General features: G+C 72.9%; 55 protein-coding genes (2 of these 55 only partly in view). 23 read left to right on the plus strand and 32 right to left on the minus strand.

Annotated features, from left to right (window positions below):
* Positions 1-59: the end of a hypothetical protein gene (locus ACFZA0_RS13775; protein ID WP_391015184.1), read on the plus strand. The gene continues 172 nt to the left of window position 1, outside the view; 59 of the gene's 231 nt are visible here — the last part of the coding sequence; its start codon lies off the left edge, out of view; its stop codon occupies positions 57-59.
* A 488-nt stretch (positions 60-547) separates the two neighbouring features.
* Here the strand turns inward: ACFZA0_RS13775 and ACFZA0_RS13780 are convergent, their stop codons facing one another.
* The 3 genes from ACFZA0_RS13780 to ACFZA0_RS13790 all read right to left on the minus strand — a co-directional run bounded on the left by ACFZA0_RS13780 (position 548) and on the right by ACFZA0_RS13790 (position 3,769).
* The gene (locus tag ACFZA0_RS13780) at positions 548-1,855 is read right to left on the minus strand and encodes a GNAT family N-acetyltransferase (protein WP_391015186.1); all 1,308 of its coding nucleotides are present in this window, start codon (positions 1,853-1,855) and stop codon (positions 548-550) included.
* 106 nt (positions 1,856-1,961) lie between these two features.
* A complete protein-coding gene (locus ACFZA0_RS13785; protein WP_391015188.1) occupies positions 1,962-2,954 on the minus strand; it encodes an asparaginase in 993 nt (330 codons plus the stop codon).
* Between the two features lie 83 nt (positions 2,955-3,037).
* Positions 3,038-3,769, minus strand: coding sequence for a hypothetical protein (locus tag ACFZA0_RS13790; RefSeq protein ID WP_391015191.1), 732 nt, complete (start codon positions 3,767-3,769; stop codon positions 3,038-3,040).
* Between the two features lie 194 nt (positions 3,770-3,963).
* Here ACFZA0_RS13790 and dtd point away from each other — a divergent pair, with 194 nt between their 5' ends.
* Positions 3,964-4,389, plus strand: a complete 426-nt coding sequence (gene dtd / locus ACFZA0_RS13795) for a D-aminoacyl-tRNA deacylase (RefSeq protein WP_391015192.1) — start codon at positions 3,964-3,966, stop codon at positions 4,387-4,389.
* A 19-nt stretch (positions 4,390-4,408) separates the two neighbouring features.
* On the opposite strand, the gene ACFZA0_RS13800 is transcribed toward dtd, so the two are convergent.
* From ACFZA0_RS13800 to ACFZA0_RS13825, 6 genes are all read right to left on the minus strand, one after another.
* Positions 4,409-5,374, minus strand: coding sequence for a YgfZ/GcvT domain-containing protein (locus tag ACFZA0_RS13800; protein WP_391015195.1), 966 nt, complete (start codon positions 5,372-5,374; stop codon positions 4,409-4,411).
* A 10-nt stretch (positions 5,375-5,384) separates the two neighbouring features.
* Positions 5,385-5,912: a transcriptional repressor gene (locus ACFZA0_RS13805; protein WP_391015196.1), complete on the minus strand. Its 528-nt coding sequence runs from the start codon at positions 5,910-5,912 to the stop codon at positions 5,385-5,387.
* Between the two features lie 48 nt (positions 5,913-5,960).
* Positions 5,961-6,536: a heme-binding beta-barrel domain-containing protein gene (locus ACFZA0_RS13810; RefSeq protein WP_391015199.1), complete on the minus strand. Its 576-nt coding sequence runs from the start codon at positions 6,534-6,536 to the stop codon at positions 5,961-5,963.
* A gap of 243 nt (positions 6,537-6,779) precedes the next feature.
* Entirely contained in the window at positions 6,780-7,613 is an 834-nt protein-coding gene (locus tag ACFZA0_RS13815) for a hypothetical protein (protein ID WP_391015389.1), read from the minus strand.
* A gap of 248 nt (positions 7,614-7,861) precedes the next feature.
* Positions 7,862-8,851, minus strand: coding sequence for a hypothetical protein (locus ACFZA0_RS13820; protein WP_391015201.1), 990 nt, complete (start codon positions 8,849-8,851; stop codon positions 7,862-7,864).
* On the minus strand, positions 8,848-9,648 hold the full coding sequence (locus ACFZA0_RS13825; protein ID WP_391015203.1) for a hypothetical protein: 801 nt from the start codon (positions 9,646-9,648) through the stop codon (positions 8,848-8,850). Before ACFZA0_RS13825 ends, ACFZA0_RS13820 begins: the two co-directional genes overlap by 4 nt.
* A gap of 220 nt (positions 9,649-9,868) precedes the next feature.
* Between ACFZA0_RS13825 and ACFZA0_RS13830 the strand changes: the two genes are divergently transcribed.
* Positions 9,869-10,231: a DsrE family protein gene (locus tag ACFZA0_RS13830; protein WP_391015205.1), complete on the plus strand. Its 363-nt coding sequence runs from the start codon at positions 9,869-9,871 to the stop codon at positions 10,229-10,231.
* A gap of 172 nt (positions 10,232-10,403) precedes the next feature.
* Here ACFZA0_RS13830 and ACFZA0_RS13835 read toward each other — a convergent pair whose 3' ends face one another.
* The 8 genes from ACFZA0_RS13835 to ACFZA0_RS13870 form a co-directional block, all read right to left on the minus strand.
* Positions 10,404-10,667: a DUF3099 domain-containing protein gene (locus ACFZA0_RS13835; protein ID WP_391015208.1), complete on the minus strand. Its 264-nt coding sequence runs from the start codon at positions 10,665-10,667 to the stop codon at positions 10,404-10,406.
* 122 nt (positions 10,668-10,789) lie between these two features.
* Positions 10,790-11,077: a DUF1416 domain-containing protein gene (locus ACFZA0_RS13840; protein ID WP_004986406.1), complete on the minus strand. Its 288-nt coding sequence runs from the start codon at positions 11,075-11,077 to the stop codon at positions 10,790-10,792.
* Between the two features lie 55 nt (positions 11,078-11,132).
* Positions 11,133-11,972 carry a rhodanese-like domain-containing protein gene (locus tag ACFZA0_RS13845; protein ID WP_391015209.1) on the minus strand — a complete coding sequence of 280 codons (840 nt, stop codon included), beginning with the start codon at positions 11,970-11,972 and terminating at the stop codon, positions 11,133-11,135.
* Positions 11,973-12,132: 160 nt separating this feature from the next.
* Complete coding sequence (locus ACFZA0_RS13850) at positions 12,133-12,240, minus strand: putative leader peptide (RefSeq protein WP_391015212.1); 108 nt, start codon at positions 12,238-12,240, stop codon at positions 12,133-12,135.
* A 209-nt stretch (positions 12,241-12,449) separates the two neighbouring features.
* Complete coding sequence (locus tag ACFZA0_RS13855) at positions 12,450-13,190, minus strand: LmeA family phospholipid-binding protein (RefSeq protein ID WP_391015215.1); 741 nt, start codon at positions 13,188-13,190, stop codon at positions 12,450-12,452.
* A gap of 213 nt (positions 13,191-13,403) precedes the next feature.
* Positions 13,404-15,095 (minus strand): hypothetical protein, encoded by a 1,692-nt coding sequence (locus tag ACFZA0_RS13860; protein WP_391015218.1) that lies wholly within the window; start codon positions 15,093-15,095, stop codon positions 13,404-13,406.
* Positions 15,096-15,098: 3 nt separating this feature from the next.
* Positions 15,099-15,353 carry a MoaD/ThiS family protein gene (locus ACFZA0_RS13865; RefSeq protein ID WP_391015221.1) on the minus strand — a complete coding sequence of 85 codons (255 nt, stop codon included), beginning with the start codon at positions 15,351-15,353 and terminating at the stop codon, positions 15,099-15,101.
* Positions 15,354-15,418: 65 nt separating this feature from the next.
* Complete coding sequence (locus tag ACFZA0_RS13870) at positions 15,419-16,330, minus strand: alpha/beta fold hydrolase (protein WP_391015224.1); 912 nt, start codon at positions 16,328-16,330, stop codon at positions 15,419-15,421.
* Between the two features lie 288 nt (positions 16,331-16,618).
* Here ACFZA0_RS13870 and ACFZA0_RS13875 point away from each other — a divergent pair, with 288 nt between their 5' ends.
* The 7 genes from ACFZA0_RS13875 to ACFZA0_RS13905 all read left to right on the plus strand — a co-directional run bounded on the left by ACFZA0_RS13875 (position 16,619) and on the right by ACFZA0_RS13905 (position 23,460).
* Positions 16,619-17,407 (plus strand): winged helix-turn-helix domain-containing protein, encoded by a 789-nt coding sequence (locus tag ACFZA0_RS13875; RefSeq protein WP_391015227.1) that lies wholly within the window; start codon positions 16,619-16,621, stop codon positions 17,405-17,407.
* A gap of 84 nt (positions 17,408-17,491) precedes the next feature.
* A complete protein-coding gene (locus ACFZA0_RS13880; RefSeq protein WP_391015230.1) occupies positions 17,492-18,514 on the plus strand; it encodes a substrate-binding domain-containing protein in 1,023 nt (340 codons plus the stop codon).
* Between the two features lie 202 nt (positions 18,515-18,716).
* The gene (locus ACFZA0_RS13885; protein WP_391015233.1) at positions 18,717-20,018 is read left to right on the plus strand and encodes a trypsin-like peptidase domain-containing protein; all 1,302 of its coding nucleotides are present in this window, start codon (positions 18,717-18,719) and stop codon (positions 20,016-20,018) included.
* 43 nt (positions 20,019-20,061) lie between these two features.
* Positions 20,062-20,238 (plus strand): hypothetical protein, encoded by a 177-nt coding sequence (locus ACFZA0_RS13890; protein ID WP_391015236.1) that lies wholly within the window; start codon positions 20,062-20,064, stop codon positions 20,236-20,238.
* 204 nt (positions 20,239-20,442) lie between these two features.
* Complete coding sequence (locus ACFZA0_RS13895) at positions 20,443-21,177, plus strand: response regulator (protein WP_391015240.1); 735 nt, start codon at positions 20,443-20,445, stop codon at positions 21,175-21,177.
* A complete protein-coding gene (locus tag ACFZA0_RS13900) occupies positions 21,174-22,667 on the plus strand; it encodes an ATP-binding protein (RefSeq protein ID WP_391015243.1) in 1,494 nt (497 codons plus the stop codon). Before ACFZA0_RS13895 ends, ACFZA0_RS13900 begins: the two co-directional genes overlap by 4 nt.
* Before the next feature lie 76 nt (positions 22,668-22,743).
* Positions 22,744-23,460: a response regulator gene (locus ACFZA0_RS13905; protein ID WP_391015246.1), complete on the plus strand. Its 717-nt coding sequence runs from the start codon at positions 22,744-22,746 to the stop codon at positions 23,458-23,460.
* Here ACFZA0_RS13905 and ACFZA0_RS13910 read toward each other — a convergent pair.
* The 3 genes from ACFZA0_RS13910 to ACFZA0_RS13920 form a co-directional block, all read right to left on the minus strand.
* Positions 23,439-25,220: an ABC transporter transmembrane domain-containing protein gene (locus ACFZA0_RS13910; RefSeq protein ID WP_391015248.1), complete on the minus strand. Its 1,782-nt coding sequence runs from the start codon at positions 25,218-25,220 to the stop codon at positions 23,439-23,441. The genes ACFZA0_RS13905 and ACFZA0_RS13910 overlap by 22 nt on opposite strands.
* Before the next feature lie 201 nt (positions 25,221-25,421).
* Positions 25,422-25,553 (minus strand): hypothetical protein, encoded by a 132-nt coding sequence (locus tag ACFZA0_RS13915; protein WP_391015251.1) that lies wholly within the window; start codon positions 25,551-25,553, stop codon positions 25,422-25,424.
* A 258-nt stretch (positions 25,554-25,811) separates the two neighbouring features.
* Positions 25,812-27,140 carry an LmeA family phospholipid-binding protein gene (locus ACFZA0_RS13920; RefSeq protein ID WP_391015254.1) on the minus strand — a complete coding sequence of 443 codons (1,329 nt, stop codon included), beginning with the start codon at positions 27,138-27,140 and terminating at the stop codon, positions 25,812-25,814.
* Positions 27,141-27,334: 194 nt separating this feature from the next.
* Here ACFZA0_RS13920 and mshD point away from each other — a divergent pair, with 194 nt between their 5' ends.
* Positions 27,335-28,261: a mycothiol synthase gene (gene mshD / locus ACFZA0_RS13925; RefSeq protein WP_391015257.1), complete on the plus strand. Its 927-nt coding sequence runs from the start codon at positions 27,335-27,337 to the stop codon at positions 28,259-28,261.
* 46 nt (positions 28,262-28,307) lie between these two features.
* Here the strand turns inward: mshD and ACFZA0_RS13930 are convergent, their stop codons facing one another.
* The 5 genes from ACFZA0_RS13930 to ACFZA0_RS13950 form a co-directional block, all read right to left on the minus strand.
* Positions 28,308-29,063, minus strand: coding sequence for an ABC transporter (locus ACFZA0_RS13930; protein WP_391015260.1), 756 nt, complete (start codon positions 29,061-29,063; stop codon positions 28,308-28,310).
* On the minus strand, positions 29,051-30,583 hold the full coding sequence (locus ACFZA0_RS13935) for an ABC transporter permease (protein WP_391015263.1): 1,533 nt from the start codon (positions 30,581-30,583) through the stop codon (positions 29,051-29,053). Before ACFZA0_RS13935 ends, ACFZA0_RS13930 begins: the two co-directional genes overlap by 13 nt.
* The gene (locus tag ACFZA0_RS13940) at positions 30,580-31,452 is read right to left on the minus strand and encodes an ATP-binding cassette domain-containing protein (RefSeq protein ID WP_391015265.1); all 873 of its coding nucleotides are present in this window, start codon (positions 31,450-31,452) and stop codon (positions 30,580-30,582) included. Before ACFZA0_RS13940 ends, ACFZA0_RS13935 begins: the two co-directional genes overlap by 4 nt.
* Before the next feature lie 205 nt (positions 31,453-31,657).
* Positions 31,658-32,500, minus strand: a complete 843-nt coding sequence (locus tag ACFZA0_RS13945; RefSeq protein ID WP_391015267.1) for a zf-HC2 domain-containing protein — start codon at positions 32,498-32,500, stop codon at positions 31,658-31,660.
* Positions 32,497-33,039 (minus strand): sigma-70 family RNA polymerase sigma factor, encoded by a 543-nt coding sequence (locus ACFZA0_RS13950; protein ID WP_391015270.1) that lies wholly within the window; start codon positions 33,037-33,039, stop codon positions 32,497-32,499. Before ACFZA0_RS13950 ends, ACFZA0_RS13945 begins: the two co-directional genes overlap by 4 nt.
* Before the next feature lie 466 nt (positions 33,040-33,505).
* Between ACFZA0_RS13950 and ACFZA0_RS13955 the strand changes: the two genes are divergently transcribed.
* The 7 genes from ACFZA0_RS13955 to pstB all read left to right on the plus strand — a co-directional run bounded on the left by ACFZA0_RS13955 (position 33,506) and on the right by pstB (position 42,046).
* Positions 33,506-35,734, plus strand: a complete 2,229-nt coding sequence (locus tag ACFZA0_RS13955) for an RNA degradosome polyphosphate kinase (RefSeq protein WP_391015273.1) — start codon at positions 33,506-33,508, stop codon at positions 35,732-35,734.
* Entirely contained in the window at positions 35,715-36,779 is a 1,065-nt protein-coding gene (locus ACFZA0_RS13960) for a CHAD domain-containing protein (protein WP_391015275.1), read from the plus strand. The genes ACFZA0_RS13955 and ACFZA0_RS13960 overlap by 20 nt, the downstream gene beginning before the upstream one ends.
* Positions 36,780-36,912: 133 nt before the next feature.
* Positions 36,913-37,413, plus strand: coding sequence for an NUDIX domain-containing protein (locus tag ACFZA0_RS13965; RefSeq protein ID WP_391015278.1), 501 nt, complete (start codon positions 36,913-36,915; stop codon positions 37,411-37,413).
* A 475-nt stretch (positions 37,414-37,888) separates the two neighbouring features.
* The gene (pstS, locus tag ACFZA0_RS13970; protein ID WP_391015281.1) at positions 37,889-39,022 is read left to right on the plus strand and encodes a phosphate ABC transporter substrate-binding protein PstS; all 1,134 of its coding nucleotides are present in this window, start codon (positions 37,889-37,891) and stop codon (positions 39,020-39,022) included.
* 104 nt (positions 39,023-39,126) lie between these two features.
* Entirely contained in the window at positions 39,127-40,134 is a 1,008-nt protein-coding gene (gene pstC, locus ACFZA0_RS13975; protein WP_391015284.1) for a phosphate ABC transporter permease subunit PstC, read from the plus strand.
* Complete coding sequence (pstA, locus tag ACFZA0_RS13980; protein ID WP_391015286.1) at positions 40,131-41,198, plus strand: phosphate ABC transporter permease PstA; 1,068 nt, start codon at positions 40,131-40,133, stop codon at positions 41,196-41,198. The genes pstC and pstA overlap by 4 nt, the downstream gene beginning before the upstream one ends.
* A gap of 71 nt (positions 41,199-41,269) precedes the next feature.
* Positions 41,270-42,046, plus strand: coding sequence for a phosphate ABC transporter ATP-binding protein PstB (pstB, locus tag ACFZA0_RS13985; RefSeq protein ID WP_391015289.1), 777 nt, complete (start codon positions 41,270-41,272; stop codon positions 42,044-42,046).
* A gap of 185 nt (positions 42,047-42,231) precedes the next feature.
* Here the strand turns inward: pstB and ACFZA0_RS13990 are convergent, their stop codons facing one another.
* The gene (locus tag ACFZA0_RS13990; RefSeq protein WP_391015292.1) at positions 42,232-43,230 is read right to left on the minus strand and encodes an inorganic phosphate transporter; all 999 of its coding nucleotides are present in this window, start codon (positions 43,228-43,230) and stop codon (positions 42,232-42,234) included.
* Between the two features lie 7 nt (positions 43,231-43,237).
* Positions 43,238-43,858, minus strand: a complete 621-nt coding sequence (locus ACFZA0_RS13995) for a DUF47 family protein (RefSeq protein ID WP_391015295.1) — start codon at positions 43,856-43,858, stop codon at positions 43,238-43,240.
* Positions 43,859-44,089: 231 nt separating this feature from the next.
* Here ACFZA0_RS13995 and ACFZA0_RS14000 point away from each other — a divergent pair, with 231 nt between their 5' ends.
* Positions 44,090-44,467, plus strand: a complete 378-nt coding sequence (locus ACFZA0_RS14000) for a metal-sensing transcriptional repressor (protein WP_391015298.1) — start codon at positions 44,090-44,092, stop codon at positions 44,465-44,467.
* A 24-nt stretch (positions 44,468-44,491) separates the two neighbouring features.
* Here ACFZA0_RS14000 and ACFZA0_RS14005 read toward each other — a convergent pair whose 3' ends face one another.
* Complete coding sequence (locus ACFZA0_RS14005) at positions 44,492-44,746, minus strand: hypothetical protein (RefSeq protein WP_391015300.1); 255 nt, start codon at positions 44,744-44,746, stop codon at positions 44,492-44,494.
* A 213-nt stretch (positions 44,747-44,959) separates the two neighbouring features.
* Complete coding sequence (locus ACFZA0_RS14010) at positions 44,960-45,829, minus strand: hypothetical protein (protein ID WP_391015302.1); 870 nt, start codon at positions 45,827-45,829, stop codon at positions 44,960-44,962.
* A 1,046-nt stretch (positions 45,830-46,875) separates the two neighbouring features.
* Here ACFZA0_RS14010 and ACFZA0_RS14015 point away from each other — a divergent pair.
* Positions 46,876-48,456 carry an FAD-binding protein gene (locus ACFZA0_RS14015; protein ID WP_391015305.1) on the plus strand — a complete coding sequence of 527 codons (1,581 nt, stop codon included), beginning with the start codon at positions 46,876-46,878 and terminating at the stop codon, positions 48,454-48,456.
* A 330-nt stretch (positions 48,457-48,786) separates the two neighbouring features.
* On the opposite strand, the gene ACFZA0_RS14020 is transcribed toward ACFZA0_RS14015, so the two are convergent.
* The 3 genes from ACFZA0_RS14020 to ACFZA0_RS14030 form a co-directional block, all read right to left on the minus strand.
* Positions 48,787-49,494, minus strand: a complete 708-nt coding sequence (locus ACFZA0_RS14020) for a phosphatase PAP2 family protein (protein ID WP_391015308.1) — start codon at positions 49,492-49,494, stop codon at positions 48,787-48,789.
* A gap of 215 nt (positions 49,495-49,709) precedes the next feature.
* On the minus strand, positions 49,710-50,696 hold the full coding sequence (locus tag ACFZA0_RS14025; RefSeq protein ID WP_391015392.1) for an NlpC/P60 family protein: 987 nt from the start codon (positions 50,694-50,696) through the stop codon (positions 49,710-49,712).
* Positions 50,697-51,002: 306 nt separating this feature from the next.
* Complete coding sequence (locus ACFZA0_RS14030) at positions 51,003-51,782, minus strand: trypsin-like peptidase domain-containing protein (RefSeq protein ID WP_391015311.1); 780 nt, start codon at positions 51,780-51,782, stop codon at positions 51,003-51,005.
* Between the two features lie 520 nt (positions 51,783-52,302).
* Here ACFZA0_RS14030 and ACFZA0_RS14035 point away from each other — a divergent pair.
* The 3 genes from ACFZA0_RS14035 to ACFZA0_RS14045 form a co-directional block, all read left to right on the plus strand.
* Entirely contained in the window at positions 52,303-53,619 is a 1,317-nt protein-coding gene (locus tag ACFZA0_RS14035; RefSeq protein WP_391015313.1) for a peptidase S8, read from the plus strand.
* 479 nt (positions 53,620-54,098) lie between these two features.
* Positions 54,099-54,407 carry a hypothetical protein gene (locus ACFZA0_RS14040; RefSeq protein ID WP_391015316.1) on the plus strand — a complete coding sequence of 103 codons (309 nt, stop codon included), beginning with the start codon at positions 54,099-54,101 and terminating at the stop codon, positions 54,405-54,407.
* A gap of 261 nt (positions 54,408-54,668) precedes the next feature.
* A protein-coding gene (locus ACFZA0_RS14045) for a hypothetical protein (RefSeq protein WP_391015318.1) crosses the window boundary here: on the plus strand, positions 54,669-55,510 show its 5' portion. 16 nt of this gene lie beyond the right edge of the window; the window shows 842 of its 858 coding nt (coding positions 1-842); it begins with the start codon at positions 54,669-54,671; its stop codon lies off the right edge, out of view.

The following is a 55,510-nucleotide window of genomic DNA, read 5'->3' on the forward strand; positions in this document are numbered from 1 at the left end:
TGGCGATCGGCGGTATCGGGGCTGTGGTTCTGACGATGCTGCTCACCCAGCCCGGGTGAGCGGCGGCCGGTACGCCCCCGATCCGTCCGGCCCGAGCCGGGCTCCCTTCCGGAGGGGAGCCGGGAGCCCGTCGGGTCCCGAACCGCACAGCCACAACTGAACACGGAACACGCACGACAACGGAACAGCGACAACAGAACAGCGGCGGCCGGATCATCACAGCCGCGCCCCGACAGCCGCGCCCGGCTCATCAGACGTACCGGTCCAGAGGCACCCGCTCGGCCCTCGGACCCGGCACAGCCACAACCGAATACCGCACAGCCACAACCGAATACGGCGCTCCACCCGCGCGCACCGCGCGCGAGAACCACCGGCACAGCCACAACCGAACAGCGGCACACGGCACCACCGCGCTACGGATGCGCACCACCGCAACAACAGGCTCACCGCACAACAACCCATCGAACAGCCGCTGTTCCAGCCCTCCAGGCTGGAACAGCCGGCACCGGGAAGGAGCGGCGCGGACACCTCGCGACCGCGAACGGCATCAGAACATGTCCGGGCACCAAGGTCGCCGGGGCGTGTGCAGCAGGGCGTCGGCCTCACGGGCGGCGCCCGCTCGTTCTTCCCGGACCCGGTCCAGCGCCACCAGCCGGGTCACGGTCTCGTCGCCCAGCCACAGGGCGCCCAACTCCCCGACGTCCAGCGTGAGATCGGCGCTGCGCGTGGTCGGCGCGCACCTGCCGGTCCCGTCGGCCGCCGCCTCCAGCAGGAACCGTCCGCCGGCCAGACCGCCGGGGTCGACGACGTCGAGGACGAGGGCGCCGGCACCCGCGTAGGTCCGCGCCTCCAGCGCCCGGACGACGTCCAGGACCCGCACCCACAGATAGTCCGCCCGCGTGGTGACGCGGGCCGCGCGGGGGTCGGGCAGCAGGTGGGGCAGCAAATCGTCCGAGGCCCGGCCGTCGGTCTTGACCTTGGTGATCCAGTCGATCGAGCAGAGGTAGTGCCACAGCGCGCGCTCCGCGGCCGGGGTCACCGCGATCAGCCACTCGACGGTGGCCGTGTCGTGCGGCTGCTTGGCGACCCAGGTGTCGTCGACGGAGTAGGCCGTCATGCCCTGCACCTCGCCGTCGGCCGCCCGGTACACCGCGTAGTACGGCTCGGTCCACCGGCCGCTGTCCAGGCGCACCGTGCCGGTGGCGATCTGCCACCAGCGGTCGAGGCGGCTGACGGCGCCGTGCTGGATCCGGCGCAGCCGCTCGTGCAGTTCGGGGCCGGACTTGCGGACCTCGGCAGCGTCGACCAGGTCGATCCGGCCGCCGTCCACGGGCCGCGACCAGCGCGGGTCGAGTCCGGTGCGCGGCACGTCGACCGTCCACTCGGTGGTCGAGGCGGCGGGGCCGAAGCCGTAGCGGCCGTAGATGCGGTACTCGGCGGCGATGAGGGTGGCGACCACGTCGCCCCGCTCCTTCGCGGCGGCCAGGTCGCGGGCCATCATGCGGGTGAGCAGACCGCGGCGGCGGTGGGTGGCGGTGACGGTGACGTTGGAGATCGCGTCGGCGGGCACGGCCTTGCCGCCGACCGCGGTGATCTCCTGCTCGAAGGACCGGAAGGTCGCCACGCAGCGGCCCTCGTCGAACGCGCCGAGCGTCCGCTCGGGCACGACGACCGTGCTGCGGGCGGCCAGTTCGTCCGCGGACACGGCGGGCGAGCGCAGGAAACCCACGCTCAGCGCGCGGATCCAGTCGGGGATCTCGTCGGGCGTGACGGGACGGACGTCGATGTCGTCGCCGCGGGAGGCGCGGGCGTCGTGGGCGGGAGCGGCGGGGGCGGGGCCGGAATCGCGGGTCATGGCCTCACGCTAGGCGGCCGGACGCGGGGACTCACGTCCTTTTGCCCCCGCCCGCCCCCGCCAGGCACGCACGGCCACGGCCCCCGCCGCCCCCGCGCGGTCCGCGTCAGAACGCCGCGCGGATCTCCCCCACCTCGCGGTCGCCGCCGTGCAGCGGCGAGGTGCCGATGCGGGCGACCACCGGGGCGTCGACGCCGAGCAGCGACAGCGTGCGGGCCAGCACCGGGCCGAGCGCGCGGGTGGCACCGTCCTCGATCTTGAAGGCGAGCGCGCGGCCGTCGGGCAGGGCGACCGCCTGGACCGCCTCGGCGCCCATCTTCGACAGCGTGCCCGGCACCTCCCGCATCAGCCAGGTGTCGGGGCGCCGCGTGCCCGCGACGTACTCGGGGTGGGCACGCATCGCGTCGGCCACGCGGCGTTCGGCGGAGCCGGAGGCGGCGAGCACGAAGGAGCGGAACGCGCGGGCCAGGCCGGTCAGACCGACCGCCATCAGCGGCGCACCGCAGCCGTCCGTGCCGACCGCGGCGACGGGCTCGCCGGCCGCCTCCTCCAGCACCGTACGGATGAGGAGCTGGAGCGGGTGCTCGGCGTCGAGGTAGGTGTCCAGCGGCCAGCCGCGCTGCGCGCACACCGCGAGCATCGCCGTGTGCTTGCCGGAGCAGTTCATGACGATCCGGTCGGCCACGGCGCCCGAGGCCAGGTAGGTGTCGCGCTCGACCGGGTCGAGCGGCAGGTCGGGCGGGCACTGCAACTGGGCCGAGGTCAGCCCGTGCTCGGCCAGCATCTTCAGCACCAGGTCCCGGTGGAACGTTTCGCCGGAGTGGCTGGCCGCCGCGAGCGCCAGCCGCTCGCCCGACAGGTCGAGCCCGGCCCGCAGGATGCCGGCCGCCTGCATCGGCTTGTTGGACGACCGCGGGAAGACGGGGGCGTCCACGTCGCCCAGCGCCAGGTCGACCGAACCGTCCGCGGCCAGGACGACCAGGCTGCCCCGGTGCCGTCCCTCGACGAAGCCGGACCGCACGACCTCGGCGAGGACGGGCGGCGCGGCGGCCACGGCGGATTCGCCCTGGGTCGGGCTGGAGTTCGAGGACGCGGACATCGCGGGGGCCTTCCGTGTTCGGGACCGGGTCGCGAAGCACGGGCGCGTGCGCCGCGGATCACGCGTCGCACGCGGGCAGGCCGTCACATCAGCAGGTCGTCCACCTGTGCTTCCCCATCACGGTACCTGCGGGCGATCTCCGCGCCGCACTCGTCCGCCGTGCGCTGGAGGTGCTGGCGCCGCCGGGAAACCTGCTGCTCGTAGCGCACGAGGCGGCCCATCGCGGTGTTCAGCTCGGTGTCGGTGCGGGCCTGGAGGTCGGACAGCTCGACCTCGGAGAGCATCTCGGCGGCCAGCAGCCGGTACTCCTCGCCGTACGGGGTGCCCAGTGTCACGTGCCGCGCCGACGAGCGGTGCCGGGCGGGGGCGTCCGTGAGAATCTGCGGAAGCCGCTCCATCAGGGACAGGTCCCCCGGGGGTGCCTCCTCCGCCACCCCCGCGCCGTCCGCCCCGGGCGTCGCGGGCGCCCCGCCCGGACCGGCGAGGGCCGACGCCCGCGCCGTGCGCCCGCGCCGTGCGAGCTCGGCGCGCAGGATGTCGATGCGGCCCTGGAGCAGCCGCCGTACGTAACTGAGATCCGCCTCGTCGCGCTGGGCCGTACGGCGCAGGGCGCGCAGTTCGGGCAGCCGCAGCACGGGCAGCCCGGCCTCGGACCGGTGCGGATCCGCACCGGGGTGCGCCGGTGCCGGTGGTGCCGGTACCGGCGGTGCGTCGGAACTGTCGGAGCGCTGCGCGGGCGGTCGCTGGGCCTGCGTGCCGTGCACGCGGGTCAGCGGGACCGGTCCGGGCGGCTGCCCCGTACTCGGTGTGCTCATGTGCCTCAACCGTCCCCTCGACCGGCGGTGTGTGAGCATCGTGCCACCCTCGGTGGCCGCTATGTGACCGAGTGCCCCCGATCGGCCCCAGATGTGCGGTTGCGTGCCGAAAATCAACCCTGTACGAAACCGCCTCGAACGCGGGGCCCGACGCCCCGTCCGGCCCCGGTGCCCCGCACGGCATGATGGTGCGCATGCGAGCTGTGGTGCAGCGGGTGGACGGGGCGGACGTCGTCGTGGACGGCGCGTCGACGGGGCGGATCGACGGTGAGGGACTGTGCGTCCTCGTGGGGGTCACGCACGAGGACACGAAGGAGAAGGCGGCCCAACTCGCCCGCAAACTCTGGACGTTGAGGATCCTGCACGACGAGCGGTCGTGCAGCGACACGGGTGCGCCGCTGATGGTCGTCAGCCAGTTCACGCTCTACGGCGACGCCCGCAAGGGGCGCCGCCCCACCTGGAACGCGGCGGCGCCCGGCGACGTGGCCGAGCCGCTCGTCGAGGAGGTCGTCGCGCGGCTGCGGGAGCTGGGCGCGACGGTGACGACGGGCCGGTTCGGCGCCCACATGCGGGTGTCCCTGACGAACGACGGCCCGTTCACCGTGCTGCTGGACATCTGAGCCGGCGGGGCGGCGCCGCTCAGGGCTCGACGACGGTCTCCTGCGCCGCGGCCGTGTTCCCGGCGAGCAGGGGCGCGTCCACCGGGACGTTCCGCTTGACCACGGCGAGGGCGACCGGGCCCAGCTCGTGGTGGCGGGCGGACGTGGTGATCACGCCGATCTTCCGCCCCTCGGCGCCGTCCGCGGCCACCCGGATCTCGGTGCCCGGCGGCGGCAGGTGCACGTCGCTGCCGTCCAGGTGCAGGAAGACGAGGCGGCGCGGGGGCTTGCCCAGGTTCTGCACGCGGGCCACGGTCTCCTGCCCCCGGTAGCAGCCCTTCTGGAGGTGCACGGCGCTGCCGATCCAGCCCAGCTCGTGCGGGATGGTGCGGTGGTCGGTCTCGAAGCCGAGCCGGGGCCGGTGGCCCTCGACGCGCAGCGCCTCGTACGCGAGGGTGCCGGCGGCCGGGCCGTGCTCCGCGGCGAACGTCTCCAGGTCCGCCCGCGGCAGGAACAGGTCGCGGCCGTGCGCGGTCTCCCGGACGACGACGCCCTCGGGGACCTCCGCGATCGAACCGGCGGGCAGGTGGACGAGGGCGAACTCGTCGGTGCGGTCGGCGACCTCGACCCGGTAGAAGAACTTCATCGACTCCAGGTAGGCGATCAGCGCCTCCTGCGTGCCGGGCTCCACGTGGATCCACGTCGTCGTGCCGTCGTCGACCAGGTACAGCGCGTGCTCGATGTGGCCGTTCGCCGACAGGACCAGCGCCTCGGTGGCCTCGCCCACGGGCAGCTCGCTGACGTGCTGGGTGAGCAGCAGGTGCAGCCAGGCCAGCCGGTCCGAACCGGAGACGGTGATGACACCGCGGTGCGAGAGGTCGACGAAACCGTTGCCGTCGGCGAGGGCGCGCTGCTCGCGGAACAGGTCGCCGTAGTGGGCCGCGACGCCGTCGTCCACGCCCTCGGCGAGGACGGCGCCCGGCAGGGACAGCAGGGGGCTCTTCATGGACCCAAGCCTACGACTCGGCAGTTGGCGGCCGGGCGGCCGAGGGCCCGCCGGACGCGGACCCGTCCGGTGCGGCCGCCCCGGGTGCCGTCTCCTCGCCCGCGGCCTCGGCGGGCGGGTTCTTCAGCGCGCACTCCGCGCACCGGCCGAAGATCGCGAAGTGCCGCATGTCCGTCTCGAAGCCGAAGTCCGCGCGGAGCTTCGCCGTGAACTCGGCGGCGACGTCCAGATCGGCCTCGATGACGTCGGTGCAGTCGCGGCAGACGAGGTGGAGATGGTGGTGCCGGTCCGCGAGGTGGTACGTCGGGGCGCCGTGCCCGAGGTGGGCGTGGCTGACGAGCTGGAGCTCCTCCAGGAGTTCCAGCGTGCGGTAGACGGTGGAAATGTTGACCCCCGACGCCGTCCTCCTCACTTCCACGAGGATGTCGTCGGGGGTCGCGTGCTCCAGGGTGTCCACGGCTTCCAGCACGAGTTGCCGCTGCGGGGTCAGCCGGTAACCGCGCTGCCGCAGATCGCTCTTCCAGTCGGTGCTCACCACACGGGAGAGTCTAGGACGACTCCGGTGCCCGCCGGACGGGCGAGCGGCCTACTTGAAGAAGGCGATGCCGTCGTCGGGCATGTCCTCGGGCAGTGCCTTCGCCCAGCGCTCGACGTCCTCGGGGGTGACGACCTTCTTGAGCTGCGCGGACATGTACGGGCGCAGCTCCACGTCGGGCGTCTGCTTCTCGCCGACCCACATGAGGTCGCTCTTGACGTAGCCGTACAGCCGCTTGCCGCCGGTGTACGGCGCCGAGCCGGCGGTGCGGGCGACGGCGTCCGTGACCAGGTCGATCTGGGGCTGCTTGGCGGCCAGTTCGCCGTACCAGATCTCGATGACACCGTCGTCGCGGGTCATCGTGACCTCGACCTTGCGGTCGTCGTCGATGCGCCAGAAGCCGGACTCGGTCTCCAGCGGCCGGACCTTGTTGCCCTCGGCGTCCAGCACCCAGGTACGGGAGTGGTACTCCAGGAAGTCGCGGCCGTCCTGGGAGAACGTGACCTCCTGGCCGAAGTTGCACTTCTCGGAGCCGGGGAAGTCGTGCACGCCCGCGCCGGCCCACGTACCGAGGAGGAACGCGAGCGGGACGAGGCCCTTGTTGAGGTCGGACGGGATCTCGATCATGAGCAGCTCTTCGTCGTTGCGTCGGGGGATCGCGCCGGGCGGTCGGTCAGCGCTGGCCCTGGTACAGCTTCTTCACCGTCAGCCCGGCGAAGGCGAGCACGCCGACACAGACCAGGGCCAGCAGGATTTCGTAGAAGATCTCCACGGGGGTGCTCCTCTGATGAGCGGGGTGTCGCGGAATGCGCACACAGGACCGGGCCTCAGTTTACGCGGCCGGGGCCCGGCCCTCCGTGCGAGGTGCGCTCAGCCGAGCAGCTCGCTCTGGAGCGTCACCGTCTGCTGGAACGGCACCTCCTCGGCGCCGCCCTTGCGGGACTGCACGACGAGGGCGACGACGTCGCCGGCGGTGAGGTACGCCTGCCGCGACTGCGTCGCCCCGTAGGGCTTCGCCTCGGCGTACAGGCTGCGGTCGACTCCGGCGACCGTCGAGGACTCCGGGAAGCTCTCGTCGGCCTTCATGTCGGCGGCGCCCTTCAGGGCCAGCTCGGGGCTGTCGTAGCTGGTGAGGTACTCGGACTCCACGCTCTGCGCGACGGCCCCGGTGTCGAACTGGAGCAGGTAGATGCCGGTGCGGGTGCCGTCGGCCGCGGTCCAGCCGGTCGCCGCGATGTGCCGCACGGCGTTGTCGGTGAGCGCGGTCCGCAGGGTGTCCCGGTCGTCCTCGGACGCGAACTGCGCGAGGAAGTCCTTCGTCGGCAGCCAGCCGTCCTGGCCGCGCAGCGACGTGTCGGCCGTCGCGCCCGCCGGGGCGGCGAGCAGCAGTTCGCGCAGGTCCGCGTAGTGGACGTTCGCGAGGTTCGACGGCGCGAAGGCCCGCGGGCTGCCGGAGGGCAGCGGCGGCCGGACGATCTCCGGGTAGTCCCAGCGGCCGTCGGAGACGGTCGCCAGACCGGGTACGTCGGTCCGCTCCATCCGGGTGATCCCGTACGCCACGGACGCCCCGACCGCGGCGAACACCACGACGGCGGCGGTCCAGCGCAGGGCCGCGCGCAGGACCCGGCGGTCCTTCTTCACGCGCGGCACGTCGGGGAGGTCCGGCAGAACGGGCGGCACGGGCGGGGGCGGCCCCGCCGGCATCGGGGGAAGGGCGGCCGCCGGAGCGGTGCCCTCCGGGGCGTCGGCGGCGGGGACGTCGGCCGCGACGTTGTCCGCCGGAACGTTGGCGGCCGGAACGTTGGCGGCCGGAACGTTGTCCGCAACGTTGGCGGCGGGGGCCTCCTCCGCCGTGGCGGGGGCGTCCAGGTGCGCCGGGGGCTCGACCGCCTGCGCCGGGATCACGGGGACCTCGGCGGTGGCCGGCTCGGCCGGGGCGTGCTGCTGCTCGGTCATACGGACTCCCCCGGGTCGCCGATGTGGTCGAGCTGGGCGGTGACGAACTTGCCGACCAGGCCGCTGTCGAAGTGCTCCATACCGGCCGCCGTGATGGTGACGAGGACGTCGCCGGAGTAGGCGGAGCAGAACATGTCGATCTGTTCCACGTCGTCCTCCTTGGGCGTGCGGAAGCAGCGCGCGTCCGGGTGGCCCTTGATCTTCGGGCCCTCCTTGAGGACGCCCAGGGCGGCGAAGGCGGCGTTCTGGTTGGCCGAGTTGGACTTCGCGTCGTTGTGGGTGGCCATCTGCGTCAGGACGACACTCGCGGTGAAGCCCTTGTGCGCCAGGTCCGTCGTGGCGTCGTCGGAGATGTAGCTCCGCATCGCCATGCCCTTGATCTTCTCCTTGTCGATCAGCCGCTCCATCGCGCGCCGCATCGAGGTCGGCAGCGAACTGACCGACTCCTTGCGCAGCGCGGTGGCCTCACGCCCGTTGAACTCGGCGTCGGAGCCGTACTCGCCGAGGTCCGGGCCCTGCGCGTAGGTGTCCGCCTCCCACGGCAGCATCAGGGCACGCAGGCCCTTGGCCTCCGGCTCCTTCTCCTTGTGCGCGGCGGGCAGTTCGAAGACGGGACGGCCCGCGTCCACGTCGGCGTCCTGGACGGTCACGACGGTGTACCCGGCGCCCGCGACGACGGCCGCCAGCAGCAGGACGGACCCCGCGACGGCGGCGGCACGGCCGCGGCGCAGGCGCTTCCTGGCGGGGGCGGGAGCAGGGGACGCGTCGTCGGCGACGGCGTCGGCGGGGACGGGGACGGGGACGGCGTCCGCCCCGAGGGGGGCGCCGTCCTCGGCGGTCCCGGCCGCGGCGGGGCTCACGGGAGCCTCCGGGTTCACGGGCGTCTCGGCGGCCTCGGGGGGCTCGGGGGCCGCGCCCTCGGTGGTCGGAGGGGTCACCGCGCCGGGGGTCTCCGGGTGTTCGGACTCGACCGGGTTCTCGCTCACAGTTTCGCCGCCTGCCGCTTGGCCAGGTCCAGGATCTTCGCCTTGGGGACCGGCTTCGTGTCGTAGACCCAGACCTGCATCGCGATGTCGCCCCGCCACGCGTACGCCTCGGCCGAGTACATGGGCAGGTAACCGGCCTTGGTGTCCGGGGTGTTGTGCACGAACGCCATACCGTCGCCCGTGCCCGGGATCGACCAGCTGTCGGTGTCGGCGTCCTCGCTCCGCCAGGTCACCTCGTCCGCCGAGCCCTGGCCGGCGGCCAGCGTCTCCACCTGGCGGTACTGGACGAGGTTGATCTCGACGATCTGGTAGCCGGACTTCCACTGGGCCACCGCGCTGCGGCGGAACTCCTGCGAGGCCTCGTTCTCCCAGTTGTAGGTGCCGTCGCTCCACAGGTCCGCGTAGTCCTCCAGGGTCAGCCAGCCGTCGGAGGACAGGCCGTTCGGGACGCTCTGTGTTCCCTTCGGCTTCTTCAGGAGGAGGTCGCGCAGGTCGCCCTCGGTCTTCACCTGGTGGTCGTGCGCGGCGGACGCCTTCTCGACCTCGCCCTTGGCCTGCTTGACCACGGGCTGCGAGAGCGGCGGCAGCTTGGTGGGTTCGCGGTCGGCCTGCACGAGGTAGCCCGTGCACGTGCCCGCGACGACACCGAGCACCGCGGCGGTCGCGACGAGCAGGGTCGTCCGCAGACCGCGCCGGCGCTTCGGGGCGGCGGGTGCGCCCTCCCCGGTCTCGCCGGTCTCGCCGGTCTCGCCGAGGTCGCCGCGGGCGTCCCCCAACTCCCCCTCAGGCTGCGCCACTTCGGCAGGCGCAGGCGCATTGTCGGACGCCTCGTCAGCTTCCGGCTTTTTCGGCCCTACGGGCTCTTCCGCCCCTTCGGGTCTTTCCGCTTCCTCAGGACTTTCCGTGACTTCCAAGACGTCCCCCCACAGAACGGGAATCACGCATTCCGTATGCGTGCTCCAAGGAGACTCATGATCCATACACAGGGTTGCGGGGCAACTTGATTACGATTCGGTCATGGCGAAAAAGCTCGTGATCAAGGTGACGGCGGGAGCCGACGCACCCGAACGCTGCTCCCAGGCGTTCACGGTGGCGGCGGTGGCCGCGGCAAGCGGGGCCGAGGTCTCCCTGTGGCTGACCGGGGAGTCCGCGTGGTTCGCACTGCCGGGACGGGCGGCGGAGTTCCAACTCCCGCACGCCGCACCGCTTCCCGATCTGATCGACACCATCCTGGCGACCGGCCGCGTCACCCTGTGCACCCAGTGCGCGGCCCGCCGGGACATCACGGAGAAGGACGTACTGGAGGGCGTACGCATCGCGGGCGCCCAACTCTTCGTCCAGGAAGCCCTGTCGGACGACACCCAGGCCCTCGTGTACTGATCCGTCAGCTCAACCCCGGCACGGAGAGCGGGAGTTGACGGATCGTCATGCGCGACGGGGTGGCACGTCCCCCTGCGGCTGGAAGTCCGCGAGGCGGGCGGCGCCGGCAGAAGGCGGCCGCGGCCCGGGATCCGGCTCGGGCCCGGTGGACGGCGGCCGCGTGCGCACCGCCCTACCGCCGACGCTTACGGCCGTCCAGCTCGTCCCACCAGTCGTCGGACTCGGGGTCGCCGGACTGCCGCTCGTCCCACCAGCGGTCCTCGGGACCCTTGCGGTTGGCGATCATGGCCGCGACCGGCGGGATCAGCATCGCGAGGACGCACATCCCGACCGCGGCGGGCACCGACCACAGCCGCACGACGCCCCAGGCCAGGACGAACAGCCCGACGCACGTGCCCATCATGGCGAAGTACACCCGTCGGCGTCGTCCGTACATGGCTCCAGCGTAGGCCGGGGTCCCGCTCCCGTGCAGGTGGAGATACGGCCGACGGGCCGCACCCCGGGTGTGGAACCCGGAGTGCGGCCCGTCGTACGGTCCCGGCCCGCGCGCGGCCTCGGTCAGACCGCGATCGCGACCTCCGCGAGGCCGCCCTGCTGGGCGACCACGGTGCGGTCGGCGGTGCCGCCGGGCACGAGCGCCCGCACGGTCCAGGTGCCCTCCGCCGCGTAGAAGCGGAACTGGCCGGTGGCGGAGGTCGGGACCTCCGCGGTGAACTCTCCGGTCGAGTCCAGCAGACGGACGTAGCCCGTCACCGGCTCGCCGTCACGGGTCACCTGCCCCTGGATCGTGGTCTCGCCGGGCTTGATCGTCGAGGCGTCCGGGCCGCCGGCCTTCGCTCCGCACATGTGGTTCTCCAGAGGTCTTCGGGGTCGAGAGGGGATCGGTCGCAGACCGGTTTGCCTACTTGGCCGCGCCGAGCTCGATCGGCACGCCGACGAGGGAGCCGTACTCGGTCCAGGAGCCGTCGTAGTTCTTGACGTTCTGGACGCCGAGCAGCTCGTGCAGCACGAACCAGGTGAGCGCGGAACGCTCACCGATGCGGCAGTACGCGATGGTGTCCTTGGCCAGGTCGACCGACTCGGCGGCGTAGAGCTCCTTGAGCTCGTCGTCCGACTTGAAGGTGCCGTCGTCGTTGGCGTTCTTCGACCACGGGATGTTGCGGGCGCTCGGCACGTGGCCGGGGCGCTGCGACTGCTCCTGCGGCAGGTGGGCCGGGGCGAGCAGCTTGCCGGAGAACTCGTCGGGCGAGCGCACGTCGACCAGGTTCTGCGCGCCGATCGCGGCCACGACGTCGTCGCGGAACGCGCGGATGGACGTGTCCTGCGGCTTGGCGGTGTAGGTGGTCGCGGCGCGCTCGGGCACCTCCTCGACCAGCTCGCGGGCGTCCAGCTCCCACTTCTTGCGGCCGCCGTCGAGGAGCTTGACGTTGTCGTGGCCGTACAGCTTGAAGTACCAGTACGCGTAGGAGGCGAACCAGTTGTTGTTGCCGCCGTAGAGGATCACCAGGGTGTCGTTGCCGATGCCCTTGGCCGAGAGGAGCTTCTCGAAGCCCTCCTGGTCGATGAAGTCACGGCGGACCGGGTCCTGGAGGTCCTTGGTCCAGTCGATCCGGATCGCGTTGCGGATGTGGTTCTTCTCGTAGGCGGACGTGTCCTCGTCCACCTCGACGATGGCGATGCTGGCGTCGTCCAGGTGGTCCTGGACCCAGTCGGCGTCTACCAGGACGTCGCTGCGGCTCATGCGCTTTCTCCTCCGGGGCAGGTACGGCGGGCGTGCAAAGGGGTTCAAGAGGGGCGCGGGTACGCGGAGCACTGCGGGGCGTACGCGGCGCGGGGCGGCCTGCGCGGGCCGGCGGCGAGCGCCGGGCCGGGGCCGGGAACCGGGAGTCCGCTCTCCCGTCTCAGAAAGTGCGACAGAGCATGGCGGCCACGCGGCACAGGTCCACTGCCCGCCGCTTGGTGAGGTCCGCCTGTCCTCCGTGCCGGAGGACGCCCGCATGGCACTGCATGGTGTCGATCGTAGGGACGGACAGGCGGGCGTGTCACCGCCGTGTCGTATTTTGAGACGTCATCGTCCGGTGAGTGAGACGCCCGGGGTCGGCACCCCTCGGGGGCGGGTCACCGGTGGCCGCGCCGCCCGCCCCTCGGCCCCGCCGGCCCCACCGCATCTGCGGTACGGACGACCGGGTCTCGCCAGTCGGACAGGTGTCCGAGCCGGTCACTCCGCGAGATTGACGTTCGCGCCCTTCACCGAGATGTCGACGCCGTCCTTGGCCGCCGTGACCTTGTCGAGCTGGATGCCGCCCGGGAGCTGCTCGATCCGCTGCTCGAAGTCGACCACCGAGCGGATGCTGTCCTCGCCGAAGGTCACCCCGTCGAAGGTGGGCAGCTTCACCGCGCGCACGCGCACCGTGTCGCCGTGCACGGAGACCGCGCTCAGGACGGAGACCCGGGGCAGCGTCCTGCCGAGCAGGGTCGCTTCGAGGGTGACCTTGATCCGGCCGTCACCGCCGTCGGAGAGGCTCGCCACCCGCACGTCGAAGCCCGGCACGACCTGCGTGCTCTCGGACTTCGCGGCCTTCAGCAGCTCGGCGTAGGTGATGCGCGCCGAGCCGGTGGCGGTGTCGGCGGTCGCGGAGCTGAAGCTGCTGCCGGAGAACCGCAGCCCCTTCAGCTTCGCCTCCAGGTCGTCGATCCGGACGGTCGTGCCCTTGTCGTCCCCGGTGGCCGCCTCGTACTGGCTGATGTCGACGGTGACGTCGTTCAGCTTGCGGTTGGCGACCTGGGTGAGGAACGGGAAGCCCTTGATGTCGACGTCCGGGGTGGCCGACAGGTTCTGCGTGGTCTTCAGCTTGTCCGCGGCCTCGCCCTCGGCGAAGTGCAGCGCCAGCCTGTCGGCGACGACGAAGAGCACGCCGAGGATGACGACGAGGATCAGAAGTATTCGCAGCCCGCGCATGTGTCGGTGTCTCCCACCATCGCCCACTGGTTCGCTCACGGTCAGGTGACCGGTGAGCGCGAGCGTAACCCTGGGTTCCGGGACCGCCGGGAAATTGTCGATCGTCTGTGACAGTGGGGCGCGCGCGGCGGAAGGGGCTGGTGGTACGGGCGGGACGGCCCGCGGAGCCGCGGCCGGGGAGGGCGGGTGCCGTCCCCGGCTGCGGGTTCCGGGTCAGCCCAGGACGCGGCCCAGCGCGTAGACCGCGGGCGCGGCGGCCGCGAGCGGCAGCGCCACGCCGGCCGTGAAGTGCACGAAGCGGGACGGGTAGTCGTAGCTCGCCGCGCGGTGGCCGACCAGGGCGCAGGCGGCGGCGCCGGCGCCGAGCAGGGCGCCGTTCGCGCCGAGGTCCGTCGCCGCGCCGACCGCGATGCCGGCGCCCGCGCCCGCGAGCACCGAGACGACCACGGAGGCCGGGGTCGGCAGCGGCAGCGCGCGGGCCAGGATCGCGACGGCGACGGCGGCGGCCCCGACGGTGACCGCGTCCGGGTCGGCCGCCAGGTGCCCGGTCGCGACGATCGCGAGGGCGGCGGAGCACACCGTCGCCATCAGCCCGTACATCCGCTCGTCCGGCTCGGCGTGCGACCGCAGGTGCAGCACCAGGCAGAACAGCACCCACACACCGAGCGTCCCGAGGATCGCGGCCGGCGCGTGGTCGCGTCCCGCCGCCAGCAGCGCCACGTCCGAGACGAGCGCGCCGAGGAAGGCGACCGCGATGCCCTGCCGGGCGGGCCACATCCCGTTGAGCCGGAACCAGCCCGCCGCGGTGACCGCCTGGAGCACGACGAGCGGCACGAGCAGCGCGTACGAGCCGACGGCCGCCGCGCCGGACATCAGCAGGGCCAGCAGCGCGGTGAGCGCGGCCGGCTGCATGCCGGGCTCGATGATCGGCGACCGCCCCTCGGCGCGGGCGCGCTGCGCGTCGGTGACCCGCGCGTTGCCCGCGAGGGTGGCGGGGCCCCAGGTCTCGCCCGCCCCGGTCCCGGTGCCGTTCGCCGGTGCGGCGGGTGCCGGGGCCGCGGGCGCGGCCTGCGGCACGGGCGCGGGTGCCGGGCGCTCGCCCGCCTCCGGCGGCAGCGGCCGGCGCATCGCGTCGGCGAGGACCGGGCCGGACGGCGCCGCGTGGCCCTGCGGCGCGGGGGGCTCGTCGTAGTTCTGCGGCGGCAGGTAGGCGGTCTCCGTCATGTCGACGGCGGGCACCGGCGGCTGGATCTGGGTCTCCCAGGTCTGCCCCTGCCACTGCTGGGTGTGCCCGCCCGCGTGCGGATCGGCGTACGCGTGCCCGGCGGCCGCGCCGGCGGAACCGGGGTCCCCGGGCCGGCCCCACGAGGACTGCTGCGGGTCCTGCGGCTGCTGCTGCGGGTTCTGGTGCTGGTAGGGCTGACCGGTCCAGGACGGCGCCTGTTGCTGCCCGGCGGCGTGCTGACCGTGCCCGTCCTGCCGGCCGCCCGGGTAGGCGTCGTACGCCTGCGGGTCGGCGCCGTAGGACTGCTGCCCGTTGTAGGGCTGCTGCTGCCCCGCGTACGGCTGCTGACCGTCGTACGCGGCCTGCCCGCCGTACGGCTGCTGTTGCTGCTGCTGGTACCCCTGGGCGGCGTGGCCGCGCGGGTTGTCGTACCCGGCGGATCCGGCGGGGTACCCGTACCCAGGGGCGCCGAACTCCTGTCCCGGGGCGTCCTGCCGGGGGCCCCGCGGGTCCTGTGCGCCCTGCGGGTCCTGGTCCGGCCGGCCGTGCCTGCCGTGTCTGCCCGCCGGGCGGGGGGCCGAGTCCTGCGGGCCCCCGTACGCCCGGTGGCCGCCGTGGCCGCCCCGGCCCTCGTAGCCCTGGCCCTCGTAAGAGGAGCCGTCAAACGGCTGGTTGGTCATCGCTCACCCTCCTGCGAACGGCGGGAGCACCTCGACCGTGCCGCCCTCGGCCAGCCGTACCGTCTCATGCCCGCGGCTCCCCACGGGGTCACCGTCGATCAGGAACGAGCAGCGGCGCAGCACCCGGACGAGTTCGCCGGGGTGCTGTTCGCGGGCCGCGTCGAGGGCGTCCGCGAGCGTGACCGCCTCGTACGACTCCTCCGCGGTACCGGCCGCGGCCTTCGCGGCGGCCCAGTAGCGCACCGTGACCTTGGGCATCTCGTTCCTTCGTCGATGGCGGGCGCAGCGCCGGAGGCACACGCCCCTTCGGGACACGGGCCAGGCTAGCCCGCCCGCCGCACCGCCCAGTCCGCGATGCGGCGCAGCAGGGCCTCGTCGGAGGCGTTCTCGGCGTGGCCCATGCCCGGTTCCACCCAGAGTTCGGCGTCGTCGCCGGCGGCCGCCGCCAGCATCCGGGGGTGGTCGAGGGGGAAGTAGCCGTCGCGGTCGCCGTGCACGACGAGCAGCGGGACGGGGGCGATCAGGGCCGCCGATTCGGCCGGGGAGAGCGGCACCGGGTCCCAGTCGCGGTGGTGGATGCGCACGCGGAAGCCGTAGCGGCCGACCAGCCGGCCCGTGGGGCGGGTCACCAGCCAGTGCAGGCGGCGCATGGGCGCGGTGCCCCGGTAGTACCAGCGGGCGGGCGAACTCACCGACACCACCGCGTCGGTGGCCGCGGCGGCGGCCCGCTCGGCGTCCGCGGGCTGGGTGGGCCGGGCGCCGCCGAAGCCGTCCTGCGGGCGGTGCTTCCCGTACAGGGCCGCGTGCCGCAGGACCACCGAACCGCCCATCGAGAAGCCGACGGTGATCACGCGCTCGTGGCCCATGCCCCGCGCCCAGGCGACCGCGGCGGCCAGGTCCAGCACCTCCAGGTCGCCGACCGTGGACCGGCCGCCGGAGGCGCCGTGGCCCCGGAAGGAGAAGGTGACGACGGCCCCGTACCGCGCGAACGTCTCGGCGACCCGGCGCACGTGGGGGCGCGCGGCGTCGCCGGTGAAACCGTGCGCCACGACGAACACCGGGTCACCGGAAGGTGGCCTTCCGGAGTCGTATACGGCAGGTCCGGGCTCGTATACGGCCTCGATCGTCACGCCGTCGACCGTGCCCAGAAACGTCCGGACCGGCACTCTTCCGGGTGTCTCAGAGTGCGGACGAACCATGGATCGTGCCGTATGACCTGCCGGACCAGTACTCATGTGGGCTATTCTGCTGGGCGAAGGACTCGGGCAGCGAAGCCCCCGGGTCCTTTTGTGCTTTCGAACGCGTTGTATACGAAACGGGAAACCGCAGGTGTACGGCCGCCGCAGATCGCGCGACGGGCCCCCAGGACGTGGGACCCGTACCGTACGAAGCAGTGCCGCAGACTCCCCCGTCGCCCGTGAGGGCGTGGGAGGTGCCCCCGTCGCAGGGACCGAGGAGGAACCAGACGTTATGGGCGAGCAAACCGTGCACGGACGTATGACGACCCGGGCAGGTGGAGTGCGATGAGCTCTCTGCTGCTCCTGACCAATGCCCTCCAGCCGTCGACGGAGGTGCTCCCCGCCCTCGGTCTGCTGCTGCACAACGTGCGGGTGGCCCCCGCCGAGGGGCCGGCCCTCGTGGACACCCCGGGCGCCGACATCATCCTCATCGACGGGCGCCGCGACCTGCCCCAGGTCCGCAGCCTCTGTCAGCTCCTGCGCTCGACCGGGCCGGGCTGTCCGCTCGTGCTCGTGGTCACCGAGGGCGGCCTCGCCGCCGTCACGGCCGACTGGGGCATCGACGACGTCCTGCTGGACACCGCGGGACCGGCCGAGGTCGAGGCGCGGCTGCGGCTCGCCATGGGCCGCCAGCAGATCGTCAACGACGACTCCCCGATGGAGATCCGCAACGGCGACCTCTCGGTGGACGAGGCGACCTACAGCGCCAAGCTCAAGGGGCGCGTGCTCGACCTCACCTTCAAGGAGTTCGAGCTCCTGAAGTACCTCGCGCAGCACCCGGGCCGCGTCTTCACCCGCGCCCAGCTGCTCCAGGAGGTCTGGGGCTACGACTACTTCGGGGGCACCCGGACCGTCGACGTCCACGTACGGCGCCTGCGCGCGAAGCTCGGTCCCGAGCACGAGTCGCTGATCGGCACCGTCCGGAACGTCGGTTATCGATTCGTTACCCCGGAGAAGCCCGACCGGGCCGAACGGGCCGCCGAGGAGGCCAGGGCCAAGGCGGAACGGGCAAAGACGGACAACCAGGACGAGGCGGCCGCGCTCGACGCCGCCGAGGTCACGGCCGAGGCGTAGCCCGGCCGACGCGTACGCGGACGGGCAGGCACGGGGTCCCGGTAAGCCCTGCCCGGTACGGATCCATCCGCGTAGACTCCGCGCGTGGCCAAGGTGACTCGGGATGATGTGGCGCGACTCGCGGGGACGTCGACCGCCGTCGTCAGCTATGTCATCAACAACGGACCGAGGCCGGTCGCTCCGGCCACCCGCGAACGCGTTCTCGCGGCGATCAAGGAGCTGAGCTACCGCCCGGACCGGGTCGCGCAGGCCATGGCCTCGCGGCGCACGGACCTCATAGGACTGATCGTCCCCGACGCCCGCCAGCCGTTCTTCGCGGAGATGGCGCACGCGGTCGAGTGGGCCGCCTCCGAGCGCGGCAAGATGGTCCTCGTCGGCAACAGCGACTACGTCGGTGAACGCGAGACCCACTACCTGCGTGCCTTCCTCGGCATGCGCGTCTCCGGCCTGATCCTCGTCAGCCACGCGCTCAACGACATGGCCGCCGCCGAGATCGAGGCGTGGGACGCCCGCGTCGTCCTGCTGCACGAGCGGCCCGAGTCGATCGACGACGTCGCCGTCGTCACCGACGACCTCGGCGGCGCGCAGCTCGCCGTGCGGCACCTGCTGGAGCACGGCTACGACTACGTCGCCTGCATGGGCGGCACCGCGGACACCCCCGCCGTCGGCGACCCGGTCTCGGACCACGTCGAGGGCTGGCGGCGCGCCATGGCGGAGTTCCAACTCCCCACCGAGGGACGCCTCTTCGAGGCCCCGTACAACCGCTACGACGCCTACCGGGTCGCCCTCGAACTCCTCGCGGGGGACCGCCGTCCGCCGGCGATCTTCTGCTCCACCGACGACCAGGCCATCGGCGTGCTGCGTGCCGCGCGCGAACTGCGCCTGGACGTGCCGGGCGAGCTGGCCGTCGCCGGGTTCGACGACATCAAGGAGGCGGCGCTCGCGGACCCGCCGCTGACCACGGTCGCCTCCGACCGCTCGGCGATGTCCCGGGCGGCCGTGGACCTCGTCCTCGACGACGGTCTGCGGGTGGCGGGCTCGCGGCGCGAGCGCCTGCGGGTCTTCCCGTCGCGGCTGGTGCTGCGCCGGTCCTGCGGCTGCGCCTGACGCCCCGCCGCGCGGCGCCGCGGGGCCTGACCTGCCCGTACACGTCACGGTGGCCGCGCCCGCCCCCGCGGGCACGTCACCCGTCGCGCGAAACCCCGATTTTCCGGGCCTCCAGCGGCTTTATATCGGGCATACGAGCTTCTGTCGGGCTTCTCAGCGGGGACTCAGGTACCTCTCATGATCAAGGGACAGGCTCTGTTCCATGACCGAGAGCATCCGCCGCAGCGGCGAGTACGAGCCCCAGGGTGACGGCCACCAGGCCGCGTACCCCCAGCAGCAGCACGCCTCTTCTCCCGTGAACCCCGAGTGGGCTCCCCCGACGGTCCAGCAGCCCGCGGCCCAGCAGCCGCCCGCGCAGCCGGTCGCCGTGGAGCCCGGCACCACGGTCTGGCCCGCAGGGGCCTCCTCCGCCGGGTCCGCCCCGGCCCCCGGTTCCGTCCCGCCCGCGCCGACCGCCCCGCCGGCCGGCTTCCCGGCGGACGGCGTCTCCCACCACCACGGACACGGCGCCCACGCGGCGCACGGCGCGCACGCGGCCCACGGCGGCGACGGCGGCCACGGCGGCGGCACCGCTCTCCTGCCCGCCTACGGCGCCGAGCCGGCGCCCGCGCCGAGGAAGCGCGCGAGGGGCCCGCTGGCCCTGCTGGCCGCCGTGGCGATCGCCGCGGCCGTGGTCGGCGGCGGCACCGCCTACGGCATCCAGGAACTGACCGGCCACGACACCGTCAGCTCCAGCAGCACCAGCACCGACGTCGTGCCGTCGAGCGCCAAGGGCACCGTCTCCGGTGTCGCGAAGGCGGTCAGCCCGAGCGTCGTCGAGATCAACGCGACCTCGTCCGCGGGCGAGTCGACCGGTTCCGGCGTGATCATCACCGGCGACGGCGAGATCGTCACGAACAACCACGTGATCTCCGGCGCCACGTCGGTCAAGGTCTCCACCAGCAACGGCAAGTCGTACACCGCGAAGGTCGTCGGCACCGACAGCAAGAAGGACCTGGCCCTGATCAAGCTGGAGAACGCCTCCGGACTCACCGCCGCCACCCTCGGCGACTCCGCCGGCGTCGCGGTCGGCGACGAGGTCGTGGCCATCGGCTCCCCCGAGGGTCTGACCGGCACCGTCACCAGCGGCATCGTCTCGGCCCTGAACCGCGACGTGACCGTCTCCACCGACGAGAGCCAGAGCCAGGGCGAGAGCGGCGGCCAGGGCGGCGACCAGCAGTGGCCGTTCGAGTTCGGCGGCCAGCAGTTCAACGGCGACACCGGCTCGTCCACCACCACCTACAAGGCGATCCAGACCGACGCGTCCTTGAACCCGGGCAACTCCGGCGGCGCGCTGATCGACATGAACGGCAACATCGTCGGCATCAACTCCGCGATGTACTCGGACAGTTCGTCCGACTCCAGCTCGTCGTCGAGCGCGGGCAGCGTCGGTCTCGGCTTCGCCATCCCGATCAACACGGTCAAGGCCGACCTCGCCACGCTGCGGTCCGGTTCCACGAGCTGAGGGCCCGCCCGCGAGGCCGGGCAACGGAAAGAAGGAGTACGTCATGATCACTCAGGTCACCCACACCGTGACCGGCGCCGACCCGGCCGGCTTCGCCCTGGCGCTGGAGGTGGCCCGGACACTGCACGCCCCGGCCACCCGGGCGCCCGAGGTGGCCCCGGCCGCGACCCGCCGCCCCGCCGCCGCCCGGTCCCGGCGCCGCGCCGCCCGCGCCGCCTGACGGCACGGTCCGCACCCGGCGGTACGGCCCCACCCCCACGCGGCACCCCGCACGGCCACCGTCGCGCACCGTCACCGCCCCGCACCGGTCCTCGACCGCGGCGGACGGGAAACGTGCGAGGCTGAAAGGGCCGCACGACCGGAGCACCCGGCCCCGCCCGGCCTCTCCGGCCCCCGTCCCATCGCACCCGAGGAAGCCCAAGCCATGAGCCCCGCCGAAGGCGACCGTGACATCCAGCGCATCCTGATCGTCGACGACGAGCCGGCCGTGCGTGAAGCACTCCAGCGCAGCCTCGCCTTCGAGGGGTACGACACGGAGGTCGCCGTCGACGGCGCGGACGCGCTGGACAAGGCGACCACCTACCACCCCGACCTGATCGTCCTCGACATCCAGATGCCGCGCATGGACGGCCTCACCGCCGCCCGCCGCATCCGCGGCACGGGCGAGACCACGCCGATCCTGATGCTCACGGCCCGCGACACGGTCGGCGACCGCGTCACCGGCCTCGACGCGGGCGCCGACGACTACCTCGTCAAGCCGTTCGAGCTGGACGAGCTGTTCGCCCGGATCCGCGCGCTGCTGCGCCGCAGCTCGTACGCGGCCTCGGTGTCCGAGCAGGCCCAGCAGGACGAGGCGCTGACCTTCGGCGACCTGCGCATGGACCTCGCGACGCGCGAGGTGACGCGCGGCGGGCGGCCCGTGGAGCTGACGCGCACCGAGTTCACCCTGCTGGAGATGTTCATGGCGCACCCGCGCCAGGTCCTGACCCGCGAGCAGATCCTCAAGGCGGTCTGGGGCTTCGACTTCGAGCCCTCCTCCAACTCCCTGGACGTGTACGTGATGTACCTGCGCCGCAAGACCGAGGCCGGCGGCGAGAACCGTCTCGTGCACACCGTGCGCGGCGTCGGCTACGTGCTGCGGCAGGGCGGCGCCGAGTGAGCAGGGCCTCCCGGCGGCTGCGCGCGCTGCCGATCAGATCGCGGCTCGCGCTGCTGGTCGCGGCGGCGGTCGCGTTCGCGGTGGCGGCGGTGTCGGTGACCTGTTGGTTCATCGTGCGCGGGAAGCTGTACGACGAGCTGGACAACGACCTGCGCAGCACGGTGCGCGGCGGTGTCCCGTACGCGGCGATCAATGAGGCCACCCACCCCTGCACCACGACCGTCGACGACACCTCGGACGGCTTCGACCCGCACCCGAACTCGACCTACTACCAGATCGTCCAGTCGAACGGCACGGTCTGCCTGTTCCCCTCCTCGGCCGGCAAGGTGACGGTCACCTCCGACGACAAGGACGTCGCCAAGTCGCCGACCTACGGCCAGGGCATCCTGCGCAACGGCACGGACAACAAGGGCAGTTCGGTCCGAATCCTCACCGTGCCGCTCCAGGTCAGCGCGCCGGGCGGCCCGCAGGCGGTGCAGGACGCCGCGCTGATGATCGCCGTCCCCCTGAAGAACACCGACTCCACCCTCAACGAACTCGCCCTGCTGCTCCTCCTCGTCTCCGGCATCGGTGCCCTCGGGGCGGGCGCCGCCGGGCTCGCCGTCGCACGCGCCGGGCTCCGGCCCGTCGACCGGCTCGCCGAGGCCGTGGAACACGTCGCGCGCACCGAGGACCTGAGCATCCGCATCCCCGTCGAGGACGAGAGCGTCGACGAAGTGGCGCGCCTGTCCCGCTCGTTCAACTCGATGACGTCCTCGCTGGCCAGTTCCCGGGAGCTCCAGCAGCAGCTCATCGCGGACGCCGGGCACGAGCTGCGCACCCCGCTGACGTCGCTCCGTACCAACATCGACCTGCTCACCCGCAGCGAGGAGACCGGCCGGCCGATCCCGCCGGACGACCGCAAGGCGCTGATGGCCTCGGTCAAGGCGCAGATGACCGAGCTGTCCTCGCTCATCGGCGACCTCCAGGAGCTGTCCCGGTCCGACTCCGGTCCGAACGGCGACAAGACCGTGCACGTCGTGGCGCTGGAGGACACCGTCGAGGCGGCGCTGCGCCGCGCCCGGCTGCGCGGTCCCGAGCTGACCATCACGGCCGACCTCCAGCCCTGGTACGTCATGGCGGAGCCGACCGCGCTGGAGCGCGCGGTGGTCAACATCCTCGACAACGCCGTGAAGTTCAGCCCCGAGGGCGGCACGATCGACGTCGTGCTCGCCGACGGTGTGCTGACCGTGCGCGACCACGGGCCCGGCATCCCCGCCGAGGACCTGCCGCACGTCTTCGACCGCTTCTGGCGCTCCCCCACCGCGCGTGCCCTGCCCGGTTCCGGCCTCGGTCTGTCCATCGTGGCGCGCACCGTCGAGCAGGCGGGCGGCCAGGTCACCCTGGGCCGCGCGGACGGCGGCGGCACCGTCGCGACCGTACTGCTGCCGGGGGCGCCCGAGCCGCCGCCGGAGCTGCCGACCGCGTCGGGGGCCACCCGCGCCGAGTAGCGCGGCGCGGGCCTTTCCCAGGCTGCCCCTGTCCCGCTGCCAGCCCCGGCACAGCGGCGCGGGGCAGCGTGGGGGGATGACGGCGACGGCGCACACCATCCTGCTGGCCGACGACGACCGCGACGTCCGGGACTCCCTCGGCCGGCTCCTGCGGTTCGAGGGGTACGAGACGCTGCTCGCCGCGGACGGCCGCACGGTCGTCGACCTCGTGGGCGCACCGGACGGCGGGCCCGACCTGGTGCTCATGGACGTCACGATGCCCGGCCTCGACGGGCTGGCCGCGACGCGCCGCATCCGGGCCTCCGGGTCGGTCGTGCCGATCCTGATGATCACCGGCCGGGGCGCGGTGGGCGACCGTATCGTCGCCCTCGACAACGGCGCCGACGGCTATCTGATGAAGCCCTTCGCCACCGAGGAACTCCTCGCCCGGGTGAGGGCGTTGCTGCGCCGCGACGGCCGCCGGACGGCCCCTCCCGCCGAGCCCGAGGCGGACCGGCGGATCGAGTTCCAGGACGTCAGCATGGACCCGCGCTCCCGGACCGTCGTGCGCGGCGGCCGGCCCCTCGTCCTGACCAGGACCGAGTACGCGCTGCTGGAGTACTTCCTGCGCCACCCCGGCAAGGTCCTGGGCCGCTCCCGCATCCTGCGCGACGTGTGGGGCTTCGACTTCGAGCCCGCCTCCAACACCCTGGACGTGTACGTGATGTACCTGCGCCGGAAGCTGGAGAGCCGCGGCGAACCGCGGCTGCTCCAGACCGTGCGGGGACTCGGTTACGTCCTGCGGACGGCGTGAGGGAGGCGGCCCTCCGTCCGGCCCGCCCCTCGCGCGTCCGGGCCCGCGAGCGTCGCGTACGTCCCGCCGAGGGCCATCAGCTCGTCGTGCGTGCCGGTCTCCACCAGACGCCCGCCGTCGACGACGAGGACGCGGTCCGCGTCGGGGGCGAGGCTCAGATCGTGCGTGATCATGATCGCCGTACGCCCCGCCATCAGCCGCCGCAGCGGCGCGACGATCCGGCGGGCGGCCACCGAGTCGAGGCCCGCGGTCGGCTCGTCGAGGACCAGGACGGGTGCCGGGCGGAGCATGGCGCGGGCGACGGCGACGCGCTGGAGCTGGCCGCCGGAGAGGATCGCGGTGCCCGGGGCGATCTCGGTGTCGTACCCGTCGGGCAGCGCGGTGACGAAATCGTGCGCCGCGGCGGCCGTCGCGGCCCGTACGACGTCGGCGTCGCTCGCGCCGGGCCGCCCGCACGCGATGTTCTCGCGGATCGTGCCGCGCAGCACCAGGGTCTCCTGGGGCAGCAGGGCGACGTTCTCCCGCAGGAACTCCAGCGGTACGTCGGTCAGCGGCACCCCGTCGAGGCAGACGACGCCGTCGGACGGGTCGTAGAAGCGCAGCAGGAGCTTCGACAGGGTGGACTTGCCGGCGCCGCTCGGCCCGGTGACCAGGACGAGTTCGCCGGGGGCCGCGGTGAGGGAGAGGCCGGTGAGCGCGTCGCGGTCGCCGCCCGGGTAGCGGAACGAGGCGCCGTGCACGCCGACCCACCCGCGCACCGGCCAGGGGGTGACCGGGTCGGCGGGGTCGGTGACGGCGGGCCGGGCGTCCAGGATCTCGTGCAGCCGCTCGGCGCCGGCGGTCGCCGCGGTGACGGTCAGGCCGAGCTGTCCGAGGTCGCGCACGGGCGGGTAGAGGTAGCCGAGGAACGCGGCGAAGGCCAGCAACTGGCCGAGCGTCATGCGCTGTTGCGAGATCTCCCAGGCGCCGAGCCCGATCACCGCGAGCACGCACAGCGTCTCGACGACCTCGACGAGCTGGGCGTACTTCTCGCTCGCGCGGGCGCCGCGCACACTGGCGCGCAGCCAGGCACGGGCCTCGCGGTCGAGCCGCTTCTCCTCGGCGGCGCGGCGGTTGTAGGCCTGGGTGAGGACGATGTTGCCCAGGGCCTCCTCGACGACGGAGGTGATCGCGCCGTCGGCGGTCCGCTCGTCCTGGGACGCCTCCTTGATCCGGCCGGAGAAGCGGCGGGCGACGACCAGGAACAGCGGCGCCAGCACGAAGGTGGCCAGGGCCAGGTCCCAGCGCAGCCAGAGCGCGGCGGCGGCGTAGAAGAGGGCGGAGAACACGGCGGACACGGCGCCGACGACGCCGGACACCACCATCTGCTCGATCGCCTCGACGTCCCCGGTGAGGCGTTCGACGAGGTCGCCCCGGCGGTGCCGCTGGAAGAAGTCCGGCGGGAGCGACTGCACGTGCCGGAACACCTTGGCGCGCAGCCGCAGCACGAACCGCTCGGCGGTCCGCACGGCGAGCGAGTTGCCGAAGTAGCCGACGAGCGCCGCCACGACGGCCGCGGCGAGCCAGCCCCCGGCCGGGCCCCAGAACGCGGCGAGCGAGCCCGAGCCGAGGGCGTGGTCGGTGAGCCGCGCGAAGAAGAGGATCGACGCGGTCTCGGCGAGCGCGGCGACCACCACGCAGCCCACGACCGCCGCGAGCGGGGCGCGGTCACCGCGCGTCAGCGGCCAGAACCGCGCGAACGCTTCTTTCGTCTCGCGCACGGTGCACACTCCAGGATCTCGACGCAAGCGATTCGGATGCGGTCCGGACCCGATCCGGATGCGGTCCGGATGCGGTCCGGATGCGGTCCGGTGATTTCCCGCACGTTTTTCCGCGGGGAATTGAGTGACGTGCCGCACACGCCCGAGGCGGGGCGCCGGATTTCCGGGCCCCGCCTCGATGCCGGGAACGAACGCCGCTCCCTACTTGTGGCCCACCGGGCGCTTCGGCGCGGCGTGACGGGGGGCGGCCTTCTTCTTGGCGACCGGCTTCGGGGCGGCCTTGGGAGCGGCCTTGCGGGTCTGCTTGACCGGGGTGATCTTGTGGAAGCTCATGACTTCTCCTCTGCACCGGGTTGCACCGGATCGGTTTCTCCGTCTGCCGCAAGCGCTGTTCGCTTTCGACATGGAAAACACTACGGGAGCCCCGGAACGAAAAAGACCAATTCGGCTGAGACCTCGATGAATTACCGCTGAGCCCGATTTTCAGACGGTTCACGGAACCCGAACGCATTTCACACAGACTTTATGACGAGCCTTATACGGAATTCACCCGTGGAATTGAGGGGCGGCGCACGGCCGGTGCTGCCGTCGTCAGTTCCCCGCCGCCAGACCGGAGCCCGTGAGCCGCACGCGGATGCCGTCGTGCTCCACGCGCACGTCCCGCAGCCGGAGCTCGCCGTTCGGGGGCTTCGGAAGCCGGAAGGCGAGGGAGATGCGGTCGGCGAGGTCGGGGCGGGTGAGACGGGTGAGCCCGTCGAGCAGTCCGGGGTCGACCCCGAGGCGGCTCAGCACCTCGGGGTGGTCCGCGGCCAGGTCGACCAGGTTCAGCCCCATCACCTCGTGCGCGAAGCGCGGGGTGCCGGTGAGCGCGGCGAGCCTGGTGTCGGAGCGCAGCGCCCCGCGCACGGTCGCGTCGGGGACGCCCAGCGCGTGCACCACCGCGGGCACCGAGAGCAGCGCCTTCACCTGCCGCTCCTCGTCGGCCAGTTTCGCCGCCCAGGCGGGCGTGAGGTGCAGGCCCTCGGAGGGGCGGGTGCCGGGCCGGTAGGTCGCCACGTCCCCGATGTCCAGGCTCATGTCGCCGATCCGGGTCCCGATGCCGCGCTCGCCGTCGCGCCGGACGGTGGCGTCGGCATGCAGCCGCAGGTCGTGCCCGGCGACGGGCAGCGTGCCCAGCGCGCGCACCCGGTGGTCGCCCGCGTCGGTGAACGTGACCTGGGAGGCGCCGAGTTCACGGTTCAGGTCGTCGAAGGAGAGCAGCACGTCCCCGGACACCCTCGGCACGCGGACGCCCGTGACCGAGGTGGGCCCGTCGCCGTCGATCCGTACGTCGTGCAGGGTCGCCGTGACGGCGGCCAGGGTGACCCGGTCCGCCGCCACGTCGGGAACGGTCACGCGCACCGAGTCCAGTCGCCGGTCCGCGAGTTGGGTCAGGAAGGGGAAGCCCTGGATGTCCACCTCGGGCGCGGCGGTGAGGTGCAGCCTGTCCTTGAGGGTGTCGGCCGCCCGGTGCTCGGCGTAGAGCACGGCCCAGCGGTCGGCGAGCACGAGGAACGCGGCGACGACCACGAGCGCGACCACCGACCGCAGCGCGAACGGCAGCCCGGAGAACAGCGACCGCAGACGGCTCCGCCGCCGGCCGCGGCCCTGACGGCGGCCGCCGCGGCGGTGGTTGGGCGGGGACCACACGTCGTCCCGGTCCGCCCGGCGGCCGGCGATCTCACCGACGTCCCACGCAGCGTCGTCGCCGGTGCCGGTGCCGGTGCCGGTGCCCTCCGGTTTCCCCGGTTCCTCCGGGGCCGGTGTCCCGAAGAACTCGGCGAGGAGCCTCTCGTCGTCCGCCGCGCCCGGCTCCCACGCGCCGGACCCCTCGGCGGAGTTCGTGCCGTATTGCGAGGCTGTGCGGTGAAAAGTGCCCATCGTTCCATCCGACCACGCACCCCGCCCCCGGCCGCAACTCCCGCCCGCCCGATGCGACCCAGGTCACGGTCCCGGGCGGCGGCCCGGCCCGGAGGAGGGCAGCGCGAAGCACCGGGGCGCCCCGGTGCCGCCACGGCGACGACGCACCCGGCGCACTCACCCGCCGTACCGCCACAGCTCTTACCCTCGTACCCATGACCAGCGACGACAGCGCCCCCGGCGCCCCTGCCCGATCGATCGACACCTACACCGCTCTTTCGTCCGAGCAGGCCGAGGCCGTGCTCGGCCTGCTCGCCGAGGCGGCCCGCACCGACGGACAGCAGGCCGTGTCCGAGCAGGGCCGCCTGCAACTGCGCGGCGGCGAACGCGAGGGCGTCACCCACCTGTTGCTGACCGCGCGCGGCGAACTCGTCGGCTACGCACAGCTGGAGGACACCGACCCGGTCGAACCCCCGGCCGCCGAACTGGTCGTGCACCCCTCGCACCGCGGCCGCGGCCACGGCCGGGCGCTCGGTTCGGCGCTGCTCGCCGCGTCGGGCCGGCGGCTGCGGGTGTGGGCGCACGGCGGCCACGCGGCGGCCCGGCACCTCGCCCAGGTGCTCGGCCTCGCGCTGTTCCGCGAACTGCGCCAGATGCGGCGCCCGTTGGCCGGCCTCGACCTGCCGCCGCAGGCGCTCCCGGACGGCGTGACGGTACGGACGTTCGTACCGGGCCAGGACGACGCCGACTGGCTCGCGGTGAACGCGGCGGCCTTCGCCCACCACCCGGAGCAGGGCTCGCTGACCCAGCGCGACCTGGACGACCGCAAGGCCGAGCCGTGGTTCGACCCGGAGGGCTTCTTCCTCGCCTTCCGCGACGGCCAACTGGTCGGCTTCCACTGGACGAAGGTCCACGCGGAGGAGGGCCTCGGCGAGGTCTACGTGGTGGGCGTACTGCCCGGCGCCCAGGGCGGCGGCCTCGGCAAGGCCCTCACGGCGACCGGCCTGCGCCACCTCGCGGACCGGGGACTGCCGACGGCGATGCTGTACGTCGACGCCGACAACAAGCCGGCGGTCTCGGTCTACGAGCGCCTCGGCTTCGAGACCCACGAGACGGACCTGATGTACCGCACGGAGAGCTGAGCGGCCGGACCCGGAGGGGACGCCCCCGCCGCTCCCGGCCGCGGGCTCACCCTCCCGGCGTGCCCCGCGGCCGGACCCGTCGGCGCAGGGGTTCCGGCAGGCTCAGCGTCCACGTCACGGCTCCGGCCGCGAGGACGGCCGCCCAACGCCCGTGGGCGGCCGTCCAGTCCCGCGCGGCGGGCCCCGGCGGCAGCAACTCCCAGCGGTACGGCAGGAGAAGCGCCACCAGCGCCAGGAACAGCAGCGCGACGGCGACACCGGACCCCGGCTCGGGCCGGTCCGTCGTGCGCACGGCCAGCGCGCCGAGCCCGAGCGCCAGGACCGCCACGGCCCCCGCCTCCAGGGTGACGGCACCGACGGGCGGCCTGACCCCGGCGGGCACGAGCAGCAGGGCCAGCGTCCACCAGAGAGCAGCCGCGGGCACCACCGGAACCGTGCGCAGCAGCAGCCGCACCACGGGCCGCACCGGGACGGTGGCGGTGGTGTTCCGTGCCGGGTCGTCCAGGAGGAAGGCGATGCCGGTCCCGCCGGCGAGCGCGGCGCACCGCAGCAGTTCGAGGCACGCCCAGGGGCTGTCCGCCGGCCCGGACAGCCGGGAGGCGGCGGCGATCAGCAGACCGGCCGCTCCCGCGCCCACCGGGAACCGCGTCGGCACGGCCCGCCACAGCGGCACCGCGAGGGCCCGCACCACTCCGCGCCGGGCACGCCGCCCGTCCGGCCCCCGCCGCGCCCCCGCCGCGGCTTCCGCCTCCGGCTCCCGCGGAGCGGGCCCCGCGGCCGTCCCGGACGTCACCGTTCGCATGAGTCGTTCCCCCGCGGCACGGCCACGCCGAGCAGCGCGGCGGCCCGCGCGGTGGACGTCCCCCGCGTGGTCAGTTCCGTCCAGTTGCTCCGGACCTTCGCGGCGACGGAACCGTACGGCTGCCCCAGCGCCTCCCGCACGACGGTCGTCTCGCGGGCGCTCATGGACAGCGGCTCGGTGGGGGTGAGCACTGCGGCGCCCCCGGAGAGGCTGTCGTCGATCCGCACGTCGCGGAAGCTGTCGAGCGGCGCGGGCTCCTTCGCCAGGGCCAGCCACATCGCGGTGACCATGGGGGCGCCGCACAGGTCGTAGGCCGCCTTCTCGTCACCGGCGACCAGCGTGGTGGCGACCCCCACCGCGAACTCGGGGACCCGGTTGCCTCCCCATCGCGTGCCGACCGACACCCGGCCCGGCCGGTCGTCGGGAAGGAGGTCGTAGTCGCTGGTGAGGTCCGCCGTCTCCAGCACGTGCTGCCGCACGGTCAGCGGGGCTCCGGCGGCTTCCGCCCCGGCCGTCGCCCGCACGCGGTCCACCACCGCGGCCCAGTCGTCCCGCAGGCCGTTCCACTCCGGGAAGGAGCAGTACACGGACCCGTCGAGGGTGACGCACGACTGCACCTTCCCGGGCGTACGGGCGGCCGTCCGCCGTGCCTCGGTCACCGAGGTCGGGGTGCCACGCGACTGCCCGGCCACACCGACGACCGTCGCGGCCAGCGCGACCACCGCCGCCGCCCGCACCGCACGGCTCCGCCCGCCCGCCCGCAGCAGCGCGCCGCACAGCAGCAGCGCGGCGAGCCCGGCCAGGTACAGAGCGTGCCAGGCGGCCGGACGGCCCAGCAGGGCCGAGGGCAGCGGGACGCCGCCCTCCTCGGGCAGCGTCAGCATCAGCCAGGGCCGCCAGCCCCCGGCGCCCGACTCGTCGAACCCGATCACGGGGAGGGCGCACACGGCCACCACGAACAGCACCGGGCCCAGCGGCGACGGGAAGACCCGCGCCAGCAGCACCCCGGCGCAACCGCCGAGCAGCACCACCAGGGGGCCGACGGCCAGCTCGGCGGGAGAACCGTGGCCCACCGCACCGGGCCTGAGCGCGGTCACGGTGAACCGCGCGAGGACCACCAGCGCCGTGAACGCGACGAACGGCAGGACGGACAGCCCGTGGGCCAGGGTGCGCCGCCACGGCTCGACGACCAGCACGCCGAACTGCTGCTCGGTGTCGTGCCGTCTGCCGCGCAGGACGGCCCTGTTGACGCAGACCAGCAGCACGAGCGCGAAGAGCAGCGGCGTCGTCTGGGTCGCGCGGTCGGCGTCCTGGAGGACGGGATAGTCGTTCATTCCGTCCTGCGGGCCGAACAACGCCCAGGCGTTCAGGGCCACAAGGAGCAGGGCGCCGAGCAGCACGCCGATCTGGAGGGCCAGTTCGCGTGCCTCGAAGCGGGCGAGGGCGAGCACCGCCGACGACCGGCGTCCGCGTACCGCCCCCGCCGTCAGGGGCACGTCGGTGGTGACCGTGGCACTCACGCGGCCACCCCCGCACCGTCGCCGCTGCCGTCCAGGGTGAGCAAGTAGCCGTCCTCCAGGGTCGGTTCGAGCAGTTCGGCGCCGGAGGGCGGGTCGCCGACGTTGCGGAAGGCGCCGGTGCCGGTGCGCCAGCCCGCGCGGGCACCCGGGGCCCGTTCGGTGCCGCTCCACACGCGTCCCGCCGCCCGCGCGGTCAGTTCGGCGGGCGTCCCGTCGAACCGGACGCGGCCCGCGTCGAGGACCACCACGCGGTGGCAGAGCATCGCCACGTCCTCCGTCTGGTGCGTGGACAGCAGCACCGTGCGGCCCTCGCCCTCGCGGGCGATCACCTCCCGGAACCGCATGCGCTGCTCCGGGTCGAGGCCGACCGTCGGCTCGTCCAGGACCAGGAACTCCGGGCCCCCGACGAGGGCGGCGGCCAGCGCGACCCGCTGGCGCATGCCGCCCGACAGCCGCTTGAGGCGCTTCGCGCGCACGTCGTCCAGCCCCACCTCACCGAGCACCCGGCGCACCTCGCCGTGCCGTGCGGTGCGGTCGGTCAGCTCCTTCAGGATCGCCACGTAGTCGACGAACTCGAAGGCGGTGAAGTCCGGGTGGTAGCCGGGCGTCTGCGGCAGGTACCCGAGGGCGCGCCGCACCTCCTGCCGGCCGGCCGAGGTCGACGGGTCGTGGCCCAGCACGGTGAACGCGCCCCGGTCCGGCGGCAAGGCCGTGGCCAGCACCTTCAACAGGCTTGTCTTTCCTGCCCCGTTGGGGCCGAGCAGCCCGGTCACGCCCGGCGTCAGCCGCAGCGACACGTCGTCCAGGGCGGCCGTGCCGCCGAACCGCAGCCCGATCCCGGAGGCGGAGACGGTCGTACGGCCGCTCATGCGGGACTCCCGGCGGCCGGACGGACGGCTGCACGGGCGGCAGCGCGGACGGGTACGACGTCGGTCATGCGGATCTCCCAGGATCGGAACCGGCGGGAACGGAGGTGAGGAACAGAGGTGAAGAACGGAGGTGAGGAGCGGAAAGGGCGGGCGGGAGCCGCCGGGGCACCCGCCCCGGCGCGCCCCGTGGGCAGGGGCACCCGCCTCAGCGCGCCCCGCGGGTCGTGCCCCCGCCGTCGAACCGGTCGCGCACCCGGTACAGCAGCAGTGCCGCGAGCACCGCGACGACCGCCGTGACGCCCTGTCCCGCCGCCGTGAACGGCGCGAGCGTCCCGTGGCCGCCGTCGGGCAGCCGCGCGTGGACGCGCGCCGACAGCAGCAGGACGAGCCAGCCGCCGCCGACCGCGGCGGGCCCGGTGACCGGGCCCAGCCGGGTGGACAGCGCGAGCCCGGTCGCGGTCAGCGCCAGCGCGGGCAGCAGCCAGGCCAGCGCGAGCAGCCCGTAGCCGGGCAGGGCGAGCGTCGCCAGGCCGTTGAGCACCAGCCCGGCGGCCAGCACGGCGACCGTGCGGATCATCAGCAGCCGGAACCCGTGCAGCGGCGCCACGACGGCCATCTCGTACGTCGGGTCGGCGAACGGGCCGAACGAGAGGGCCACCCCGGCCAGCGGCAGCAGCGGCGCGAGTCCCAGGAACAGGGTGGGCGTGTCCACCGTGCGGACGGCCAGCACGGTCGCCGTCAGCACGAACACCACCGCGCCGAGCCACGAACGCCGCAGCACCGGCGTCGCGGTGAGCAGCCGGGCGGTGTGGTCGGCCACGCCCAGGCGCACCAGCACCCTTTCGGACGGGCCGCGCCGCGGGGCGTCCAGTTCCGCGTCCAGCCGCGCCCAGCCCGCGTCCAGCGCGCCCGGCTCACCGGCCTCCGCCAGCAGGGTGCGGCAGTGCGCGCACGCCGCGAGATGGGTGTCGGCGGACCACAGCAGCGGCGGCGCCAGCTCACCGCGGGCGTACGCGCGCAGGTCCTCCTCGGCCACGTGCCAGGTCATGCCAGCGCCTCCCGCAGTTGCTTGCGGGCACGCATGGCCCGCGTCTTGACCGTGCCGGGCGGAATGCCGAGCAGGACGGCCGCCTCCCGGGTGGTGAGCCCGTCGACCACGGTGGCCTGGAGGACGGCGCGCAGTTCGGGCGAGAGCCGGGTCAGCGCCCCGGACAGGTCGCCGTGCTCCACCCCCGCGAGCACCCGTTCCTCCGCGGACGCCTCGTCGCGGTGCCGCAGCCGGGCCAGGGTCTGGCGCAGCCGGCCGCGGGCGCCGTCGCCGCGCAGCGCGTCGACGTGCCGCCGCGAGGCGATCCGCCACAGCCAGCCCGCGACGTCACCGTCCTCGCGGTAGCGGGCGGTCCCCCGCCACACCGCGAGGAACGTCTCCTGCACGACGTCGTCCACCAGCCCGGGATCGGCGCAGCGGCCCCGCATCCGCCCGGTCAGCCAGGGCGCGTACCGCCGGTACAGCTCCTCGAAGGCACGCCGGTCGGCGTCGGCCGCCACGGCCCGCAGCAGCTCCCCGTCGCTTCTCGTTGCGCTCACGTCCCCTCATCGCACGAGCACCGCCCGGCGGTTCACTCCCGGGCCGCCGATTTCTCCGGCCGGGCCCGCGCGGCGGCCCCGGTCCGTGCCCCGCCCCTCCCCACCCGCCCCCCACCTGCGTATCCTCCAGTCCCGGCACACGCGGCGTCCCGCGTACCGTGCCGCCGGGCGGCCCGTCGTGGGCCGTGCCGCCGGATGCCCGCGGACGCGGACCCTCCGGGGCCGCCTCCCGGTGTCCCGCACGTCATGTCTTCGTAACCATCGATTCAGACAGGCTTGCAACGCTCGGCAGATGAAGCCCGCCGTGCCAGAGCCTTCGCCGCCCCCCGAGGGGACCGCGGGGAACGGGGACGCCCTGTCCCCCTCCCGGCCTCGACCCGGTGAGGGGAGCCCCGCCGCCGTCGCAGCACTGACTCCCGCGCGTTCCGACGCGCCTGTCTCGCTGTTCACGCGGAAGAATGTGTCCATGAGCCAGTCAGACGCCAAGGCCCCGGTCCACGCGCAGCCCTCCGTGGGCTCCATAGCCGCCCACCGCCCCCACACCGTGGCGGCGGCGGTATCCGACCTGGAACCAGATCTCGACGCGGACCTCGACGTGTACGAGGAGTCGTCGGAGGACGGCTCCCAGCTGCCGCAGGGCCGGTTCCTGGACCGCGAACGGAGCTGGCTGGCGTTCAACGAGCGGGTGCTCGAACTCGCCGAGGACCCGAACACGCCGCTGCTGGAGCGGGCGAACTTCCTCGCCATCTTCGCCAGCAACCTGGACGAGTTCTTCATGGTCCGGGTGGCCGGGCTCAAGCGCCGCATCGCCACCGGCGTCGCCACCCGCTCCGCCTCCGGGCTCCAGCCCCGCGACGTGCTGGAGATGATCTGGGCCCGCTCGCGCGAGCTCATGGCCCGGCACGCCGCCTGCTACCACGAGGACGTCGCCCCCGCACTCGCGGAGGAGGGCATCCACCTGGTCCGCTGGAGCGAGCTGACCGAGAAGGAGCAGGCGCGCCTCTTCACGCTGTTCCGGCACCAGATCTTCCCGGTGCTGACGCCGCTGGCCGTCGACCCCGCGCACCCCTTCCCGTACATCTCCGGCCTGTCGCTGAACCTGGCCGTCGTGGTGCGCAACCCGGTCACCGGCCACCGTCACTTCGCCCGCGTGAAGGTGCCGCCGCTGCTCGCGCGCTTCCTGGAGGCGTCCCAGGGCCGCTACGTCCCCATCGAGGACGTCATCGGCGCGCACCTGGAGGAGCTGTTCCCGGGCATGGAGGTGCTGGAGCACCACGCGTTCCGGCTCACCCGCAACGAGGACCTGGAGGTCGAGGAGGACGACACCGAGAACCTGCTCCAGGCCCTGGAGAAGGAACTCATGCGGCGCCGCTTCGGGCCGCCGGTGCGGCTGGAGGTCGAGGAGTCCGTCGACCGCGACGTGCTGGACCTGCTGGTGCGCGAGCTGAAGATCGGCGAGGCGGAGGTCTACCCGCTGCCCGGCCCGCTCGACCTGACCGGCCTGTTCCGCATCGCGTCCCTGGACCGGCCGGAGCTGAAGTACCAGAAGTTCGTCGCCGGCACCCACCGCGACCTCGCGGAGGTGGAGTCGGCGTCCGCGCCCGACATCTTCGGCGCGCTGCGCAGCCGGGACGTGCTGCTGCACCACCCGTACGACTCCTTCTCCACGTCCGTGCAGGCGTTCCTGGAGCAGGCCGCGGCCGACCCGGACGTCCTCGCGATCAAGCAGACCCTGTACCGGACCTCGGGCGACTCCCCCATAGTCGACGCCCTCATCGACGCCGCCGAGTCCGGCAAGCAGGTCCTCGTCCTCGTGGAGATCAAGGCCCGCTTCGACGAGCACGCCAACATCAAGTGGGCGCGCAAGCTGGAGGAGGCCGGCTGCCACGTCGTCTACGGCCTCGTCGGCCTCAAGACGCACTGCAAGCTGTCGCTGGTCGTGCGTCAGGAGGGCGACACGCTGCGCCGCTACAGCCACGTCGGCACCGGCAACTACCACCCGAAGACGGCCCGCCTGTACGAGGACCTCGGCCTGCTCACCGCGGACCCGCAGGTCGGCGCGGACCTCTCCGACCTGTTCAACCGGCTCTCGGGCTACTCCCGCCGGGAGACGTACCGCCGGCTGCTCGTCGCCCCCAAGTCGCTGCGCGAGGGGCTGGTCTCGCGGATCAACAAGGAGGTCCAGCACCACCGTGCCGGACGCCCCGCGAGCGTGCGCATCAAGTGCAACTCGATGGTCGACGAGGCCGTCATCGACGCCCTGTACCGCGCGTCGCAGGCGGGCGTCCCGGTGGACGTGTTCGTGCGCGGCATCTGTGCCGTGCGGCCCGGGGTGGCCGGACTGTCGGAGAACATCCGCGTGCGGTCCGTGCTCGGCCGCTTCCTCGAACACTCGCGGGTGTTCATCTTCGGCAACGGCGGCGAACCCGAGGTGTGGATCGGCAGCGCCGACATGATGCACCGCAACCTCGACCGCCGGATCGAGGCACTGGTCCGGGTCACCGACCCGGGCCACCGGGCGGCCCTGAACCGGCTCATCGACACCGGGATGTCCGACACGACCGCGTCCTGGCACCTGGGCGCGGACGGCGAATGGATCCGGCACGCGACGGACGCCGAAGGCCAGCCCCTGCGCAACATCCAGGAGATGCTCATAGACGCCCGGAGGCGCCGGCGTGGCACAGCAACACCTTGACCCGACCGACCCGGCGGCGGGGCCGGTGGGCGCGGACGCCCTCGCGGGCTATCTGCGGGCACAGGCCACCGAGTTCCTGCGTGCGCTCCGGCTGCACCGGGAGACCGGCGGCGCGGTGAACGGCTCGCACGACACCGTCGACGCGGCGCGCGCCCTGCGCCGCTCCGCCCGCCGTGTCAGCGGCAGCCTGCACACCTTCCGCTCGCTGCTCGACCCGGGCTGGTCGGAGGAGATGCGGCCCGAACTGGCGTGGCTCTCGGGCACGTTGGCCCGCGAGCACGCCTACGAGGCCCGGCTGGAGCGGCTGCTCCTCGCGCTGCACCGGCTGTCCGGCACCGGCCCCGCGGCGCCCGTCGCCGACGTCCTGCCCGAGCGGGCAGGCGGCGGGCCGTCCGTTCCCGCGCAGGGCGGCCCGGACCGGGGCAACGTGACGGTGGGCGCCGCGAAGGCGGGCGCCCTGCTGGAACGGCAGCTCACGCTGGCCCGGACCCGCGCGCACTCGGCGGCGCTCCAGGCCCTCGGCTCGTCCCGCTTCCACGCGGTCGCGGACCGGGTGGCCTTACTCGCCAGCGAGGTTCCGCTGTCCCCCGCCGCGGCGAGCGCCGACCTGAGACCCGCCGCCGCGCTGGCCGAGGAACGGCTGACGGCCGCCGTGGCGGCGCTGCCGCTGGTCACCGCGGGGAGCCCGTACAACGCCGCGGCGCTGGTCGACGGCCTGTCGCCGGACCCCGCGCCGCACCCCCAGGACGCGCCCTGGCACCAGGTCCGGCTGCTGCTGCGGCTGCACCGGTACGCCCGCGAGATCCTGCACGGCGCCGCGGCGCCGCCCGACCCGCGGATGCCGGGGGCCGGCCTCGCGCTCGACCGGCACCGCGACGCCTCGGAGGCGGCTGCCGCCGCGGCGGCCGCCGCCCGTACGCCACGCATCGCGCCCGCCACCGCCTACGCGCTCGGCGTCCTCCACGCCGACCAGCGCCACGAGGTCGAGGCGGCCCGCTTCGCCTTCCAGCGCTCCTGGCAGAAACAGGCGGTGGGCACCCCGTGAGCGGGGGCGCCGCCGGGGTACTCCGTCCCCGCACGCGCCCCCGCTCCCGGCACGGTGACCGTCCGCGGCCCGCAGCACCCGCATCGCCGGCACCCCCACGTGACCGCGTACTGGAGAAAGCGGTGAACCACCGGTGACCCACCCCAAGCACACCGACACCCACGCCCACCGGCGCCACCCCCGCCGGGACGCCTCCGGACACGGCCCGGAGCACCACCGGGACGGCGACGGCACCGTCCGCGCGGCGGGCTGCCTGCTGTGGCGCCGTTCCCCGGCCGACGGCAGCCTTGAGCTGTGTCTGGTGCACCGGCCCAAGTACGACGACTGGTCCCACCCCAAGGGGAAGCTGAAGCGGGGCGAGAAGTGGCTGGCGGCCGCCCTGCGGGAGGTGGCCGAGGAGACGGGCCACACCTGCGCCCCGGGCACCGAGCTGCCGACCCTGCGGTACCTGGCGAACGGGCGCCCCAAGGAGGTCCGCTACTGGGCGGCCGAGGCGACCGGCGGCAATTTCGCGCCGAGCGACGAGGTCGACCGCGTGCTGTGGCTGAGCCCGGCCGCGGCCCGCGCCCGTCTCACCCAGCCGCGCGACCGCGCCCTCGTCCACGCCCTCCTGGACGCACTGCACCTGACGTGACCGCTCCGGGCCGCCCCCGCGCACCGGTCGCGGCCCCGTCGGCCCCCGTCGCCCTGCCCCCGTCGCCCTGCGCCCGTCGTTCGCCGCCCGCGGTCTCCCGGCCGCGGGCGGCGCCGTGTCCGCGGGTGCGCGCCCCCGCGCCGACGCCCCCGCGCCCCGTGCCCGCCGCCTCGTGCCCGCGCGCCCTCACCACCCGCCGCGCGCCCCCGTTTCCGCCTCGCACGGGACCTCCGGGCGCGCGTCCGCTGCCGGGATCACTCCGTGTCCTCGACGTAAGCGTTCCGTGACCTCACCGGGCCGCCCTCCAGGGTTCACCCCTCGTTCATTTACGGCCATCGGCGCCTTCACCTGATCTGCCTAATTTCGGCCTTACGCGGTGCGAGGGGCGAACAGGACACCAAAAACACGCCTCCGCATCACCAAGACTTCGCACGCCGCCGAAACAGGCCGGCGGCTCCTGGAAGGAACTCCCTCAGTGAAGCTTCAGCGCATGAACCGGCGGGCCCTCACCCTCGGTGCTCTCGCCGCGACCGGCGCCCTGGCCCTCACGGCGTGCGGCTCCGACGACACCGGCTCCTCCTCCACCCCGAGCAGCAGCACCAGCGCCGCCGCCGACAGCTCCGCGATCAAGTGCGACGACGCCTCGGGCCAGCTCCAGGCGTCCGGCTCCTCGGCGCAGAAGAACGCGATCGACGCCTGGGTCAAGCAGTACACGGCCTCCTGCAAGAGCGTCCAGATCAACTACAACCCGACCGGTTCGGGCGCCGGCGTCACCGCGTTCCTCGGTGGCCAGACCGCGTTCGCCGGTTCGGACTCGCCGCTCAAGCCCGAGGAGATCACCGCCTCGAAGAAGGTCTGCACCGACGGCCAGGCCATCGACCTGCCCATGGTCGGCGGCCCGATCGCGGTCGGCTTCAACGTCCCCGGTGTCGACAGCCTGACCCTGGACGCCTCCACGCTGGCGAAGATCTTCAACAACAAGATCACCAACTGGAACGACGCCGCGATCGCGAAGTTGAACCCCGACGCGAAGCTCCCCGACCTGAAGATCCAGGCGTTCCACCGCTCGGACGAGTCCGGCACCACGGACAACTTCACCAAGTACCTCAAGGCCGTCTCCCCGTCCGACTGGACCTACTCGGGCGGCAAGGCCTGGCAGGCCAAGGGCGGCCAGTCCGCCGAGGGCTCCTCCGGTCTGGCCCAGCAGGTCAAGCAGGTCTCGGGCTCCATCTCGTACTTCGAGCTCTCCTACGCCACGGACGGCATCAAGACCGCCGCCCTGAAGACCGGCGCCTCCACCCCGGCCGACGCCACCGTCGAGAACGCCACCAAGGCCATCTCGACCGCCAAGGTCACGGGCACCGGTTCCGACCTGGCCCTGGAGATGAACTACAAGCCCACCGAGGACGGCGCCTACCCGCTGACCCTGGTGACCTACGAGATCGCGTGCGACAAGGGCAACAAGTCGGACACCCTCGCCACCACGAAGTCCTTCCTCACCTACATCGCGTCCGAGGACGGCCAGAAGCTCCTGACCGACGCCAAGTACGCGCCGATCCCCGACGAGATCATCGCCAAGGTCCGTACCACCATCGACAGCCTGAGCTGATCTGAGCGTGCGGTCCGGTCCCCGCGCGGGGCCGGACCGCACCGTCCGGTGCACCGCCGCCTGGAGCCGCCCACCTAGGGCGGTTCCGCAGACCGGAGATTCCGATGGACATATCAACGCAGAACACCGAAGCACCTCCCCCGCCAACCCCGACCCCCGCCCCGGCGCACAAGCGCGCCGCCCGCGGCGCCACGCGCCCCGGAGACCGTGTCTTCCTCGGCCTCTCCCGCGGCTCGGGCATCTTCCTGCTCGTCGTGATGGGCGCCATCGCCGTCTTCCTCGCCTACCGCGCCTCGATCGCGATCAGCAAGGACCACGGCAACTTCCTCACCACCTTCGAGTGGAACACCAACATCACCCCGCCGGACTTCGGCATCGCGGTGCTGGCCTTCGGCACGGTCGTCTCGTCGATCATCGCCATGGCCCTCGCGGTCCCGGTCGCGGTGGGCATCGCGCTGTTCCTCACGCACTACGCGCCCCGCCGCCTCAGCGGTGTCATCGCGTACGTGATCGACCTGCTCGCCGCCGTGCCGTCGATCGTCTACGGCCTGTGGGGCGCCCTGATCCTCGTCCCGCACATGACCGGCCTGTTCGGCTGGCTGGACAAGTACTTCGGCTGGACCGGGATCTTCTCCTGGGAGGGCGGCGCGCCCCGCTCCATGCTGACGGTCGGCGTGCTCCTCGCGATCATGATCCTGCCGATCATCACGAACGTGAGCCGCGAGGTCTTCCGCCAGGTCCCGCAGATGCACGAGGAGGCGGCTCTCGCCCTCGGCGCCACGCGCTGGGAGGTCATCCGCATGGCGGTGCTGCCCTTCGGCCGCTCCGGCGTGATCTCCGCCTCGATGCTCGGCCTCGGCCGCGCGCTCGGCGAGACGATGGCCGTCGCCACCGTCCTGTCGCCGACCTTCGAGATCCACGCCAGCCTGCTCGACCCGGGCGGCGGCACCTTCGCCCAGAACATCGCCAGCAAGTTCGGCGAGGCGACCGACCAGGGCCGCGACGCGCTCATCGCCTCCGGTCTGGTCCTGTTCGTCATCACCCTGCTGGTCAACGGCGCGGCCCGCGCGATCATCGCCCGCCGCAAGGAGTACTCGGGGGCCAACGCATGAGCACCGCAGACGTCACCGACGAGCGCCCCCAGAGCACCCTGCGCGGCGCCTCCCTCCCGAAGTGGTCGCCCTGGGCGATCGCCGGCGGCTCGATCGTCGTCGCCGTCCTCGTCGGCCTCCTCGGCGGTCTCGGCAACAAGGTCACCTGGGGCCTGATCGCCGCCGTCCTCTTCGTCCTGGCCACGTACGTCGTCGCCGCCCGCGTCGAGGGCCGCCGCCAGGCCAAGGACCGCGTCGCCACCTCCATGGTGTGGGTCGCGTTCCTGCTCGCCGTGATCCCGCTGGCCTCGCTGGTGTGGACGACGCTCTCGCGCGGCGTGAAGGTCTTCAACGTCTACTTCCTGACGCACTCCATGGGCGTCGTCGCCGACACCGAACCGGGCGGCGGCATCTACCACGCCCTGCTCGGCACCCTGGAGCAGGTCGGCCTCGCCTGCCTGATCGCGGTGCCGGTGGGTGTCCTGACCGCCGTCTACCTGGTGGAGTACGGCCGGGGCAAGCTCTCCACGGTCATCACCTTCTTCGTCGACGTCATGACGGGCATCCCGTCGATCGTCGCCGGCCTTTTCGTCCTCAGCTTCTGGATCCTGATCCTCGACATGGGCTACTCCGGCTTCGCCGGCTCGCTGGCCCTGGCGATCCTGATGATGCCCGTCGTGGTCCGCTCCACGGAGGAGATGCTCAAGCTCGTCCCGAACGAGCTGCGCGAGGCCTCCCTCGCGCTCGGCATCCCCAAGTGGCGCACCATCCTCAAGGTGGTCCTCCCGACGTCCATCGGCGGCATCACCACGGGCATCATGCTCGCGGTGGCGCGCATCGCCGGCGAGACGGCGCCGATGCTGCTGCTGGTGTGGGGCACGAACTTCATCAACACGAACCCGTTCAAGGACCCGCAGGCGTCGCTGCCGCTGTACATCTACCAGCAGTACGCGAACAGCGCGGGCTCCGGTGCGGCGTACGACCGTGCCTGGGCGGCTGCCCTGACGCTCATCGCCTTCGTCATGATCCTCAACCTGGCGGCCCGCGGCATCGCCCGCTGGAAGGCCCCGAAGACCGGTCGCTGAGCAGTCGACCCGCGGCCACGGCCGCCCGGGACCTCGAAGCGACCCCCCACCGCGAAAGAAGTGAACCAGTCATGGCCAAGCGAATCGACGTCAGCGGTCTCACCGCTTACTACGGCTCCCACAAGGCGATCGAGGACATCTCGATGACCGTCGAGCCGCGCTCGGTGACGGCCTTCATCGGCCCGTCCGGCTGCGGCAAGTCGACGTTCCTGCGCACCCTGAACCGCATGCACGAGGTCACCACCGGTGGCCGCGTCGAGGGCAAGGTGCTGCTGGACGACGAGGACCTGTACGGCTCCGGCATCGACCCCGTGTCGGTGCGCCGCGAGGTCGGCATGGTCTTCCAGCGTCCGAACCCGTTCCCCACGATGTCGATCTTCGACAACGTGGCGGCGGGCCTCAAGCTGAACGGCAACTACAAGAAGTCCGAGCTCGGCGACATCGTCGAGAAGTCCCTCAAGGGCGCCAACCTCTGGAACGAGGTCAAGGACCGCCTGAACAAGCCGGGTTCGGGCCTGTCCGGCGGCCAGCAGCAGCGCCTGTGCATCGCGCGGGCCATCGCCGTCGAGCCGAACGTCCTGCTCATGGACGAGCCCTGCTCCGCGCTCGACCCGATCTCCACTCTCGCCATCGAGGACCTGATCGGCGAGCTGAAGGAGCGCTTCACGATCGTCATCGTGACGCACAACATGCAGCAGGCGGGCCGCGTCTCGGACCGCACCGCCTTCTTCAACCTCTCGGCGGTCGGCCAGCCCGGCCGGCTCATCGAGATCGACGACACCCAGCGCATCTTCTCCAACCCGTCGGTCCAGGCCACCGAGGACTACATCTCGGGCCGCTTCGGCTGACGGTCCCCCCGCCGGGTCCGCACGGACCCGACGGACACGGTCCCCTCGCGGTGCTGCATGGCGGTGCCACCGCGAGGACGAAGAGGGCCCGCCCCCGGCTCCCGGGGGCGGGCCCTTTCACCTGCCTGCTTCGTGTCCGCCCGCCCGCCGCCCGCCGTGGTGGCGGGCGGGACGGCGGCCGGCACCTAGAGGATCAGCAGCTTGACGATCCAGAACGCGACCGCCGCCACGATCGCCGCGGCCGGCATCGTGATGAACCAGCCGAGGACGATGTTCTTGGCGACACCCCAGCGCACCGCGTTCACGCGCTTCGTCGCACCGACGCCCATGATCGCGGAGGTGATGACGTGGGTGGTGGAGATCGGCGCCTTGAACAGGAACGCCGTCAGGAACATGATCGAGGCGCCCGTGGTCTCGGCGGCGAAGCCCTGCGGCGGGTCCAGCTCGATGATCTTCCGCCCGAGGGTGCGCATGATGCGCCAGCCGCCCGCGTACGTGCCGAGCGAGAGCATCAGCGCGCAGACGATCTTCACCCAGACCGGGATCGGGTCGCCGTAGGTCTCGGAACCGCCGATGACCAGGGCCATCACCACGACACCCATGGTCTTCTGCGCGTCCTGGAGACCGTGGCCGAGAGCCATCGCCGCGGCCGAGACCGTCTGAGCGATGCGGAAGCCCCGCTTCGCCTTGTGCGGGTTGGAGCGGCGGAACATCCAGAGGATCGCCGTCATCACCAGATAGCCGCCGATCAGACCCACGACCGGTGACAGGAACATCGGGATGACGACCTTGTCGAGGACCCCGTCCCAGTAGACCGTCGTCCCGCCCGCGAGCGCGGCGCCGACCAGGCCGCCGAACAGGGCGTGCGACGACGACGAGGGCAGCCCGAAGTACCAGGTGACGAGGTTCCAGGCGATCGCCCCGAACAGCGCGGCGAACAGGATGCCCATGCCCGTCGAGCCCTTGGGCGTGTCGATCAGGCCCTGACTGACCGTGTGGGCCACCCCGCTGCCGAGGAAGGCGCCCGCCAGGTTCATCACGGCTGCCATCGCCAGCGCGGCCCGCGGGGTCAGCGCCCGCGTGGAGACCGAGGTGGCGATGGCGTTCGCCGAGTCGTGAAAGCCGTTCGTGTACGTGAAGAAGAGCGCGACCGCGATGGTCACGATCATGGCGAAGGTGTCCATGAAGGGGTCAGGACTCCTTGACCGCGATGGTCTCCACCGTGTTGGCCACGTGCTCGAAGGCGTCCGCCGCCTCTTCCAGCGCGTCCACGATCTGCTTGAGCTTCAGCACCTCGATGGCGTCGTACTTGCCGTTGAAGAGGTGGGCGAGGAGCTTGCGGTGGATCTGGTCGGCCTGGTTCTCCAGGCGGTTGACCTCGATCCAGTACTCCGTCAGGTTGTCCATGGTGCGCAGGTTCGGCATGGCCTCCGCGGTGAGTTCCGCCGCTCGGGCCAGCACCTCGATCTGCTGCTCCACGCCCTTGGGGAGTTCCTCCACGTTGTAGAGGACGACCAGGTCGACGGCCTCTTCCATGAAGTCCATGATGTCGTCCAGGGTGGACGCGAGCGTGTAGATGTCCTCCCGGTCGAACGGCGTGATGAACGAGGAGTTCAGCTGGTGGAAGATCGCGTGCGTTGCGTCGTCACCGGCGTGTTCGGCGGCCCGCATACGCTCTGCGATCTCGGCCCGGGCGGATGCGTCCGCCCCGAGCAGTTCCATCAGGAGTTTCGAGCCCGTGACGATGTTGTCCGCGGATGCGGCGAACATGTCGTAGAAGCTCGTCTCCCTGGGGGTCAGACGAAAGCGCACGTGGGGTCCTCGGGGTCCTTCGGTCTCGGTCAGGCTGATGCTAGGCGCATCATCCGGCCACGGCTAACGGGCCGTCCTCCAGTGTCGCCCATCAGGCACAGTGGTCGACACGGGGGCACGGCGGTCGTCGGCCGGGAGCTCTGGCCAAAAGCCCTCTACCCGTCCGGGTCCCGTACCATATACCCGGTGGGGGTATGTACCCCGGGTCAGTTTCCACAGGAGGACGACGCGATGACGACCGCCGACACCGGGACCGCCGACGGCGCGGGCGCCGGCCGCACGCCCTCCGCGGCGGACCCCACCGTGGTGACCGACCACGACCGCGGCATCCACGGCTACCACCACCAGAAGGCCGAGCACCTCAAACGGCTGCGCCGGATCGAGGGCCAGATCCGCGGCCTGCAACGGATGGTCGACGAGGACGTCTACTGCATCGACATACTCACCCAGGTGTCCGCCTCCACGAAGGCGCTCCAGTCCTTCGCGCTGCAACTGCTGGAGGAGCACCTGCGCCACTGCGTCGCGGACGCGGCCCTCAAGGGCGGCTCGGAGATCGACGAGAAGGTCGAGGAGGCGACGCGGGCCATCGGCCGCCTGCTGCGCACCTGAACCCGCCGCCGCTCTCCCCCGCGGCTACGCGTCCCCGGCACTCCGCGGCCGGCCCACCGGACCACGGTCGCGGTCGTCGGCGGCATGCTCGCGGTCGCCGACGGCGTGCTCGCCCCGGGCGCGCTCCTCGGTCACTTTCAGCACCTCGTCGATGCTCTCAAGGCTGAGCCGGTCCTCAAGGGCGGCCGAGGCCGCGATGATCAGGTCTCCGCACAGCTCGATCTCGGCGAGGGCCACGTGGTCCTGAACCGCCGTTCCGCCGACGGGAGCCACGTGCATCACCTCTTCTCTGCCGTACCGGCTTCCTAGAGTAGGGAGCCGCCCACACACCGCGCATGGCACGTAAGGGCTAGTTCTTGCGCCGCCCCGGCCGCCCCGCGCACCTCCGGCGGTACGCCGCGCACCGGGCGCCTCCCCCGTTCTGCCCGGCCGACACCTCGCGCGCCGCCGAGGACCGCGCGCGCCCCGCCCCCGTGGCGTCCCCTCGCCGGTTCACTGCTCGGCGACGCGGCCGGCGTAGATGTCGTCCGCGTCCGGCAGCCGGACCTCCGCCGGGACCCCGAACCCGTAGAGCAGCGTCGTCGACGACACCGCGACGGCCGTCCCGGCCGTCCCCCGGTGCCCGTTCACGAAGCTGAACCGGTGCCGGACCTTGCGCACGCGCCCCCGGTCGTCGAGGTACACGTCGAACGGCACCCGCGCGGTGGCGAACCCTTTCGCCGCCGCGCCCAGCGGCTTCCGGTTGCCCGCGGACGCCTCACCGGCGGCGAGCGCGAGATCGGCGGTCCCCCGGTAGTGCCGCACCGCGACACCGCCCACCTCGGTGCGCCCCTCGAACGTCGCCGCGCGGGTGCCGCGCAGCAACTCGGCGGCGGCGAAGGGGTCGGTGGCGCCGCCGGTCACCAGGTTCCCGTCGGACAGGGTGGCCGTGTCCACCCGCACCCACTTGTCGGCGGGCACGCCCGCGCCCCGGTTCTTCATGAACAGGGCGCCCGGGGCGAGGAGTTCGGTGATCGGACGGTGGGTGGTGACCCCGGCCGGGTCCTGCGGCAGCAGCACCGTCAGCCGGCCGAGCTGCCTGCGGTAGTCGTAGACGCCCCGGCCGCGGATGGTGACCCGCGTCCCGCCGGTGGCCATCTCCATCGACGTGGTGGCCCGCGAGGTGCCCGCCGCCTCCAGGACGTCCGCCGCGTGCCGCAGGGTGCTCACCGGATTCTCCGCCGCGTCGCCCGCGCCCCGCGCGTCCTCGGCGGCGACACCCCTGCCCGCGCACCCGCCGGTCGCGACACAGACACCGACCACGATCCCGGCCGCGACGAGCGCACCCCCGCTCCGCCACCGCTGCCGCCGCCACTCCGTCATCGCCCGCCTGCCCCCAGCCGGTCCCGTCCGCCACTGGCCTACCGTCGCCCCGCATAACGACGGGTAGGTGGCACCGTCACGCACGTCCCGCACGGCTTCGGCGACCTTCACGCCCGATTCACACCCCGTGCCCGCGAAAACGGCCGCGGCCATACGAGCCCTTTACCCGGCGTCTGTACCGTGACGGGGTGGCACAGCAGGACGGATGGGACCCGGCCCAGGACCTCCCGGAACACCGAACGACCATGCGCGAACAGGGACCGTTCTGTTTCGCGACCTGCTCCTGCGGCTGGCGCGGCCCGGCCCGACGAGCCCGCAGCCTGGCCCGCACGGACGCGGAGGGCCACACGACGGGGACGTAGCGGCGCGCGCCCCGGCCCGCACGAACCCGGCCGACGCGACGAGACAGCCGCGAACGCCCACGAACGGGCAACCCCTCACCTCCGCCGGGTCAAGGCGGCAGGGGCCCTCCCCGACACCCCGCCCCGCCCCGCCGACACGAGGCAACGGCCGTACGGGACACTCCGCGAGGTCACGGGGCCCGGGGCACCGGACATGCCCGCCAACCGGCATCCGTCGATGCCTACGACACGGGAACTCGCCCCGGCCCCCCTCCGAGCGGAACCGGCCCGGCCCCGCAACACCGCTCCTCGCCTCCGCAACAGCCCTTCCGAAGCGCCGGGTTGGCGCCCCCGCCAACAACACACCGGCCGCCTCCCAGGTCCCACTCCCCGGGCCTCGCCTGCCGGCCACGACGCCCGCAGCCCAAGACCTCGGCCCCTCGCAGGCCCGCCCCCGTGCCCAACCGGGCGGAACCGACCCCGGACCCGCCCGGCCCACCCCTCCCCAACAGCGCGTCCGGCACCGCCGGTTGGCGCTCCGCCCCGCCGTGCGGAACCCCGTACCCCGCCCGCCCGTCTCCTCCACCGGATACGGGGAACCGGCAACTCGGGGGACCCGGGGCCCCCGGAACCACCAGGGACGCCAGGACCACCAGGGCCGCCGGAACCCCGGGGATCACCCAACTCGCTTGAGGAGCCGGGCACATGGAGCGACGTGCGTTCATCGGATCGGGTGCCGCCGCCCTCACCGCGGCCGCGGCCACGGCCTGCGGCGGGGGAAGTTCCGCCCACACGGCGCGCGCCACCGCCGCCCCCGCGCCGACCGCGAGCCGTCGGGCCGCCGACCCGCCCTCCCCCCGGCCCGCCTCGCGGCCCGCGACCGCCGCGGACTGGAGCGCCCTGGGGCACGGGCTCGACGGGCAGCTGGTGCGGCCCGGCGACACCGGGTGGGACACCGCCCGCCTCCTCTACAACACCCGCTTCGACGGACTGCGCCCGGCCGGCGTCGTCTACGCCGCCCACCCCGACGACGTCCGCACCGCCCTGGCCTACGCCCGCGCCCACGGCATACGCACCGCGATACGCAACGGCGGCCATTCGTACGCCGGTTGGTCCTCCGGGAACGGCCGGCTGGTCGTCGACGTGTCCGCGCTGAACCGCGTCCGCGCCGCCGGCGGCACCGCGGTGGTGGGCGCGGGCGCGAAACTCATCGACGTCTACCGCGCGCTGGCCGCGAAGGGCGCGACCGTACCGGCCGGTTCGTGCCCCACGGTGGGCATCTCGGGGCTCGCCCTCGGCGGCGGCCACGGCGTGGTCTCCCGGGCGTACGGCCTGACCTGCGACCACCTCACCGCCGCCACCCTGATCACCGCCGACGGGCGGCAGCTGACCGCGTCCGCCGACGAACACCCCGATCTCTTCTGGGCGTTGCGGGGCGGCGGCACCGGAACCTTCGGCGTGGTCACGGAGTTGCGGTTCCGCACCCGCCCCGCGCCGCAGGGCGTGACCGGCGAGATGAGCTGGCCGTGGTCGCGGGCCGCCGACGTCGTGCGGGCCTGGCAGGAGTGGGGCCCGGACCAGCCCGACGAGATCTGGTCGGCGCTGCATCTGGCCAACACCGGTACCGGGCCCACCGTTTCGGTCTCCGTGTTCTCCCTCGGCACGTACGGCGAACTCCAGAACGCGGTGGACCGGCTGGCCGACGCGATCGGCGCGTCCGCGCGTTCCGTCACACTGCGCCGCCGCTCGTACGAGGAGGCGATGGAGGTCTACGCGGGCTGCTCGTCCTTCCCCTCCGACGCGCAGTGCCGGCTGCCCGGCGCCACCCCGGGCCGCTCCCCGCAGGGCGCGCTGCACCGCGAGACGTACGCCGCCAAGTCGGACTTCTTCGACCGCCCGGTCCCCGCCGACGGCGTCCGCGCGCTGATCGACCGCGTGAGCCGGGTGTCCGGGGGCTCGGTGAGCGTCGCGCTGACGGCGCTGGGCGGCGCGGTCAACCGGGTCGCTCCCACCGCCACCGCGTTCGTGCACCGCGGCTCGCGGTCGCTGGCGCAGTACATCGCGGCCTGGGACACCCCGGCCGCGAGCGCCCCCGCGCGCGCCTGGCTGACGGCTGCGCACGCCGCGATGCGCCCGTACGCCTCGGGAGCGGCGTACCAGAACTACGCGGATCCCGATCTGACGGACTGGCGGACGGCCTACTACGGCGACGCCGCGCCCCGCCTCGCGAAGCTGAAGCGCCAGTACGACCCGGACCGCGTGTTCAGCTTCCCGCAGGCGTTCTGAGGTCCGGCCCCCGGGGGGTTTCCCGGTACGGCCGGGCCGCCGCCCAAACCCCCGTCCGCCCTGTGCGCGCCCGGCGCTACTCCGAACGGCCGCCCCCGGTGGCCCGGGTGGCGCAGTCGCGGTGCCCTGGGCTCATGGGCATATCGAAGAAGACCCCGCGCGTGGTCGTCGCGACCGCTGCCGCCGCCATGGCGATCACGGTCGGCGCGACCGCCGCCGCCCTGACCGACGACGGCGAGAAACACCCGGACGCCGGCCCGCTCGCCCTCGCCTCGCTGGGCGTCACGGCGGCCGCGGGAGCCGCCGGAGCGGCGCTGCGCCGAGGTGGCGTCAGGCGGCCAGGTCCCGCTCCTCGGAACCGCCCGGCTCCGTCCGCGCCTCCCGCAGCAGGGCCTCCCGCTCGGCCGGGGAGCGACGGCCCGGACGAATCAGCAGACCCGCCCGCTCCGACTGTTCGACAGCCCTCATGACCGGGGTCAGCAGCGCGGACGCGAGCGGCGAGAGCAGCAGGGTCACGGCGGTGCCGAGGGCGAAGCCGCCGATCACGTCGGTGGGGTAGTGCACCCCCATGAAGACGCGGCAGAAGCCCTCGGCGACGGCCAGGCCGATGCCCACCAGACCGATCCGGCGGTGGACGACGAACAGTCCGACGCCGACGGCCATCGTCATCGTCGCGTGGTCGCTGACGAAGGAGAAGTCGGTCTTCCCGGACACCAGGACGTCCAGGCCCTGATGGGCGCGGAAGGGCCGGGGGCGCTGCACGAAACCCCTTATGGGGACGTTGACCAGGACGGCGATCCCGGCCGCGAGCGGCGCCCAGACCAGCCCGGCGAGCGACGCGGCGACGTCCCGCCTGCCCTTCGCGCGCACCGACCACCAGCACCACACCACCAGCAGCACCATGGCGGCGAGCAGTCCGTACTCCCCGACGTACGCCACGGTCCGGTCGAGCCAGCGCGGAGCGTCCTGGGCCAGGCCGTTGATGTCGTACAGCAGGCTGACGTCGGGGTTCGCCCCTGATTCGGCGAGTCCAGCCATCGTGCCGCGGCCCCTTCGTCGTCCGTGTGCGCGCGCACCCTGCGTGCGCCGCTCGTGCCACCCCCGTGGTCGTGGAGCCGGTCCCACCCCGTGCGACTACGTCAACAGGAACGCACGACCCCTGTGTGTACGTTCCACCCTCAACCGAATGATCACTCAGACGTTACCGAAGAGAGATCCGTCGCCGCAGCTCAGGGGAGGGTTGCTACGCTCCGTCACACCGCTGTGGGGAGCGCTTTCGCGCCATCCGCGGTGACCCGCGTGGCGCCGAAGTAGTCCGGTGAGTCGATGGGGTCGAACCGGATCACGGCACCCGTACGGGGCGCGTCGATCATGTAGCCGCCGCCGACGTAGATGCCGACGTGGTGGATCGCACGGGAGTTGGTCAGGTCCTCCGAGAAGAACACCAGGTCGCCGGGGAGCAGTTCGTCGCGGCCGGGGTGCGGGCCGGCGTTGTACTGGTCGTTGGCGACGCGCGGCAGCTCGATCCCGACGCTGTGGTACGCGGCCTGCGTCAGCCCCGAGCAGTCGAAGCGGCCGCTCTGCGCGGCGGTTCCGGTGCCGCCCCAGAGGTAGGGCGTGCCCAGCTTCTTCTGCGCGTACGTGATGGCCGCGGCGGCCTGCTTGCTGGGGTCGAGCCGGGTCACGGGCGCCGCGAAGCTCTGCGACAGCGTCGTGATCGTCTTCACGTAGTTGCGCGTCTCCGCGTACGGCGGCACACCCTTGTACTTGATGACCGCGTAGGCGCCCGCGTTGTACGCGGCGAGCATGTTGTCGGAGACGTTCCCGGGCACGTCCTTGACGTACGAGGCGAGCTGGCAGTCGTACGTCGCGGCCGACGGGATCGCGTCGTTGGGGTCCCACACGTCGCGGTCGCCGTCACCGTCGCCGTCGATCCCGTGCGTGGCCCAGGTGGCCGGGATGAACTGCGCTATCCCCTGCGCGCTCGCGGGGCTCTTCGCGTTCGGGTTGAACCCGCTCTCCTGGTAGAGCTGTGCGGCGAGCAGCGCCGGGTTGATGGCGGAGCAGAGGTTGCCCCACTTCTGCACCAGCGTCGAGTAGGCGGCCGGCACGGCGCCCTTCGCCAGTCCCACGCTGCCCTGTCCGACGCCGTTGACCAGGTTCCCGGCGACGACGTACACCCCGACGACGAGCAGCATCACGAAGCTCAGGCCGAGCCCGACCGCGACACCGCTCGCCATCCACACTTTTCGCACGGCTCAACCCTCCCCCATCCGCGCCCCGTTCAAGGCACCTTTCGGCGCCCACCCACCGACTCGGACCACTTTTCGGCCCATTCGTGGCCGGTCCTCGACGGTCCGTGGCGGATCGGGACCGCGCGACGGCCGCGTACGGACGGACGTATCCACGTGAGGAACCACTCGCGGAACGCCTCACGGAACGACCCCCGGAACGCCTGACAGGCCCTCTTGATGATCCGTCACCTGCGCGGCGGCCCCGCGTCCGCGCCCCCTGACGACGCATCCGGTCCCGTCGCCGCCCCGCCGTCAGCGGGCCCCGGCCTCCGCGACCCGGTACAGCCCGGCCGCCTGCGGCCCGAGCACCACGCTGTACGAGACGTCCGCGGTCGCGCCGCCCCGCTGGTACCCCCCGAGCACGCCCACCACCCTGCCGTCGGCGGTGACCCAGGGGCTGCCGCTGGTGCCGCCGGTGAACCCCGGGCAGTCGATCCGCTGCTGGGTGCGGCTGTGCACGGCGGCCCGCGCCGTGCAGGCGACGGGCACCTCACGGGAGTCGGGATACCCGGTGACGGTGACGGGGTCGGCGCCGGTCTCGGTCCCCGTGACCAGGCGGTTCGCGCCGACGACGTCCTCGATCCCGCCGTCCGCCCGTGCGGCCACCGCCGCGAACCCCACGTCGGCGTCCGCGTCCTCCCCGGAGGTCCACGCGTCGGACAAGTACCGCCGGGTGACCGTCCACACCCCGTACGGGGCCCGTCCGTCCCGGTAGCCGGGCACGAACACGAGGTCGTCCTCGCCGTCCAGGCAGTGCGCGGCGCTGACGATCAGGTCCCGCCCGGGGCTGTGCACGACGGAGGCGGTGCAGAAGTGGCCGCCGGGGAGACGGGCGGCACGGTCCGCGGGGAACAGCGCGCCCACCCGGGCGTGCGGACCGGTCGGCGCGGCCACCGAGGTGACCCCGAACGGCCCGCGCCCGTCGTCGGCCGCGGCGCCCGTGGAACACCCGCCCACCGCGAGCAGCGCCAGTACGGCACCGGCGCCGACGCGGGTCGGCCACCGGCGCCCGGCGCGCGGGGTCCGCAGCATGTGGCCTCCCGGCGGTGCGCGTCACGGGGGAGGTCGCGGGCACCGGCTTCGTCACGCACCGTGCCCCATCGCCCCCAGGGCGTGACATCCACCGTACTGCGCCCCACGGCACACCGCCCGCCGGGAGGAGACCCGGCGGGACGCGACGCGGGAGGCGCCGGGAGCGCGCACCGCGCGGCGCGGGGGCGGGACGGGGCGGGCGCCCGGCACGGAAACACGGGCCATTCGCCTCAACTGGCCGCCAAAACACCCGAGTCGGAACAGCAAGCGGCCAAACCTCCGCTCACAACCTGTGAGTTGGGTCAAGCGCCCACCAGGCACGTTCCATCGAGAGGCCATGGAGGAGTAAGGCGCAGACCCCGTTCGGTAAGGCGGACGTCAGAACTCCGGATACCCCTTGTTTGTCGCGTACCCAACAAGGGATGGTCATGCCGGGCCGCCGCCCTGCCGCCGGGGACACAGCACCGGCGGCATCGCACCCGCACACCCCCCTGTAACACCACCATCAGGAGGATGCACGATGCGCACGACTCCCCCCAACAGACCCCCCACAGCCGGCAACTGGCGCAGGACGCTGTCCGTCGCCACCGCCACCGCCGCGCTTCTGCTCACCGGATTCGGCACCGCGGCCCAGGCCGGCGCCACCCCCACGACGAAGGCCACGACCTCCACCGCGTCCTCCAAAGTGACCTGGACGAAGGCCTGTTCCACCCCGGCCAAGGGTGAGATGGCCTGCAACGCGCTCCGCGTCACCGGCGGCGTCACCGCCTTCTCCCAGGCCAAGGCGGCCGCCGACGGCGTCACGCCGAAGGCCGCCACCGCCGCCACCCCCACCGGCTACGGCCCCACCAACCTCTGGTCCGCCTACGGCCTGACCGCGGCGGCGGCCGCCAACGGCACCGGTGAGACCATCGCGATCGTCGACGCCTACGACGACCCCAACGCCGAGGCCGACCTCGCCAAGTACCGCACCTACTACGGCCTCCCGGCCTGCACCACGGCCAACGGCTGCTTCAAGAAGGTCAGTCAGACCGGCTCGACGACCTCCCTGCCCACGGCCAACGCCAGTTGGGCCGAGGAGGAGTCCCTCGACGTCGACATGGCCAGCGCCATCTGCCCGAAGTGCAAGATCGACCTCGTCGAGGCCAAGTCCGCCACCACGGCGAACCTCGGCACGGCCGTGAACGAGGCCGTCACCCTGGGCGCGAAGTTCGTCTCCAACAGCTACGGCGGCTCGGAGTCCTCCTCCGACAGCTCGTACGACACCGCGTACTTCAACCACCCCGGCGTCGCGATCACCGTGAGCGCAGGCGACGAGGCGTACGGAGCCGAGTACCCGGCGGCGTCCAAGTACGTCACCTCCGTCGGCGGCACCGCCCTCAAGACGTCCTCCACCACGCGCGGCTGGACCGAGACGGTCTGGAAGACCAGCAGCACCGAGGGCACCGGCTCGGGCTGCTCCGCCTACGACGCGAAGCCGACCTGGCAGACGGACACCGGCTGCACCAAGCGCACCATCTCCGACGTGTCGGCCGTCGCCGACCCGGCGACCGGCGTGGCCGTCTACGACTCCTACGGCGTCACGGCCGGCTGGTACACCTTCGGCGGCACCAGCGTCTCCTCGCCGATCATCGCCGGCGTCTACGCGCTGGGCGGCGTCCCGTCGACCGGCTCGTACCCGGCGAAGTTCCCCTACTCCCACACCACGTCGCTCAACGACGTGACGAGCGGCAACAACGGCACCTGCTCCACCGCCTACCTGTGCACCGCCCAGACGGGCTACGACGGCCCCACGGGCCTCGGCACTCCCTCGGGGACCGCGGCCTTCACCGGCTGAGACAGGGCTCCCTGACCGACCGTCATGCCCAAGTGGGGTCGTGGGGACCACACCAGGCAGGACAGGAACGGGCCGCTGCATCCGGCAGCGGCCCGTTTCGCCGTCCCCGTCCACAGGCGTACGCTGCCCGGAAAAACCCTCACTCGGTGCACGCGGCTGTCTCCCCGTCACCCGACCGGCCGTCAGAAACGGTTCCGGGCCCAGAGGGGGTCAACGACGGAACCACACATCAGGTTCCGCACCGGCCTCATTGCCCGGGGTTACCTCCCGTGATACACAGAGTGACGATACGACCCCTCGTATACCGCATCACTCCGTTCCGTGAGGCGGAAGTGGACAGGTGACGATGTGTTCGTACGAAACCGGCCAATCAATGACGCCAAGTCGACATCGACAGGTGCCATCGTCGGCGACAATGAGCTTTGACCTCTGCGCCAAGGCAGGGGGTGCGGAACTACCCGACAGGGGCGGTGACTTACATGCTTCTCGCAGCCGACAAGGGAGACATCAACACCATCATCGGCGGGATCGCTCCGGACTGGGGCCCCTTCGGCAGCCTGGGCAACGAGGCGAAGGTGATGGTCGAGGTGGTGATGGCCGTGGCCATCCTGCTCTGTCTCGGCATCGCCATCTGGGGCGCCGCGAAGCAGCGCATCGGCGCCACCGCCCTGCGTGACACCTTCAGCGCCGAACAGGGCAAGGGCCTCATCATCGCGGGGCTGACCGGGGTCTTCATCATCGGTTCACTCGGCACGCTCTTCACCATCGTGTACGGCATGGCCGTGTAGCCGGGCGCACACCGGCGCACACCCGGCGCTCCACGCACCGTCAGTCCGAACCGTCCGGGCGTGCCCGGTCCCTCCACCCCACCTGCCCGTCGTGCCCACCGGCTGAGGTTGCGTCTCCCTGATGTCCAGTCACCACACCGCGCCCGCACGGGAGCCAGGACGGCTACCGTCGTACTTCTACGCGTTCCGGAAATCCGGACGCCCGTCCGGACCGGTCCGGTACGCGGTGATTCCGCACGACGTCGAGGGGGCGTTCGGCGCATGAGTCTCGGTGACGAGAACGGCTACGGCGATTCCGGCCGCGGCGACACCGGCGGCTACGGCGGCTCGGGCCAGACCCGCACCCGGTATCCCGACCGCGACAGCGACCCCTACGGCAGCCAGCGGCGCGGCGGCAGATCCTCGTCCCGGGGTCTGGTGACGGTCGTCGGCGTGGTGGTGGTCCTGGTCGCCGCGATCGCCTTCGCGAACCGTGGAAGCGACGACTCCGGCTCGGCCTCCGGCGCGGGGGGCTCCGCCCCGAAGGCCTCCACGACGGCCCCCTCGGGCGAGGACCCGGTCAGGTCGACGGACGCGACCGGCATCCCGTCGGGCTTCGCCCACACCCAACAGGGTGCGGAGAGTGCGGCGGCGAACTACGCGGTGGTCCTCGTCTCGGCCGACATCCTCAAGCCCACCAGGCGTGCCGAGATCGTGCGGCAGGTCTTCGCGGCCGACCAGCAGGCCGCCATGACCGCCAAGTTCGACAAGGCCTACTCCGCGCAGTTCCTGAGCGACATCGGCCTGGACACGAACGGCAACCCCACCGGCGAGAGCACCTACGTCTCACGGACCACCCCGGTCGGCACCAAGACGACCGGCTACGCGGACACGGACGCCACCGTCGACGTCTGGTGCACGGGAGTCTTCGGCAGTACCGGCGAGACCTCCACCACCCCGGTGAGCAACGACTGGTTCACGATGACGCTGCATCTGCAGTGGTCGGACGACGACTGGAAGGTCGACGCCTTCTCCCAGAAGGACGGGCCCACACCGGTCAACGGCGACAACCAGGTCTCGTCGTCCGATGTGATCTCGAAGGCTCTCGAGGAGTTCGGAGGCTT

It is taken from the genome of Streptomyces sp. NPDC008150, from assembly GCF_042956945.1.
GTDB lineage: Bacteria > Actinomycetota > Actinomycetes > Streptomycetales > Streptomycetaceae > Streptomyces.

Coding starts and splice junctions, on each gene's coding strand:
- ACFZA0_RS13830 (WP_391015205.1), top strand. CDS start 9,869: ATGGCGAAAAAGCTCGTGATCAAGGTGACGGCGGGAGCCGACGCACCC.
- ACFZA0_RS14000 (WP_391015298.1), top strand. CDS start 44,090: ATGACGACCGCCGACACCGGGACCGCCGACGGCGCGGGCGCCGGCCGC.
- pstC (WP_391015284.1), top strand. CDS start 39,127: ATGGACATATCAACGCAGAACACCGAAGCACCTCCCCCGCCAACCCCG.
- ACFZA0_RS13855 (WP_391015215.1), bottom strand. CDS start 13,190: ATGCGCGGGCTGCGAATACTTCTGATCCTCGTCGTCATCCTCGGCGTG.
- ACFZA0_RS13835 (WP_391015208.1), bottom strand. CDS start 10,667: ATGTACGGACGACGCCGACGGGTGTACTTCGCCATGATGGGCACGTGC.
- ACFZA0_RS13930 (WP_391015260.1), bottom strand. CDS start 29,063: ATGCGAACGGTGACGTCCGGGACGGCCGCGGGGCCCGCTCCGCGGGAG.
- ACFZA0_RS13905 (WP_391015246.1), top strand. CDS start 22,744: ATGACGGCGACGGCGCACACCATCCTGCTGGCCGACGACGACCGCGAC.
- ACFZA0_RS13885 (WP_391015233.1), top strand. CDS start 18,717: ATGACCGAGAGCATCCGCCGCAGCGGCGAGTACGAGCCCCAGGGTGAC.
- pstA (WP_391015286.1), top strand. CDS start 40,131: ATGAGCACCGCAGACGTCACCGACGAGCGCCCCCAGAGCACCCTGCGC.
- ACFZA0_RS13875 (WP_391015227.1), top strand. CDS start 16,619: ATGAGCTCTCTGCTGCTCCTGACCAATGCCCTCCAGCCGTCGACGGAG.
- ACFZA0_RS13920 (WP_391015254.1), bottom strand. CDS start 27,140: ATGGGCACTTTTCACCGCACAGCCTCGCAATACGGCACGAACTCCGCC.
- dtd (WP_391015192.1), top strand. CDS start 3,964: ATGCGAGCTGTGGTGCAGCGGGTGGACGGGGCGGACGTCGTCGTGGAC.
- ACFZA0_RS13815 (WP_391015389.1), bottom strand. CDS start 7,613: ATGCCGGCGGGGCCGCCCCCGCCCGTGCCGCCCGTTCTGCCGGACCTC.
- ACFZA0_RS14030 (WP_391015311.1), bottom strand. CDS start 51,782: ATGCTGCGGACCCCGCGCGCCGGGCGCCGGTGGCCGACCCGCGTCGGC.
- ACFZA0_RS13945 (WP_391015267.1), bottom strand. CDS start 32,500: ATGACCTGGCACGTGGCCGAGGAGGACCTGCGCGCGTACGCCCGCGGT.
- ACFZA0_RS13850 (WP_391015212.1), bottom strand. CDS start 12,240: ATGCAGTGCCATGCGGGCGTCCTCCGGCACGGAGGACAGGCGGACCTC.
- ACFZA0_RS14040 (WP_391015316.1), top strand. CDS start 54,099: ATGCTTCTCGCAGCCGACAAGGGAGACATCAACACCATCATCGGCGGG.
- ACFZA0_RS13955 (WP_391015273.1), top strand. CDS start 33,506: ATGAGCCAGTCAGACGCCAAGGCCCCGGTCCACGCGCAGCCCTCCGTG.
- pstB (WP_391015289.1), top strand. CDS start 41,270: ATGGCCAAGCGAATCGACGTCAGCGGTCTCACCGCTTACTACGGCTCC.
- mshD (WP_391015257.1), top strand. CDS start 27,335: ATGACCAGCGACGACAGCGCCCCCGGCGCCCCTGCCCGATCGATCGAC.
- ACFZA0_RS13865 (WP_391015221.1), bottom strand. CDS start 15,353: ATGCCCAAGGTCACGGTGCGCTACTGGGCCGCCGCGAAGGCCGCGGCC.
- ACFZA0_RS13785 (WP_391015188.1), bottom strand. CDS start 2,954: ATGTCCGCGTCCTCGAACTCCAGCCCGACCCAGGGCGAATCCGCCGTG.
- ACFZA0_RS14020 (WP_391015308.1), bottom strand. CDS start 49,494: ATGGCTGGACTCGCCGAATCAGGGGCGAACCCCGACGTCAGCCTGCTG.
- ACFZA0_RS13990 (WP_391015292.1), bottom strand. CDS start 43,230: ATGGACACCTTCGCCATGATCGTGACCATCGCGGTCGCGCTCTTCTTC.
- ACFZA0_RS13780 (WP_391015186.1), bottom strand. CDS start 1,855: ATGACCCGCGATTCCGGCCCCGCCCCCGCCGCTCCCGCCCACGACGCC.
- ACFZA0_RS13870 (WP_391015224.1), bottom strand. CDS start 16,330: ATGAGTACTGGTCCGGCAGGTCATACGGCACGATCCATGGTTCGTCCG.
- ACFZA0_RS14025 (WP_391015392.1), bottom strand. CDS start 50,696: ATGGCGAGCGGTGTCGCGGTCGGGCTCGGCCTGAGCTTCGTGATGCTG.
- ACFZA0_RS14035 (WP_391015313.1), top strand. CDS start 52,303: ATGCGCACGACTCCCCCCAACAGACCCCCCACAGCCGGCAACTGGCGC.
- ACFZA0_RS13845 (WP_391015209.1), bottom strand. CDS start 11,972: ATGAGCCGCAGCGACGTCCTGGTAGACGCCGACTGGGTCCAGGACCAC.
- ACFZA0_RS14005 (WP_391015300.1), bottom strand. CDS start 44,746: ATGCACGTGGCTCCCGTCGGCGGAACGGCGGTTCAGGACCACGTGGCC.
- ACFZA0_RS13890 (WP_391015236.1), top strand. CDS start 20,062: ATGATCACTCAGGTCACCCACACCGTGACCGGCGCCGACCCGGCCGGC.
- ACFZA0_RS13810 (WP_391015199.1), bottom strand. CDS start 6,536: ATGATCGAGATCCCGTCCGACCTCAACAAGGGCCTCGTCCCGCTCGCG.
- ACFZA0_RS13940 (WP_391015265.1), bottom strand. CDS start 31,452: ATGAGCGGCCGTACGACCGTCTCCGCCTCCGGGATCGGGCTGCGGTTC.
- ACFZA0_RS13895 (WP_391015240.1), top strand. CDS start 20,443: ATGAGCCCCGCCGAAGGCGACCGTGACATCCAGCGCATCCTGATCGTC.
- ACFZA0_RS13790 (WP_391015191.1), bottom strand. CDS start 3,769: ATGAGCACACCGAGTACGGGGCAGCCGCCCGGACCGGTCCCGCTGACC.
- ACFZA0_RS14015 (WP_391015305.1), top strand. CDS start 46,876: ATGGAGCGACGTGCGTTCATCGGATCGGGTGCCGCCGCCCTCACCGCG.
- ACFZA0_RS13840 (WP_004986406.1), bottom strand. CDS start 11,077: ATGTGCGGAGCGAAGGCCGGCGGCCCGGACGCCTCGACGATCAAGCCC.
- ACFZA0_RS13800 (WP_391015195.1), bottom strand. CDS start 5,374: ATGAAGAGCCCCCTGCTGTCCCTGCCGGGCGCCGTCCTCGCCGAGGGC.
- ACFZA0_RS14010 (WP_391015302.1), bottom strand. CDS start 45,829: ATGACGGAGTGGCGGCGGCAGCGGTGGCGGAGCGGGGGTGCGCTCGTC.
- ACFZA0_RS13860 (WP_391015218.1), bottom strand. CDS start 15,095: ATGACCAACCAGCCGTTTGACGGCTCCTCTTACGAGGGCCAGGGCTAC.
- ACFZA0_RS13915 (WP_391015251.1), bottom strand. CDS start 25,553: ATGAGCTTCCACAAGATCACCCCGGTCAAGCAGACCCGCAAGGCCGCT.